Source organism: Solicola agrisoli (genome assembly GCF_049059935.1).
Lineage (GTDB): Bacteria > Actinomycetota > Actinomycetes > Propionibacteriales > Nocardioidaceae > JAURVT01.
In genome coordinates, this window is the sequence record NZ_JBMGQR010000004.1 from 56,140 (window position 1) to 112,438 (window position 56,299).

Genomic DNA, 56,299 nt, shown 5'->3' on the forward strand with positions numbered 1-56,299 from the left:
AGCTCACCCGCCTCGTCGAGGACGGGTCGGACGAGGCGCGCGCCGAGCTGGCCGAGCGGTTCGACGGCACCCTGACGTTCGGCACCGCCGGCCTGCGCGGCCCCCTGCGCGCCGGGCCGCAGGGCATGAACCGCGTCGTCGTGGCGCGCGCGGCCGCCGGCCTGGCCGCGTACCTGCTGGAGCAGGAGAGCGACCCGTCGGTGGTCATCGGGCACGACGCGCGGCACAACTCCGAGCGGTTCGCTCGCGACACCGCCGAGATCATGGCGGCGCTCGGCGTCCGGGCCCACCTGCTGCCCCGCGCACTGCCCACGCCCGTGCTCGCGTTCGCGATCGGGCACCTGGGCACGTCGGCGGGCGTCATGGTCACCGCGTCCCACAACCCGCCCCAGGACAACGGCTACAAGGTCTACCTCGGCGACGGCATCCAGATCGTCCCGCCCGCCGACGCCGCCATCGCGGCACAGATCGACGCCGTCGGGCGCGTGGACGCCCTCCTGCGCAGCGACGACTACGCGCACCTGGACGACTCGGTCGAGCGGGCGTACGTCGCCGCGGTGGCCGCGGTGCCCGACGACGGCCCGCGCGACCTCGTCGTCGCCTACACCCCGATGCACGGGGTGGGCGCCGACGTCGTCGACGCGGTGGTCGCCGCGTCGGGCTTCTCGCCGCTGCACGTGGTGGCCGAGCAGCGCGAGCCCGACCCCGACTTCCCGACCGTCGCGTTCCCCAACCCCGAGGAGCCGGGCGCGATGGACCTGGCGCTCGCGCTCGCCGAGCAGGTCGGTGCCGACGTCGTCGTCGCCAACGACCCCGACGCCGACCGCTGCGCCGTCGGTGTGCCGACCGGCCAGGGCTGGCGGATGCTCACCGGCGACGAGACCGGCGTGCTGCTCGCCGACCTGCTGCTGCGCCGAGGCGTCGAGGGCACGTACGCCTGCTCGATCGTGTCGTCGTCGCTGCTCGGGCGCCTGGCCGCCGCCCACGGCCAGCGCCACGCCCAGACCCTCACCGGCTTCAAGTGGATCGCGCGCGCCGACGGCCTCGCGTTCGGCTACGAGGAGGCGCTCGGCTACGCGGTCGCACCCACGATCGCCCGCGACAAGGACGGCATCTCCGCGATGGCCCGCGTCCTGCAGCTCGCCGCCGAGCTCAAGGCCGAGGGCCGCTCCCTCGCCGACCGCCTGGACGACCTCGCCCGCGAGCACGGCCTGCACGCCACCAGCCAGCTGTCGGTGCGCGTCGACGACCTGTCGCTCATCGCCGACGCGATGGCCCGGCTGCGCGCCGACCCTCCGCGCGCGCTCGGAGGCCTCGACGTCGTCGGCGTCGACGACCTCGCCCGCGGCGGTGACGGCCTGCCGCCCACCGACGGCCTGCGCATCCGCCTCGCCGAGCACGCTCGCGTCGTCGTCCGCCCGTCGGGCACCGAGCCCAAGCTCAAGGCCTACCTCGAGGTGGTGCTCGACGTCACCGACGACGCCCCCGACGCCGTCGACGCCCTGCGCATCGCCGCCGCCGGCCGTCTCGACGCGATCCGGGGTGACCTGGCGCTGCTCGTGGGTGGGTGAAGGGCGGGCCTGCTCTGCTCGACGCGAGAATCTGCGTATGGCCGTGTGGGGAGGCCATACGCCGATTCTTCGGTCCGCTTCCTCGCCGCCCCGACCCCGGGCCGGCACCTCACCCCAGCAGCGCGACGACCACCACGGCGACGAGCAGGGCGACGGGGGCCACGACGAGGGGCCAGTGGACGGTGCGGACGACGGCGTCGTGGGGGCCGGCCTCGTGCAGGGGCTCGGGGGTCGAGCGGTGGGTCGATGCGTAGGTCTGGACCTTGAGGACGACGTAGTCGGCGTAGTCGGTGCCCACCACCTCCGAGCCCTCGAGGGTGGGACGGGTGGCGAACTCGCGCGAGGACGACGACCCGAACGCGCCGCCCGGGCCGGCGGCCCCCGGCTGGTTGCCGCGGAGGATCTTGCGGGCGCTCTTGCCGATCGCGATGGCGTGGTGGGTCTTGTCGCCGGCGCTGACCTGCAGGGTCTGGCGGACGTCGACGTCGGTGACGGCGCGCCACGGGATGCGGACCGACGTCCAGGCGTTGCGGATGAGCAGGTGGTCGCGGCGGGCGTGCACGGTGGGCCGCACCAGCGCGGCGTAGGTGAGGACGGCCAGCAGGGCGACCACCGCGAGCACGAGCACGGTGGCGCGGTCGAGGCCCGCCGAGACGACCGCAGCGGCGATCAGGGCCAGCACGACCAGGCCGACGACGCCGACCCAGCGGCCCGCCGTCGGCGTGAACCGCTCGAGCACCTCGGGAGGCTGGTGGTCCGCCATGTCCCCATCCTCCTACACTCCCCAGGTGACCACGACGGCGAGACGGGTGCTGCGATGAGCGAGCTGCGACGAGTGCTGGAGGGCCTGCCCGGCGTCGACCAGGTCGGCCTGGAGGGACGGGCGGCCGCGTTGTCGACCCGGTCGATCAAGGCGGCGTCCAAGGCGTACGCCATCGACCTGGCGATCCGCATGGTCGACCTGACGACGCTCGAGGGCGCCGACACGCCCGGCAAGGTCCGCTCGCTGGCCGCCAAGGCCGTGCGCCCCGACCCGTCGGACCCGTCGTGCCCGTCCACGGCGGCGGTCTGCGTCTACCCCGACATGGTCAAGATCGCCAAGGACGCGCTCGGCGACGCACCCGTCAACGTCGCGAGTGTGGCGACGGCGTTCCCGTCCGGCCGCTCCAGCCTCGAGATCAAGCTCGCCGACACGCGCGACGCCGTCGCGGCCGGTGCCGACGAGATCGACATGGTCATCGACCGGGGCGCGTTCCTGGCCGGCGACCTCGACCGCGTCCACGACGAGATCGTCGCGGTCAAGGAGGCGTGCGGGCGTCCCGACGGCAGCCACGCCCACCTCAAGGTGATCCTCGAGACCGGCGAGCTGGCGACGTACGACAACGTCCGCCGCGCGTCCTGGCTCGCGATGCTGGCCGGCGGCGACTTCATCAAGACCTCCACCGGCAAGGTCCAGCCCGCCGCGACGCTGCCCGTCACGCTGCTGATGCTGCAGGCCGTCCGCGACTTCCGCGAGACCCACGGCCGCCAGGTCGGCGTCAAGCCCGCCGGCGGCATCCGCACCAGCAAGGACGCGATCAAGTACCTGGTGGTCGTCAACGAGGTGGCCGGGCCCGACTGGCTCGACCCCGACTGGTTCCGCTTCGGCGCCTCCAGCCTGCTCAACGACCTGCTGATGCAGCGCCAGAAGCTGACCACCGGGCACTACTCCGGCCCCGACCACGTCACGATCGACTGAAGGCTGCGCCATGAGTGTTTTCGAGTACGCACCCGCCCCGGAGTCCCGCGGCGTCGTCGACCTGCGGTCGTCGTACGGCCTGTTCGTCGACGGTGAGTTCACCGACGGCGACGGCCCGATGTTCAAGACGATCAGCCCGGCCACCGAGGAGGTGCTCGCCGAGGTCACCGAGGCGAGCGCCGCCGACGTCGACCGCGCCGTCGCCGCCGCCCGCCGGGCGCACTCGCGCGTCTGGTCGCGGATGCCCGGCTCCGAGCGCGCCAAGTACCTGTACCGGATCGCCCGGATCATCGCCGAGCGCTCCCGCGAGCTCGCCGTGCTCGAGACCCTCGACAACGGCAAGCCGATCCGCGAGTCGCGCGACGTCGACGTCCCGCTCGTCTCGCAGTGGTTCTTCTACTACGCGGGCTGGGCCGACAAGCTCGACCACGCCGGCCTCGGCCCCGACCCGCGCTCGCTCGGCGTCGCGGCCCAGGTCATCCCGTGGAACTTCCCGCTGATGATGCTGGCCTGGAAGGTCGCCCCGGCGCTCGCCGCGGGCAACACCGTCGTGCTCAAGCCGGCCGAGACCACTCCCCTGACGGCGCTGTTGTTCGCCGAGATCTGCCAGCAGGCCGACCTGCCTCCGGGCGTCGTCAACATCGTCACCGGCGCCGGCGCCACCGGTCAGGCGCTCGTCGAGCACGACGGCGTCGACAAGGTCGCCTTCACCGGCTCCACGCCCGTCGGTCGCCAGATCGCCCGCGCCGTGGCCGGCACCGACAAGCGCCTCACGCTCGAGCTCGGCGGCAAGGCCGCCAACATCGTCTTCGACGACGCACCGCTCGACCAGGCGGTCGAGGGCATCGTGTCGGGCATCTTCTTCAACCAGGGCCACGTCTGCTGCGCCGGGTCCCGGCTGCTCGTCCAGGAGAACGTCTACGACGAGGTGATCGGCAAGCTCAAGGCCCGGATGGCCACGCTGCGCGTCGGCGACCCGCTCGACAAGAACACCGACGTCGGCGCGATCAACTCCGCCGAGCAGCTGGCCCGCATCACCGAGCTGGCCGCGACGGGCGACGCCGAGGGCGCCGAGCGCTGGTCCCCGCCGTGCGAGCTGCCGTCCGACGGGTTCTGGTACGCGCCGACGATCTTCACCGGCGTCTCCCAGGCCCACCGGATCGCCCGCGAGGAGATCTTCGGCCCGGTGCTGTCGGTGCTGACGTTCCGCACGCCCGACGAGGCCGTCGCCAAGGCCAACAACACGCCGTACGGCCTCTCGGCCGGCGTCTGGACCGACAAGGGCTCGCGGATCCTCGCGATGGCCAACCGCCTGCGCGCGGGCGTCGTCTGGGCCAACACGTTCAACAAGTTCGACCCCGCGTCGCCGTTCGGCGGCTACTCCGAGTCCGGCTACGGCCGCGAGGGCGGAAAGCACGGGCTGGCCGCGTACCTGCAGGGAGGCACCCGATGAGCCGGGTCGACGTCCGCAAGACCTACAAGCTCTACGTCGGGGGCGCGTTCCCTCGCAGCGAGTCCGGACGCACCTACGAAGCGCTCGACGCCAAGGGCGCGTTCCTGGCCAACGCGTCGAAGGCCTCGCGCAAGGACGGCCGCGACGCCGTCGTCGCCGCCCGCAAGGCGTTCGGCGGCTGGTCGACGCGCACGCCCTACAACCGCGGGCAGATCCTCTACCGCGTCGCCGAGATGCTCGAGGGACGCCGCGAGCAGCTCGCGTCCGAGGTCGCCGCCACCGAGGGGCTGACGCGCGCGCAGGCCGGACGCGTCGTCGACGCCGCCGTCGACCGCTGGGTCTGGTACGCCGGCTGGGCCGACAAGCTCGCCCAGGTGGTCGGCAACGCCAACCCCGTCAGCGGGCCGTTCTTCAACCTCTCGACGCCCGAGCCGACCGGCGTCGTGGCGGTCGCCGCGCCGCAGGACTCCTCGCTGCTCGGCCTGGTCAGCGTCGTCGCGCCGGTGATCGTCACGGGCAACACCGCCGTCGTCGTCTCGTCGTACGAGCGGCCGCTGCCCGCGATCACGCTGTCGGAGGTGCTGGCCACGTCCGACCTCCCCGGTGGCGTGGTCAACGTGCTCACCGGCGACGTCGCCGAGGTCGGCCCGTGGCTGGCCACCCACCGCGACGTCGACGCCCTCGACCTCACGGGCGCCGGCGACGCCGCCACGGCCCTGGAGCAGGACGCCGCCGAGGGCCTCAAGCGGGTGCTCCGCCCGTCCGCCGAGGACTGGACGCTCACCCCCGGGCTCACCCGGATGACCACGTTCGTCGAGACCAAGACGGTCTGGCACCCGATCGGGGTCTAGGAGGGCCGGCCCTCGAAGCCGTCCCGGATGGCCTCGACCGTGCGGCGGTCGAGGTCGCCCTCGGGAGCGGTGTAGGTGACCTTCCAGCCGCTCTGGGTCCTCACCACGCGGTCGTAGGTCTCGCCCCCGACGTCGACCGGGCCGCGGGTGAAGCCCTCGCCCTCGGGCGCGGGCTCGAGGACGATCCGTCGACCGTCCTGCGCGCTCGCCGAGCACGGCGCGACGGTGCCGGCCTCGAAGCGCCAGCGGCGCGGGACCGGGGCGACGACGACCGCGGTGGGGTCGTCGAGCGCCGAGCAGGTCAGGCCCCGCAGCCGGGTGGAGTCCGCCCAGGCGTCGACGCCCTCGTCGATCTGCGCGGTGTCGAGGTCGGGGGCCGGCTCGTCGGTGGTCTTGGGGACCGACGGGCGGACGTCCAGCACCTGCTCGCGGGCGTCCCCCAGGGTCGTCCGGAACCGGTCGGAGGTGCCCTCGTCGGACCGGATGCCGACGTACCCGACGGTGGTGGTGGCGTTGCCGAGGAACCAGGTCCAGCCCTCGACCACCTCGTCGTCGGCGTCGCGCCACAGGTACTGCACCTGCCAGCCCGACTGCCAGTCGCCGCGCACGCTGGCGGGCAGGGTGCTGACACGCAGCTGCCGGTAGCCCGTCAGGCTCGACGAGCGCCGCGCCGCGAGCCGGGCGACCACCTCGGGCGGAAGGTCGACCCGGGCGACGTCGAGGCTGAGCCGGACGCCGTCGTTGCGGTGGTAGTCGGTGTGCGTGCGCGTCGTCGGGTCGCGGTCCCAGTCGCTGCCGATGTCCATGGCCGGCGAGCCCAGCAGCGGGTCGGACACGCTCTGCCCGTTGGGCGAGGGATCGCTCGACGGGCCGTCCTCCCCGACGAGCGCCGAGCCGCCCACGGCCGCGGCCAGCAGCAGGAAGACGGTCACCGCGGCGCCCACGAGGACCACCGGGGTGCGGCTGCGGCGCGCCACCGGCGCCTCGGCGAGGACGGTGCGCTCGTCGTCGGGCGTCACGCCGACCGCGCGGGTGAACGCGTCGACGAAGCTGCGCACGTCGGGCCAGCGGCGCTCGCGGTCGGGGTCGATCGCCCGGTCGAGCACGGCCCGGACCGCGTCGGTCACGGGGGCGCCGTCGCGCTCGTCGCGGATGGTGCGGCCGGTGAGCAGGGTGTGGGCCACCGCGCCGAGCGCGTGGACGTCGGCCCGCACGTCCACTCCCCCGACCGGGTCGGCCTGCTCGGGCGCCATGTACGCCGGCGTGCCGACGACCTGCGTGATGCCCGAGCCGTGGAGCAGCGCCTTGGCGACGCCGAGGTCGGCGACCATCAGCCGCCGCGACCCGTCCGGGCCGGAGGTGAGCAGCAGGTTCTGCGGCTTGACGTCGCGGTGCACCACCCCGAGCGCGTGCAGCCGCTCGAGGCCGGCACCGGCCTGGCGCACGAGGTCGGCCACCTCGACGGGGTCGCACGGCTCGCCCACCAGGTCGGCGACCGTGCCGCCGTCGGCGTACGTCATGACGAAGTACGGGGTGCCGTCGCTCTCGCCGACGTCGTGCACCCGCACGACGTGGTCGGAGTCGGCACGCCGCAGCAGCCGGGCCTCGGTGAGGAAGCGCTCGCGGACGTCGCCGCGGTCGGCCCAGTTGTCGGCGAGGGCCTTGACCGCCACGTCGGAGTCGAGCTCGGGGTCGCGGTAGAGCCAGACCGTGGCGAACCCCCCGGCTCCCAGGCGCCGGACGCGCGTCAGGCGACCGAGCCGAGACGCGAGAGCCATAGCGGACATTATGCTGCAGGCACCATGGGAGACGACGCGGACGACCTCGACGACCTGGCCGCGCGCGCTCGCGACGGCGACACCGCAGCCCTCGAGCTGCTGCTCGCCGGGCTGCAGCCCCGCGTGATGCGGGTGTGCCAGCGCATGCTGCCCTACCGCGAGGACGCCGAGGAGGCCTGCCAGGACGTGCTGATGACGGTGGCCCGCAAGATCGGCTCGTTCGAGGGGCGCAGCAGCATCACCACCTGGACGCACACCGTCGCCGCCAACGCGTCGCGCCAGACCTACCGGACCCTGAAGCGGCGCTTCGCCGAGCGTCCCACCGACGAGCTGCCCGCCGCGGTCGACCCGCGCACGACCAGCGTCATCGCCGGCAGCCGGGTCGACCTCCTCGAGGCGCTGGAGACGCTCGAGGTGGAGCAGCCCGAGCTCGTCGAGGCGCTCGTGCTCCGCGACGTCGGCGAGCTCGACTACGCCGAGATCGCGCGTCAGGTCGACATCCCGGTGGGCACGGTGAAGTCGCGCGTGCACCGCGCGCGCCAGGCCATCCGTCCGTTCCTGGTCACCGGACCCTGACGCCCGTGGCTCAGGTGATCGTCCTGGCCGGGCCGTCGGGGTCCGGCAAGTCCCGGCTGGCCCAGCGGCTCGAGCTGCCCGTGCTGCGGCTCGACGACTTCTACCGCGACGGCGACGACCCCGACCTCCCCCGCTCCACCCTCGGCATCGTCGACTGGGACGACGCGGGGTCGTGGGACGTCGACGCCGCGTGCGACGCGATCGAGGAGCTCGGCCGCACCGGACGCGTCGAGGCGCCCGTCTACGACATCGCCGCCAACGCCGCCGTCGCGACGCAGGTGGTCGAGCTCGGCGGGCACGACCGGTTCGTCGCCGAGGGGCTGTTCGCGCCGCTGGTGGTGGCCGAGTGCCGGGCGCGCGGCGTCCTGGCCGACGCCGTGTGCGTGCGCCACCACCGCGTCGTCACGTTCGCCCTGCGCTTCGCGCGCGACCTGTCGGAGCACCGCAAGCCCCCGTGGGTGCTGCTGCGGCGCGGGTGGCGCCTGATGCGCGACGAGCCGCACGTCGTCGCCGACGCCGTCGCGCACGGCTGCCGTCCGATGTCGCCGCGCCGGGCCGAGGCCCTGCTCGGACGGTCGTCGGCGCCCACCCGATGAGTCCGCCGTCCGGCGCCGGTCTACCCCGCATGGACACTTTGAGGACCTGCCTGTGGTTCGACACCCAGGCCGAGGAGGCTGCGGCCTTCTACTGCACCGTCTTCGACGGGAAGACCACCGGCACCACGCACTACACCGAGGGATCGATGCGCGAGGCCGGCATGGTCATGACGGTGGACTTCGAGGTCGCCGGGATGCGCTTCACCGCGCTCAACGGCGGCGACCAGTTCACCTTCGACGAGTCGATCTCGTTCCAGGTGCCGTGCCGCGGCCAGGAGGAGCTCGACCACTACTGGTTCGCGCTCGCCGAGGGCGGCTCGCACGGCCAGTGCGGCTGGCTCACCGACAAGTTCGGCGTGTCGTGGCAGGTCTACGACCCCGAGGCGATGGCCCGCATGCTGGGCGGCGACGATCCCGCCGGCGCGCAGCGCGCCATGCAGGCGATGCTCCAGATGACGCGCATCGACGTCGCCGAGCTGGAGCGGGCGTACGCCGGGGAGTGATCAGGCGAGCGCGTCGTAGCCCGGCTTGACGACGTCCTCGATCAGGGCGAGGCGGGCGTCGTAGTGCAGGAACGCGCTCTTCATCGCGTTGATGGTGAACCAGCGCAGGTCGTCGAGGTCGTACCCGAACGCGTCGACGAGCAGCCCCATCTCGCGGCTCATCGAGGTGCCGCTCATCAGCCGGTTGTCGGTGTTGACGGTGACGCGGAAGCGCAGGTCCTTGAGCACGCCGATGGGGTGCTCGGCGATCGACGCGACCGCGCCCGTCTGCACGTTGGACGACGGGCACAGCTCGAGCGGCACGCGGCGGTCGCGCACGTAGTTGGCGAGCCGTCCGAGCACGGGGTGCTCGGGGTCGGCGAGGTCGACGTCGTCGATGATCCGCACGCCGTGGCCGAGGCGGTCGGCGCCGCACCACTGCAGCGCCTGCCAGATCGACGGCAGGCCGAACGCCTCGCCCGCGTGGATCGTGAAGTGCGCGTTGGCGCGGTGCACGTACTCGAACGCGTCGAGGTGACGGGTGGGAGGGAAGCCGGCCTCCGCGCCGGCGATGTCGAACCCGACCACGCCGGCGTCGCGCCGCTCGACGGCCAGCTCGGCGATCTCGAGCGACCGCGCCGCGTGACGCATGGCCGTGAGCAGCTGACGCGCGACGATCGGACGTCCGGCCGCCTCGGCGTTGCGCATGCCCGTCTCGACGCCCTCGGTGACCGCGTCGATGGCGCCGTCCAGCGACAGCCCCTTCTCCAGGTGCTGCTCGGGCGCCCAGCGCATCTCGGCGTACACGACCCCGTCGGCCGCGAGGTCCTCCACGGCCTCCTGCGCGACGCGCGCCAGGTGCTCGTGGGTCTGCATGACGGCGACGGTGTGGCCGAACGTCTCGAGGTAGCGCTCCAGCGAGCCCGAGTTGGCGGCCGTCGCGAACCACTGCCCCAGCGCCTCGGCGTCGTCCGCCGGAAGCTCGTGGCCCGCCTCGCGGGCCAGCTCCAGGATCGTCGACGGACGCAGCCCGCCGTCGAGGTGGTCGTGGAGCAGCACCTTCGGCGCTGCCTCGATCTGCGCCGTCGTCACCATGGGCGCCACCCTACCGACGGGCTCCGTCGACGGGTCACGGGTGCGGCGCCGCCGGGGTGCTCACCGGCAGGCACCGAGCGACGGGTGGGCGCGGGCGGGTCGCCGCGGCCGGGTGGACGTCTCGGTGGGTGGACGACCGGGTCTCAGCAGCCCCAGCCGTCACACCGACCATGGCAGAAAGGTGCGGACCACGGTGAATTCACCATGGTCCGCGACTGTTTGCCATGGTCGGCAGCCCGGCCGTCTCACCCGCCGAGACCCGAGCCCGGCCGCCGACAGCGACCACCCACCACTCCGCCCGTAGGTGCGCCCTTCGTCCTGGCCGCGACCCGTCGGGTGAGGACCGGTGCGTGCGGCGCCGCCGGGGTGCTCACCGACAGGCACCGAGCGACGGGTGGGCGCGGGCGGGTCGCTGCGGCCGGGTGGACGTCTCGGTGGGTGGACGTCCGGGTCTCAGCAGCCCCAGCCGTCACACCGACCATGGCAAACAGGTGCGAACCACGGTGAATTCGCCATGGTCCGCGACCGTTTGCCATGGTCGGCACCCCCGCCGTCTCACCCCACGAGACCCGTGGACGGCTGAAGGCGGGACCCGCCGCCGCCCCGCCCATAGGTGCGCCCTTCGTCGCGCGAGCACCCCGAGCACCAGCCGCGCTGCAAGCCAGCACCCCCGCGTCACTCCGCGAGCAGCAGCACGACCGTCTCGGCGACGCAGGCAGGACGCTTGCCGCCCTCGATCTCGATGGTGTGCTGCAGGACGACCTGCTGGCCCTTCTCGATGTCGGTGACCTCGAGGACCTTGACGCGCGAGCGCACCCGGGAGCCGACGGGGACCGGGGAGGGGAAGCGCACCTTGTTGGCGCCGTAGTTGATCTTGGCGCCCTCGCCCGCGAAGGCGAACACCTGCGCGCCGAGGTACGGGATGAGCGACAGCGTCAGGTAGCCGTGCGCGATCGTCGCGCCGAAGGGGCCCTTGGCGGCCTTCTCGGGGTCGACGTGGATCCACTGGTGGTCGCCGGTCGCGTCGGCGAACGCGTCGATCCGGTCCTGCGTGACCTCGAGCCAGGCGCTCAGGCCCAGCTCCTCGCCGGCTGCGGCCGACACCTCGTCGGGGTCGTTCAGCACGCGCATGTGGATCGGTCCTCTCGGTTGGTTCAGCTGATCGTGTCGATGACGATGGGTGCCGCGTCGACGGGCGTGCCCGCCTCGGCGACGTCGAAGCCGCCCTCCAGGGCCTCCAGGGCGCGGGCGAACCGCTCGGGGGTGTCGGTGTGGAGCGTCAGGAGCGGGTCGCCGGCGCGGACGACGTCGCCGGGCTTGGCGTGCATCTGCACGCCCGCCGCGGCCTGCACGGCCTCGCCGGGACGCGAGCGGCCGGCGCCGAGACGCCAGGCGGCCAGGCCGACGGCCATCGCGTCGAGGCGCGACAGGACGCCGTCGGCGGGTGCGGGGACCACGTGGATGTCGGTCGCGCGGGGCAGGTCGGCGTCCGGGTCGCCGCCCTGGGCGCGGATCATCTGCTTCCAGACGTCCATCGCGCGGCCGTCGGCGAGCGCGTCGGCGGGGTCGACGTCGCCGCGGCCGGCGGCGCGGAGCATCTCGCGGGCCAGCGCCAGCGTCAGCTCGACGACGTCGGACGGACCGCCGCCGGCGAGCACCTCGACGGACTCGGCCACCTCGAGCGCGTTGCCCGCCGTGAGGCCGAGCGGGGTGGACATGTCGGTGAGCAGGGCGGTGGTCGCGACGCCGGCGTCGGTGCCGAGGGCCACCATCGTCTCGGCGAGCTCGCGCGCGTCGGCCTCGGTCTTCATGAACGCCCCCACGCCCACCTTGACGTCGAGCACCAGCGAGCCGGTTCCCTCGGCGATCTTCTTGCTCATGATCGAGCTGGCGATGAGCGGGATGGCCTCGACGGTGCCGGTGACGTCGCGCAGCGCGTAGAGCTTCTTGTCGGCCGGCGCCAGGCCCGAGCCCGCGGCGCAGATCACGGCGCCGACCTGCTCGAGCTGGTCGAGCATCTGCTCGTTGCTGAGCGACGCCTGCCAGCCGGGGATCGCCTCGAGCTTGTCGAGCGTGCCGCCCGTGTGGCCGAGGCCGCGGCCCGACAGCTGCGGGACGGCCACGCCGCACGCGGCCACGAGCGGGGCGAGCGGCAGGGTGATCTTGTCGCCGACCCCGCCGGTGGAGTGCTTGTCGGCGGTGGGACGGGACAGGCCGGAGAAGTCCATCCGCTCGCCCGAGGCGATCATCGCCGCCGTCCAGCGCGAGATCTCGCGGCGTCCCATGCCGTTCAGCAGGATCGCCATCGCCAGCGCCGACATCTGCTCGTCGGCGACGACGCCGCGCGTGTAGGCGTCGACCACCCAGTCGATCTGGGAGTCGGCGAGCTCGCCGCCGTCGCGCTTGGCGGCGATCACCTCGACGGCGTCGTGCTGCTCGGGCTGGGTCATGCGGGGCTTCCTTCGAGGTCGACGTCCAGGCGCTCGAGGCCGCGCAGGACGAACGTGGGACGGCGTGGGGCGACGCCGGTGGCGCTCAGCCCCGGGTGGCGGCGCAGCAGCTCCCCGAGCGAGATCTGCAGCTCCAGGCGGGCGAGCGGTGCGCCGAGGCAGAAGTGCACGCCCATGCCGAAGCCGACGTGCGGGTTGGGATCGCGGGCGACGTCGAGGTCGTCCGGCTCGGCGAAGACGGCGGCGTCGCGGTTGGCCGAGCCCATCAGGCAGGCCACGGTCTCGCCCGCGGCCACCGGGGTGCCGAGCACCACCGAGTCGCGCAGACAGGTGCGCTCGAACAGCTGGAGCGGCGCGTCGAAGCGCAGCAGCTCCTCCAGCGCGGACTCCACCGACACCTCGCCGGACGTCACGCGGGCCAGCTGGTCGGGACGCTGCAGCAGCGACGCCAGGCCGTTGCCGAAGGCGTTCACCGACGCCTCGTGGCCGGCGTTCAGCAGCAGCACGACCGAGGCGACGAGCTCGTCCTCGCTGAGTCGACCGCCCTCCTCGGTGGCCGCGATCAGGTCGGTGACGAGGTCCTCGCGCGGGTCGTGGCGGCGCTCGGCGACGAACGCCCGCACGTAGTCCGAGAACGCGGTGCTCGCGGCGACGGCGGCGTCGCGGGTGGACGCGGGGACGTCGTGCTCGTACATCTTCACGATCGCCTGCGACCAGTCGCGCAGCAGCTCGTGGTCCTCGCCCGGCACGCCGAGCAGGTCGGCGATGACGAGCACCGGCAGCGGCTCGGCGTAGGCGCCGACGACGTCGACGACGGGCCCGTCGAACGCGTCGAGCAGCTCCGAGGCCAGCGCCTGGACGCGGGGGCGCATCCGCTCGACGTGGCCCCGCCCGAACGCGCCGGCGACGAGGCGCCGCAGCCGGGTGTGCTGCGGCGGCTCGTTCTCCATCATCTGGTGCTGGTGCAGGTCGTTGAACGGCTTCATCTGCGCCGCGGGCTCGCGGTCGGTCCAGACCCGTCCGAACGCGCGGTCGCGCAGCACGGCGCTCACCGCGGCGTGCGACGTCGCGAGCCAGGTGCCGCGCGTCTCGTGGCGGACCATCGGGCCGATCCGGCGGAGCGAGGCCAGCGCCGGGTAGGGGTCGGCGACGAACCCCGGGTCGGTGAGGTCGAGGTCGGTGGTGAGCGTGGCGGTGGTCATCGGCCGGCCAGGTCGTCCGCGCCGAAGGCGTCGGGCAGCACCTCGGACATCGTCTTCACGCCGTGCGCGGTGGCGAGCTCGCACGTGGGCCCGCCGTTCTCCCACAGCAGCTGGCGGCACCGGCCGCAGGGCATCAGCAGGTCGCCGTTGCGGTCGACGCACACCACGTGGGTCAGCCGGCCCCCGCCGCTCGCGTGGAGCGACGACACCATGCCGCACTCGGCGCACAGCGCGACGCCGTACGCCGCGTTCTCGACGTTGCACCCCACCACGGTGCGGCCGTCGTCGACCAGGCCGGCCACCCCGACCTGGAAGTCCGAGTAGGGGGCGTACGCGCGTCGCATGACCTGGGTCGCCTGGGCGTGCAGCTCGGTCCAGGGCCCGGTGTCGGGAAGGGCGTCCACGACAGGCAGGCTACCCCGCCTGGCCCTTGCGGTACGGCTTGCCGTCGGCCGCGGGCATGCGCAGTCGTTGGGAGGCCACCGCGAGGGCGAACAGCGTGATCACGTAGGGCGTCATGCCGACGAACGCGCGGGGCACGCTGTCGGTGACCAGGTACCAGGCGAGCACCAGCACCGCGATCGAGCCGATCGACAGCGCGGTGATCTTCTGCCCCTGGCGCAGGCGCCAGACGGCCAGCGCAGCGAGCACCACGGTGATGAGCAGCAGGAGCGCGTGGACGACCAGGCCACCCGCGGGCAGCAGGCTGACGCCGTCGGTGTAGCCGAACATCAGCGAGGCGATGACGATGCCGCCGGGGCGCCAGTTGCCGAAGATCATCGCGGCCAGGCCGATGTAGCCGGTGCCGTTGGTCTGGCCGACGGTGAACGAGCTGGACGACACCATCGTCAGGTAGACGCCGCCGAGCCCGGCCAGCGTGCCCGAGACCAGCACCGCGACGTACTTGTAGCGGATCACGTTGACGCCGAGGGTCTCGGCGGCCTGGGGGGCCTCGCCGCACGAGCGCAGGCGCAGGCCGAACGGGGTGCGCCACAGGATCCACCCGCTGGCGACGACGAGCACCACCACCAGGATCGTCAGCAGCGAGACGCCCGTGGTGGCCGCGGCGACGAGCGCGGCGACGTCCGAGACGCCGAAGACGTGGCGGTCGGAGAGCCACTGGGCGCCGTCGGAGAGGCCGGGGACGGTGACGCGCGGCAGCGTGTCGTACCCCGACAGGTTGCGCGGCCCGCCGCCCTCGAGATCGTTGAAGTAGGCCTTGGCCAGGAAGCCGATCGCTCCGAGGCCGATGATGTTGACCGCCACGCCCGACACGATGTGGTCGACGCCGAAGGTGACGGTGGCGACGGCGTGCAGCAGCGCGCCGAGCAGGCCCATCACCGCGGCGCCGACGACGCCCGCGTACGGGCCCGCGTGGTACGCCATGAAGGCCGCGCCCCACGTGCCGAGCAGCATCTGGCCCTCGAGCCCGATGTTCACCACACCGGCCCGCTCGGCCCACAGGCCGCCGAGCGCGGCCAGCAGGATGGGGCAGGCCGACAGGATCATGGCGCGCAGGGTGCCCGGCGCCGTCAGCTGGTCGGCGCCGGTGACGACGCGCACCAGGGCGACGGTGACCACGGCGACCAGCGCCAGCAGGAGCCAGGCGTGCTGGAACGTGCGGATGCGCGAGTCGGACCGGGGGGTCGTGGTCGTGCTCATCGGCTGGCCTCCTCGGGGGCGGGCCGGGCCGAGTCGAGCTCGCGGGCCACGGTCTCCTGCTCGCGCCTGATCTGCAGGCGCCGGACGATCTCGTAGGCCACGACGACCGCGAGGACGACGACGCCCTGGGTGATCGAGATGATCTCGGGCGCGACGCCGACCGACTGCAGGTCGTTGGACTGGGCGGACAGGAACGCGAACAGCAGCGAGCCCACCATGATCCCGACCGAGCGGTTGCGGCCGAGCAGCGCGACGGCGAGGCCGGTGAAGCCGAGCCCGCTCTGGAAGTTCTCGGGGATGCCGAACTTGTGCACCGAGCCGAAGAACGCGGGCATCCAGACCAGGCCGGCGACGCCGCCCGACAGCGCCATCGCGATCAGCGTCATCTTCTTGGCGTCGACGCCGCTCGCGGCGGCCGCCGTCGACGAGGTGCCGGTGGCGCGGAGGTCGAAGCCGAAGCGGGTGTGGTTGATGAGCAGCCAGTAGCCGATGGCGACGAGCACGGCGATGATCGCCAGCGCCCACACCTGGTAGGGGCCGTCCACGACCTGGAACCCGACGGGCTGCTGGTTCAGCTCGAGCGGGTTGGTGGTGAACGTGTAGCCGCTGGAGACGCCGTAGCGGTTGACCAGGTAGCCGGCGAGGGTGAGGGCGACGTAGTTGAGCATGATCGCCGAGATCACCTCGCTGACGCCGCGGCCGACCAGCAGGAAGCCGCCGATGCTCGCCCACGCGGCGCCGGCGACGACCGCCACGACGAGGGTGGCCGGGATGACGGCGGGCCCGGAGATCAGGCCGGACCCGGCGAAGAACGCGCCCGCGCAGCTGCCGGCGATGTACTGGCCCTCGACGCCGATGTTGAACAGGTTCATCCGGAACGCGATGGCCGCGGCGAACGCGGAGATCGCGATCATCGCGGTCTGGTTGACGATCGTCACCGACACGCGAGGGATGGGCACCGAGAGGATCGTGGAGTAGAACTGGCCGGCCGAGCCGCCGGTGACGGCGATGACCAGGCCGGTGACGACCATCGCGAGCACCACCGCGACGACCGCGGGCAGCAGCGAGAACAGGACGCGACGCGCGACGTTCATGCGGCCTCGCCTCCACCGGTCATCGCCGAGCCGAGCTCCTGCGCGGTGACCTTGCGGGGGTCGAACCGGCCGACGAGCCGGCCGCGCAGGATCACCTCGATGCGGTCGGACAGGCCGATCAGCTCGTCCAGGTCGGCCGAGATCAGCAGCACCGCCAGGCCCTCGTGACGGGCCGTGCGGACGTGGTCCCAGATGGCGGCCTGGGCGCCGACGTCGACGCCGCGCGTGGGGTGTGCGGCGATGAGCAGGACCGGGTCGCCCGACATCTCGCGTCCGACGATCAGCTTCTGCTGGTTGCCGCCCGACAGCGCGCGGGCGGTGGTGTCGATGGACGGCGTGCGCACGTCGTAGGAGTCGACGATGCGCTGGGTGTCGCGGCGGGCACCCTTGCGGTCGACGAACAGGCCGCGGACGTTGGGCTTGCGGGTCTGGTGGCCGAGGATGCGGTTCTCCCACAGCGGGGAGTCGAGCAGCAGCCCGTGGCGGTGACGGTCCTCGGGGACGTACCCGACGCCGGCCTCGCGCACGCGGCGGTTGCTCCAGCCGGTGATGTCCTCGGTGCCGAGGTGGATCGTGCCGCCGCTCAGGGTGCGCATGCCCATGACGGCCTCGACCAGCTCGGCCTGGCCGTTGCCCTCGACGCCGGCGATGCCGAGCACCTCGCCCCGGTGGATCTCGAGGTCGATCTCCTGCAGCACGGCGCGTCCGTCGGAGGCGAAGACGCTGACGTTCCGCATGCTCAGCTGGACGACGTCGGTGACGGTGGACTCGGTGGTGGCCGGGCTCGGCAGCTCCTCGCCGATCATCAGCTCGGCGAGCTGGAGGCGGGTGGCCGTGGCCGGGTCGGCGGTTCCGACGGTGGTGCCGCGGCGCATCACCGTGATGTCGTCGGAGATCGCCAGCACCTCGTCGAGCTTGTGCGAGATGAACAGCACCGAGTTGCCGGCCGCGACGAGCACCCGCAGGTTCTCGAACAGGGCGTCCACCTCCTGCGGGACCAGCACGGCGGTGGGCTCGTCGAGGATGATGATGCGGGCCCCGCGGTAGAGGACCTTGAGGATCTCGATGCGCTGACGGGCCGCGACGCCGAGCGTCTCGACGAGCACGTCGGGGTCGAGCCCGAAGCCGAACTGCTCGGAGATCTCGCGGATCCTCCGGCGGGCTCCGCCTCCGATGCCGTGCAGCTTCTCGGCGCCGAGCACGACGTTCTCGAGGACGGTGAGGTTGTCGGCCAGCATGAAGTGCTGGAAGACCATGCCGATGCCGCGCGCGATCGCGTCGGTGGGCGAGGAGAAGGTGACCGTCTCGCCGTCGACGGTGATGGTGCCGTCGTCGGGCGCCTGGACGCCGTAGAGGATCTTCATCAGCGTCGACTTGCCCGCGCCGTTCTCGCCGATCAGGGCGTGGACGGTGCCCGGCCGGATCGTGACGTCGACGTCGTGGTTGGCCACGACGCCCGGGAACCTCTTGCCGATGCCGCTGAGGACGACGGCGGCCGTCTCGGGTGGTGCCACGAGCTCTCCCTGGTACGAACGGTGCGGATCATGACCGACGATGCATCATGACGGACGCTGCATCATGACGGACGCTGCATCATGACGAACCCGGGGCCGTCGGTGCGACGGCCCCGGGTTCGGGTCTCACGAGCGGCCGGTGGTCACGGCTTGTCGGGCACCGTGACGTCGCCGTCGACGATCTGCTTCTTGTAGCCCTCGAGCTTGCTGATCGTGTCCTCGGTCAGCAGGTCGCCGGAGGTGGAGTAGCCCACGCCGTCGGCCTTGAGGTCGAACGTCGTGTAGCCGGTCTGGGGCTTGCCGTCGGCCACCGAGGCGATGAAGTCCTTGGTCGCGACGTCGACGCGCTTGAGCATCGAGGTCATGATGTGGGGCTTCTGGTCGGCGCTGGCGCTCTGCCACTGGTCGGAGTCGACGCCGATGGCGAACTTGTCGGCCTGCGTCGCGGCGTCGAAGACGCCCGCGCCCGAGGCGCCGGCGGCGTGGTAGACGACGTCGGCGCCGCCCTCGTACATCGCGGTGGCCGCGGCCTGGCCGTCGTCGGGGGCGTTGAAGCCGCTGACGTCGGTCTCCTCGAGGTACGTGACGTCGATCTTGACGTCCGGCTTGGCGGCCTTGGCGCCCGCCTCGTAGCCGGCCTGGAACTTCTGGATCAGCGCGTTGTTGACGCCGCCCACGAACCCGATCTGGCCGGACTCGGACTGCAGCGCGGCGGCGGCGCCGACCAGGTAGGAGCCCTGCTCCTCGGCGAACGTCAGGTAGGCGACGTTCTCGTTCTCGGTGTCGTCGGGGTCGAAGCCGTCGATGATCGCGAAGTTCACGTCCGGGTAGTCCGGCGCGACCGCGTTGACCGACTCGCTGTAGGCGAAGCCGACGCCCACGACGACGTTGTAGCCGTCGTCGGCGAACCCGCGCAGGCGGTTCTCGCGGGTGGCCTCGTCCTCGTCGGTCGACGCCTCGCCCTCGGTGGACTCGAAGTCCGAGGCCTGCTTGGCCTCCTGGAGGCCCTTGTAGGCGGCGTCGTTGAACGACTTGTCGCCGCGGCCGCCGACGTCGTAGGCGAGGGCGACCTTGAGGTCGCCGCTGCCGCCCGAGGAGGCCTCGGCCGACGCGTCGTCCGAGCCGCTGTCGGCATTGGTCCCGCAGCCCGCGAGGAGCAGCGCCGAAGCGGTGATCCCGGCGGCGGCGAAGGTGCTGAGTCGACGCAACGTAGCTCCCTGGAGTGCGTGGTGTGGTGGGTCCGGGAACGTCCCCGGCGACCCAGACTCTAGACGCTGGATGTTTCGCACCGGGGTCGCGAACGGACTCGATACGAGACTGTGACCTCGCGCCGCGGCCGCGTCAGGGACGCGAGACGAGCGCCGCGGTGGCCAGCACCTTGGCCCCGATGGCGACGGCGCGCTCGTCGACCCGCAGGTTGCCCTGGTGGAGGTCGTACGTGGGCCCGTCGGGCGTGCGGGTGCCGAGGCGTCCCATCGCTCCGGGCACGGACTCGACGTACCAGGCGAAGTCCTCCCCGCCGAGGCTCTGCGACGTCGGTGCGACAGCGCTCGGGCCGATCGCGGCGGTGACGGCCTCGCGCAGCAGCTGGGTGGACGCGGCCTCGTTGACGACGGGCGGCACCCCGCGGACGTACGTGACGTCGGCGCTGACGCCGTAGGGCGCGATGATGTCGGCGATCAGGCCGCGCACCAGGTGCTCGGCCTCGTGCCAGGCACTGGCGTCGAGCATGCGCAGCGTCCCGGAGATCTCGCCGGTGGACGGGATGACGTTGGGCACGCTGCCGGCGTGGACGCTCCCCCAGACCATGCTGGCGCCGGCCCGGGGGTCCAGGCGGCGCGACAGCGCGCCGGGCAGCTCGGTGACGAGCGTCGCCAGGGCATAGGTGAGGTCCTGGGTGAGGTGCGGACGCGACGTGTGCCCGCCCCGGCCGTTCAGCACCACCCGGATCTTGTCGGACGCACCCGTGATCGCGCCCTCGCGCAGGCCCACCTGGCCGACGTCGAGAGACGGGTCGCAGTGCAGCGCGAAGATGCGCGAGACGCCGCGCAGGATGCCGCCGGCGATCAGCTTGAGCGCCCCGCCGGGCATGATCTCCTCGGCGGGCTGGAAGACCAGCCGCACCCGCACCGGCAGCGGCGTCACCCGGTCGACCTCGGCCAGCGCGGTGGCCGCGCCGACCAGGGCGGCGACGTGGACGTCGTGGCCGCAGGCGTGCGCCGCCCCGGCCACCGTGGACCGCCAGGGGTCGGTGGTGGTGTCGTCGACGGGCAGCGCGTCGAGGTCGGCGCGCAGCGCGACGAGCGGACCGTGGCCGCTGCCCACCTCGGCCACCAGGCCGGTGCCGTCCAGGCGCTCGTGCGGCACCCGGCCCTTGTCGAGCCACGCCGACACGAGGTCGGTGGTGCGCTCCTCCTGCCACGACAGCTCGGGGTGCGCGTGCACCGTGCGCCGCAGCTCCAGCAGGTCGGGCGTCAGCGCGTCGACCGCGGTGGCGAGGTCGTACGAGCTGGCGTCGGGCATCACGTCAGGCTAGATGCCCTCAGCCCTCGCCGCGCGCGAGGGCCCCGAGGAGGTCCTTGTTCAGCCGCGAGATGGTGTGCAGCGGGATGCCCTTGGGGCACGCCGCGGTGCACTCGCCGATCTGGGTGCAGCCGCCGAAGCCCTCGGCATCGTGCTGGTCGACCATGCCGATCACGCGGCTGTCGCGCTCGGGCTGGCCCTGGGGCAGCAGTCCGAGGTGCGTGATCTTGGCGGCGGTGAACAGCATCGCCGAGCCGTTGGGGCACGCCGCGACGCAGGCGCCGCACCCGATGCAAGTGGCGGCGTCGAACGCGTGGTCGGCGTCCTTCTTGGGCACCGGGGTGGCGTGCGCGTCGGGCGCGGTGCCCGTGGGGGCGCTGACGAAGCCGCCGGCCTGGATGATGCGGTCGAACGAGCTGCGGTCGACCACGAGGTCCTTGACCACCGGGAACGAGCCCGAGCGCCACGGCTCGACGTCGATCGTGTCGCCGTCGGTGAAGCTGCGCATGTGCAGCTGGCACGTGGTGGTGACCTCGGGGCCGTGCGCGATGCCGTTGATCACCACGCCGCACGAGCCGCAGATGCCCTCACGGCAGTCGTGGTCGAACGCCACCGGCTCCTCGCCCCGGACGCTGAGGTCCTCGTTGAGGACGTCCAGCATCTCCAGGAACGACATGTCCTCGGACACGTCGTCGAGCTGGTAGTCGACCATCTGGCCGTCGGTCTCGTTGTTCTTCTGGCGCCATACCCGCAGGTTGATCTTCACTTGTAGCTCCGCTGCTTCAGCTCGACGTAGTTGTAGACCAGGTCTTCCTTGTGCAGGACCGGACCGGCGTCCCCGTGCTCCCAGGCCGCGACGTAGGCGAACTCGTCGTCGTGGCGCAGGGCCTCGCCGTCCTCGGTCTGGCTCTCGGCGCGGAAGTGGCCGCCGCACGACTCCTGCCGGTGCAGGGCGTCGATGCACATGAGCTCCCCGAGCTCGAGGAAGTCGGCCACGCGGCCGGCCTTCTCCAGGCTCTGGTTGAGCTCCATGCCCTCACCGGTGACCAGCACGTCCTCCCAGAACTCCTTCTTGAGCTCCCGGATCCGGCTGATCGCCTTGCGCAGGCCCTCCTCGCTGCGCTCCATGCCGCAGTAGTCCCACATCACGTGGCCGAGCTCCTTGTGGAAGGAGTCGACCGTGCGGGTGCCCTTGATGGAGAGCAGTCGCTCGATGCGCAACTCGACCTGCTCGCGCGCCTCGAGGACGGCGGGGTCGGACTCGTCCACCTTCGTGAACGGGCCGTCGGCGAGGTAGTCGTTGATCGTGTTGGGCAGGACGAAGTACCCGTCGGCCAGGCCCTGCATCAGCGCGGACGCGCCGAGGCGGTTGGCGCCGTGGTCGGAGAAGTTCGCCTCGCCGGTCACGAACAGGCCCGGGATCGAGCTCTGCAGGTCGTAGTCGACCCACAGGCCGCCCATCGTGTAGTGCACGGCCGGGTAGATGCGCATCGGCACCTCGTACGGGTTCTCACCCGTGATCCGCTCGTACATGTCGAAGAGGTTGCCGTACTTGGCCTCGACGGCCGGGCGTCCCATCCGGTCGATCGCGTCGGCGAAGTCGAGGTAGACGCCGAGCCCGCCGGGGCCGACGCCGCGCTTCTCGTCGCACACGTTCTTGGCCGCACGCGACGCGATGTCGCGCGGCACCAGGTTGCCGAAGGCCGGGTAGATGCGCTCGAGGTAGTAGTCGCGCTCGTCCTCGGGGATCTCGCGGGGGTCGCGGTCGTCCTCGTGGGCCTTGGGCACCCAGATCCGGCCGTCGTTGCGCAGCGACTCGCTCATCAGCGTCAGCTTGGACTGGTAGTCGCCGCTGACGGGGATGCAGGTCGGGTGGATCTGCGTGTAGCAGGGGTTCGCGAAGTAGGCGCCCTTCTTGTGCGCGCGCCAGGTGGCCGTGACGTTGCAGCCCATCGCGTTGGTCGACAGGTAGAACACGTTGCCGTAGCCGCCGCTGGCGAGCACGACGGCGTCGGCCAGGTGGGTGGAGATCTCGCCGGTCTTGAGGTCGCGGACGACGACGCCGCGCGCCTTGCCGTCGACGACGACGACCTCGAGCATCTCGTGCCGGGTGTGCATCTTGACCGCGCCGGCGGCGATCTGGCGCTCCAGCGCCTGGTAGGCGCCGATCAGCAGCTGCTGGCCGGTCTGGCCGCGCGCGTAGAACGTGCGGGACACCTGGACGCCGCCGAAGGAGCGGTTGTCGAGCAGGCCGCCGTACTCGCGGGCGAACGGGACGCCCTGCGCGACGCACTGGTCGATGATCTCGACGCTGGTCTGCGCGAGGCGGTAGACGTTGGACTCGCGCGAGCGGTAGTCGCCGCCCTTGACGGTGTCGTAGAACAGCCGGTAGATCGAGTCGCCGTCGTTGCGGTAGTTCTTGGCGGCGTTGATGCCACCCTGCGCGGCGATGGAGTGCGCGCGGCGCGGGCTGTCCTGGTAGCAGAAGCTGGTGACGTGGTAGCCGGCCTCGCCGAGCGTGGCGGCGGCCGAGGCGCCGGCCAGACCGGTGCCCACGATGATCACCGAGAGCTTGCGGCGGTTGGCCGGGTTGACCAGCTTGGCGTCGAAGCGCCGCTGGTCCCACATCTGGGAGATGTCGTCGACCGTGGGCGCCTTGGCGTCGGCGATCGGCGCACCCTCGGTGAAGAACTCGTCGATTCCTGAGCTCTGAGTCATGTCAGCTCCCGTAGCCGAAGAGGGCGATGGACAGCGGCGGCACGAGGAAGCCGCCGGCGATGACGACGGCGAGCACCGTCGCGAAGATGTTGAGGTGACGGCGACGCTTGGTGCTCGTGTTGGCGCCGAGCGTGGCGAAGGCGCTCCACAGGCCGTGGCGCAGGTGGAAGCCGACGGCGAGGATCGCGACGACGTAGGCGAGCGTCACGTACCAGATCGAGAAGCTGTTCACCATCGCCTGGAACTTGCTGTCGGTGTCGCCGCCCGGGTGCAGCACGCCCGCGGTGAAGTGCAGGACGTGGAAGACGATGAACGCCAGGATGATGATGCCGCCCCAGCGCAGGGTGAACGAGGCGTAGGAGCGCTGGACGCCCCGACGGTTCTGGTTCGAGTGGTAGCGGTTGGCTCCCCGGCGTGCGCTGGCCGTGCGGGCCCGGCGCCAGAGCGCGACGGCCGAGTAGGCGTGCGCGAGCACGGCGCTCAGCAGGACGACGCGCAGGATCCACAGCGCGCCGCCGTGCGGCAGGTAGGGGTACGCGATGTTCCGCAGGCCCTCGAGGTAGGAGTCGAAGCGCTCCTGGCCCTGGAAGAACTTGAGGTTGCCGTACATGTGGATCAGCAGGTACCCGACCATGATCAGTCCGGAGACTGCCATCAGGGCCTTCAGCGCCACCGTCGAGCGGCTCGCCTGCGCGCGGGGGGAGAGTGTCTTGGTCGCCACCTGCTCACAGTAGGTCGGTTGCGACGGATCCGCTAAGTCATAGTGAGGTGTGCTTTCATAGCCGTTGGCTATCGTCGGGATAGGCTCGTGTCATGGCGCTGCAGATCCACCAGCTGACGTACTTCGTGGCCGTCGCCCGCACCCGCCACTTCACGCAGGCCGCCGAGCTCTCGGGGGTCTCCCAGCCCAGCCTGTCCAAGCAGGTGCGGGTGCTCGAGAACACCCTCGGCGCGCGGCTGTTCGACCGCGTCCGCGGCGCCGTGACGCTGACCGCCGCCGGCGAGGCCCTGCTCCCGCTGGCCCAGCGGATCCTGATCGACGTCGAGGCCGCCCAGCGTGCCGTCGCCGAGGTCTCGGACATGCGACGCGGGCTGCTGCGGCTCGGCGGCACGCCGTCGCTGTGCGCCGGCCTGCTCGCGGGAGCGCTCGCGCGGTTCCACGCCGAGTACCCCGGCATCGACCTGCAGGTGCGCGAGGGCGGGTCGCGCGACCTCGTCGACGCACTGCACCGTGGCGAGCTGGACCTCGCGCTGATGATCGACTCGCCCCGGGGCGCCGACCCCGACCTCAGCCTGACGCCCCTGCTGCGCGAGAGCCTGCTGCTGGCCAGCCCCGCCGACGCCCCTCCCCCGACCGACCAGCCGCGGATGCCCGTCTCGGACCTGCGCGGCCGTCCGCTGGTGATGTTCCGCGAGGGCTACGACCTCCGCGAGCGCACCCGGGCGGCGTGCCTGGCCGCGGGGTTCGAGCCGACCCTCGCCATCGAGGGCGGCGAGATGGACGCCGTGCTGCAGTTCGTCGAGGCCGGCATCGGCCTGGCCGTGGTGCCCAGCATGGTGCTGCGCACCCGTCCGACCCTGCGCGGCACCCCGCTCGAGCACCCCCGTCTCGAGCGCACCGTCGCCCTCGCGCACCGCCGCGAGGCGAGCCTGCCCGCGTCGGCCGCCGCCTTCCAGACCGTGCTGGCCCTCCACCTCACCACCTGGGGCGCGGACGAGCTCGGGGACGACCTGCGGCTGCTGTGAGGGGCGCAGGCCTAGGGGATGGACGGGTTGTTGCCGCCGCTGACGACGACCACGACGACCTCGCCGGGACGGACGGTCACGGCGCCGGTCATCAGGGCGGCGAGCGGCGTCGCGGCACCGGGCTCGGCGAGGACGCGGCAGCGCTGCCAAAGCCAGCGGCGGGCCTCGACGATCGCGTCGTCGGGGACGGTGACGGGAGGCAGGTCCAGCTCGGTGGACACCGCGAAGGCGTAGCGGCCGACGGTGGAGGAGCCGAGGGAGTCGGCCGCGACGCCGCCGACCTCGATCTCGACGGGCTCGCCCGCGGCCCGGGCGGCGGCGAGGTTGGCGCAGCGCTCGGGCTCCACGGGGACGACGGGCACCCGGTCGCGCAGGGCCAGGGCGGTGCCGGAGAACAGGCCCCCTCCCCCGCAGGCGACGAGCACGTGGTCGGCGTCGGGCACCTGCTGGGAGATCTCCAGGCCCACCGACGCCGCGCCGCACGTGATGGACCGCTGGTCGTAGGCGTGCACCATCTCCACCGGGTGCTCGGCCTCGTAGGCCCGCGCGGCCTCGGCGGCCTGCGGGTAGTAGCCGTCGACGACGTGGGCGGTCGCGCCGTAGCCGCGGATGCGGTCGACCTTCTCCTGCGGCGACGTCGACGGGACGAACACGTCGGCCGACACGCCGACGTGGCCGGCCGCCCACGCGAGGGCCGCACCGTGGTTGCCTCCGGACGCGGTGACGACGCCTGTGGTGCCGTCGGGCAGCGACAGGACGGAGTTCAGCGCGCCGCGTGCCTTGAACGACCCGGTGTGCTGGGTCAGCTCGAGCTTCAGCACGACCCGCGCCGGGACGCCGAGCTCGTCGCCGTGGACGTCCAGGACGGGGGTGCGACGTACCTGCCCGGCCACGCGCGCCGCGGCCGACTCGAGCTCGGCGCGGGTGGGCAGCGTGGGGAGGTCGCTCACCGCCGCGTCAGCTCCTTGGCCTTCTCGCTGCGCAGCCAGGCGTAGAGCAGCGCGACCAGCGAGCCGAGGACCGCGACCGGACGCGCCAGCGTGACCAGCTGCGAGGCCGAGGGCATCGCCGCGGCGGCGGGCTCCACCCGGATGGTCGACTCGGGCTCGTGGCCGAGGGCGTAGGGCTCGGCCGCGGGCGCGGTGTCGAGCGCGGCGACGCCCCGCACGGTGTAGGCCCAGGCGGCGCCGTAGACCGTCAGGCGCGAGCAGTAGTTGATCCAGACCACGAGGGTGATGGCCAGCGCGAGGGGCGCGAACGCGGTACCGCCGACGCTGCCCAGCACGTAGACCACGAGGAACTTCAGCACCTCGAAGCCGATCGCCGACAGCAGCGCACCGCTGCGGCGTGCCGAGGCGGGCACGTGGCTGCCCCGGCCGAGGATCGAGAAGATCGCGAAGAACAGCAGCGTGCTGGCGGCCAGCCCGACGAGCGCGCCGAGCACGTAGACGACCACCTGCGCGACGACTCCGGGCGTCTGCACGACGTCGAGGATCGCGTCGGTGAACCCGCCGACGAGCGAGGTGATGGAGACCGAGACCGTGAGGATCAGGCCGATCACGACGAGGGCCAGCAGGTCGGTCGCCTTGCCCACGACGAAGTTCGGTCGCTTGGCGATCGACTGGTCGAAGGTGGTCGTCACCGACTCGCGCAGGGCCTGGATCCAGCCGAGCCCGGTGTAGAGCAGACCCACCAGCGCGACGACGCCGACCGTGGCCGCGGCCTGCGTGATCTGGTCGAGCGTGATCGACCCGTCGCCCGGCTGGTCCGAGATGATGCCGGGCAGGATCCCCTGCACGGCGGTGACCACCGTGTCGTTGGCCTGGGGGTAGATGTTCGACACCCAGCCGGCGACGGCGAACGCCATCGCGAGCAGCGGGAAGAACGACAGGAACCCGAAGTACGTGACGCCGCCGGCCAGCAGGTTGCCGCCCGAGCGCGTGTAGTGGTCGTTCATCCGCAGCACGTGGTCGAGGAACGGCGACCGCGCACGGGCCGCCTCGAGGCGCGCGGCGATCTTGGCGCCGATGCCCTGCTTCTCCTCGGTCACAGCGCGAACTCGCGGTGGGTGATCCAGCCGTCGCGCTCGTCGTGCACGTAGAGCGAGAAGGCGGTGACGTCGAAGGTGCACTCGAACTCGGCGAGCTCGTCGAACGCGCGGTCGAGCGCCTCGTCGTCGAGGTGGTGCGCGACGGTGACGTGCGGGTGGTACGGGAACTCGAGGTCGCCCTTCAGCAGCCCGGCCCGCACCGACTTGGCCAGCAGCTCGGTGGGCGAGATCCCCTCGGCCACCGCCACGAACACCACCGGTGAGATCGGGCGGAAGGTGCCCGTGCCCCGCAGGTGGATGCGGTACGGACGGTGCTCGGCCGCGGCCTCGGACAGGCGCTCGTACACGGTGTCGAGGTCGCCGTCGGTCTGCTGCGGCGGCAGCAGCGTGACGTGGGTCGGGACCGTCCGCGCGGCGGGGTCGCCGAAGGCCGCCCGGTGGCTGCGGAGCTGCTCGCCCCACGGCTCGGGGACCGGGACCGCCACGCCGATCGTCAGCATGCGCCGACCCTAGCCTGTGGTCGAGGCGCCGGCGCCCGACGGCGGCACGAACCCGACCTTGTCGAAGACGTCGGCCAGCGTCGCCGACGCGACCTCGCGCGCACGCTCGGCCCCGCGGGCCAGCAGGCGGTCGAGCTCGGCCCGGTCGTCGAGCAGCGCCAGCGTCCGTCCGCGGAAGTCGGTGACGAACTCGCCAACCACCTCGGACAGGTCGACCTTGAGGTGTCCGTACCCCTTGCCCTCGTACCTCTGCTCGAGCGCGGCGACCGTCTCGCCGGTGAGCGTCGAGTAGATCGTGAGCAGGTTCGACACGCCGGGCTTGGCGGCCGCGTCGAAGCGCACCTCGCTGCCCGAGTCGGTGACCGCCGAGCGGATCTTCTTGGCCGACACCTTGGGCTCGTCCAGCAGGTCGACGATGCCCGCAGGCGACGACGCCGACTTGCTCATCTTGGCCGTCGGGTCCTGCAGGTCGGTGATCTTCGCCGTCTCCTTGACGATGTGCGGCACGGGCACCGTGAACGCCTCACCGAAGCGGTGGTTGAACCGGCCGGCGAGGTCGCGGGTGAGCTCGAGGTGCTGACGCTGGTCCTCACCGACGGGCACCCGGTCGGCCTGGTAGAGCAGGATGTCGGCGGCCTGCAGGATCGGGTAGGTGAACAGCCCGACGGTCGAGCCCTCGGCGCCCCCCTTGGCCGACTTGTCCTTGAACTGCGTCATCCGGCTGGCCTCGCCGAAGCCGGTGATGCACCCCAGCACCCAGGCGAGCTGGGCGTGCTCGGGCACGTGGCTCTGCACGAACAGCGCACTGCGCTCGGCGTCGACGCCGGCCGCGATCAGCTGCGCCGCGGAGCGGAGCGTCCGCTCGCGCAGCAGCGCCGGGTCGTGCGGCGTCGTGATCGCGTGCAGGTCGACGACCATGTAGAACGCGTCGTGGTCGTCCTGCAGCAGGGGCCACTGCCGCAGGGCCCCCAGGTAGTTGCCGAGGTGGAACGAGTCGGCCGTCGGCTGGATGCCGGACAGGACACGAGGCTGGGAGGACGAGCGCGGCATGCGCCGATTCTGCCAGTGCCCGGACGCGCGGCTCCCGCTCCCCTCACCAGGCGACGGTGTCGCCGCGGTAGTCCAGGAACTGCAGGCCCGCCCGCCCGCGCTGGGCCGCCATCGTCGCCACCAGTCGGGGGATGCTCTCGTCGACGGTGAGGTGGGCGTCCGACCCGCCGAGGTCGGTCCGCACCCAGCCCGGCGCCATGAGCAGCAGCGTGCGCGGGTCGTCGCGGTGCCGGGCCGCGTAGCTGCGCATCAGCTGGTTGAGCGCGGACTTGCTGGCGCGGTAGACCTCGAACCCGCCGCGCTCGTTGTTCGCGACGCTGCCCTGGCCGGACGACATGACCGCGATCGTGCCGCGAGGGTCCACCAGGTCGCCGAGCGTCTCGACGACGCGCATCGGGCTGAGCGCGTTGGTGACCATCAGGTGGGTGAAGGTCTCGGTGGTGACGTCGGCGGTGGTCTCGTCGCGGTCGTTGGTCACCCCCGCGTTGACGAACAGCAGGTCGAGCCGGCGACCGCCGAGCCGCTCGCGGAGCGCCTGGACCTGCGGGGGCTCGTTGATGTCGACGGACTCGACCTCGAGCCGGCCGTCGGCGCCCTCCTCCAGCTCGTGCAGGGCGGTCCGGCCGGTGCCCCTCACGGTCGCGACCACCCGCGCCCCTCGTCGCAGGTGCTCCTGGACGATCGCGAGGCCGAGCCCGCGGGACGCGCCGACGACAAGGACCGTGAGGTCCTCGGGGGTGTCGTCCATGGGGTCTCCTCTGCCTGCGACGGTCTGCCCCACCATCGTCGGGCAGGACGTGGCACCCCGCCACCGGCCACCGCCGTCGTCCTCGTCGTCCACCGACGATCCACAGGACAGGACGTGCCCCGCTGCGCGCGCCGACCGGCAGGGACCAGACTGTGCCCGTGACCTCGACCAACGACGCCCCCGTCCGCGCCTGGGCCGCGCCCGGACGGGTCAACCTGATCGGTGAGCACCTCGACTACAACGGGGGCCCGGCGCTGCCGTTCGCGATCGACCGCACCACCCGGCTCAAGGCGCGTCCCCGCACCGACGGGCGCGTGCGCGTCTGGAGCTCCGAGGCCGAGGGGTCGGTCGAGTTCGGCGTCGACACCGAGCCGGGCCAGGTGGACGGCTGGGCGGGCTACGTCGCCGGCGTCGTGTGGGCCTGCGCGCAGGACGGCCACGTGCTCCCCGGCTACGACCTCGTGCTCGAGTCCGACGTCCCGCTCGGCGCGGGCCTGTCGTCGTCGGCCGCGCTGGAGTGCGTCGTGGCGCTCGCCGTCCGCGACCTGCAGGGCCTGGACCTGACGTCCGCGCAGGTGGCCCGGCTCGCCCAGACCGCCGAGAACGACTACGTCGGGGCCCCCACCGGCTCGATGGACCAGCTCGCGTCGGCGTGCTGCGAGGACGGCCACGCGCTGCTGGTCGACACCCGGACCGAGCCGCCGACCCTGACGAGCGTGCCCGCGGGCTGGGACGCCGACGGCCTCGCGGTCGTCGTCGTCGACACCCGCGCCGAGCACACCCACGCGAGCGGCGAGTACGCGACGCGTCGCAGCGAGTGCGAGCAGGTGGCCGAGCTCGTCGGCGTCGAGCAGCTGGCCCTGGCGCCGCCCGACGCGATCCTCAAGGTCGACGACCCGGTGCTCAAGGCACGGCTGCGCCACGTCATGACCGAGACGACGCGCACGCGCGCCGCCGTCCGGGCGCTGCGCGAGCGGCAGTGGGAGCACCTCGGCACGCTGCTCACCGCGTCGCACGTCTCGCTCCGCGACGACTACGAGGTGTCCTGCATGGAGCTCGACGTCGCCGTCGACGCCGCGCTCGAGGCCGGCGCGTTCGGCGCCCGGATGACCGGCGGCGGCTTCGGCGGCAGCGCCATCGCACTGGTCCCGCGCGAGGGCGTCGACGCGGTCGTCGCCGCCGTCGAGAAGTCGTTCGCGCACGCCGAGCTGACGGCGCCGCGCTCGTTCGTCGTCTCCCCCGGACGCGGCGCGCACGAGGTGGTCCGATGATCAGCAGGATGACCATCGCCTACCAGGGCGAGCCGGGCTCCAACTCCGACATCGTCTGCCGGCGCGAGTACCCCGACGCCGAGCCCGTCGCGTGCGCCTCGTTCGAGGACGTCTTCGCGCTCGTCGAGGGCGGCGGGGCCGACCGCGCGATGATCCCGATCGACAACTCGATCGCCGGACGCGTCGCCGACATCCACCACTTCCTGCCGACGTCGAGCCTGCACATCGTCGCCGAGCACTTCCTGCCCATCCACTTCTCGCTGATGGTGGTGCCCGGCGGCCGGCTCGAGGACGTCCGCACCGTCCACAGCCACATCCACGCGCTGGGCCAGTGCCGCAAGATCATCCGCGAGCACGACCTGCTGCCGGTCATCGGCGGCGACACCGCCGGCTCGGCCCGCGAGGTCGCCGAGTGGGCCGACCCGACGCGCGCCGCGCTCGCCACCGGGCTGGCGGCCGAGATCTACGGTCTCGACGTGCTCGCGCGCGACGTCGAGGACGAGGACCACAACACGACCCGCTTCGTCGTGCTCGCCCGCGACCCCGAGTGGGTGCCGGCGGGCCGCGGACCCACCGTCACCAGCTTCGTGTTCCGGGTGCGCAACGTGCCGGCCGCGCTCTACAAGGCGTTGGGCGGGTTCGCCACCAACAGCGTCAACATGACCAAGCTCGAGTCGTACATGGTCGAGGGCGAGTGGACGGCCACTCAGTTCCTCGCCGAGGTCGACGGGCACCCGGACGAGCGGCCGCTGGCCCTCGCGCTCGAGGAGCTCGGGTTCTTCACCACCCACGTCCGGATCCTCGGGGTGTACCCGGCCGACCCGTTCCGCCTCGACACGTGAGCATGCGCTGGCAGGACGAGGTGCCCGTCCTCACCGACGGCGTCGTCACGCTGCGCGCGCACACCGAGGACGACGTCGACCCGATGACGCAGATGTGCCAGGACGGGCAGATGGTGCGCTGGACGAGCGTCCCGCACCCCTACACCCGGGCCGACGCACAGCGCTACGTGCGCGACTTCCTGCCCGAGGGCTGGCAGCGGCAGCACCGCGGCTGGGCCGTCGAGGCGCTGGACGACGACGGCGAGCCTCGCTACGCGGGCAACCTCGACGTCCGTGGCCTGCCGGTCGCCGACGTCGGCTTCGCGCTGCACCCGTGGGCGCGCGGGCGCGGGGTCATGCACCGCGCGGTGTCGCTGGCCACGCAGTGGGCGTTCATGGACGGCGGCGTCGAGATCGTGCACTGGCGTGCGCACGTCGGCAACGTCGACTCGCTGCGCGTCGCGTGGCGTGCCGGGTTCTCGCTCGACGGCACCACCCCCGGGCTGCTGCACGAGCGCGGCCGGCTGCTCGACGCCTGGACCGGCCACCTGTCGTTCGGCGACCGTCCCGAGCCCCGCACGACCTGGTGGGACACCCCGGTCGTCGACGGCGAGCGGGGGCGGCTGCGTCCGTTCCGCGAGGACGACCTCGAGCGCGTCGTCGAGGCCACCCGCGACGACGAGACCCACCGGTTCCTTCAGGTCGTCGGCCTGCCGCGCGACCTCGCGGCGGCCCGCCGATGGCTCGACCGCAACGCGTGGGGGTCGGCCACCGGACGGTCGGTGCACTGGTGCGTCGCCGATCCCGCGAGCGACGCGTTCCTGGCCACCGTGGCCGTCACCAACGTCGGCGAGGTCGAGCCCCTGACGGGCGAGCTCGCCTACTGGGCCCACCCCGACGCGCGCGGGCGCGGCGTCGTGGGCGAGGCGGCGCGGCTGGCCCTGGCGCACGCGACCGCGCCGGACGGCATGGGGCTGCGCCGCGTCGAGCTGCTGGCCGCGGCGTCCAACCCCGGCAGCAACGCGATCGCCCGACGCCTGGGCTTCGTGCACGTGGGCACCGAGCGGGCCGCCGAGCCCCTCGCGGACGGGAGCTTCGACGACCTCGTCAGGTACGACCTGCTCGCCTGAGCGGGGGTCAGTGCGAGAGCGAGACGCGCAGGTGGTCGCGGCGCTCGATGGTCGCCGAGACCGCCAGCACCACCAGGCCGGCCGTGGCGAGGACGACCCCGACCGCGGCGGGGGCGGTGTAGCCCAGTCCGGCGGCGATCACCAGGCCGCCGAGCCAGGCACCGAGGCCGTTGGCGATGTTGAGCGCCGAGTGGTTCATCGCGGCGCCCAGCATCTCGGCCTCGCCGGCCACGAGCATCAGGCGCAGCTGGAGGAGCACCGCGAGCACCGAGGCGTTCACCGAGATGCAGAACAGCACGAGGATCGCGGTGACGGGGTGGTGGGCCGCCCCGACGAACAGACCGAGGAAGACGCCGATCGTCACCATGGCGCCGACGAGCGAGCCGAACAGCCAGCGGTCGGCGAGCCGTCCGCCGAGCGTGGTGCCGACGATGCTGCCCACGCCGAAGGCGAAGAGCACCCACGGGATGGCGCCGCGGCCGAGGCCGGTGACCTCGGTGATGGTGGGCGCGACGTAGCTGTAGACGGCGAACATGCCGCCGAACCCGACGGTGCCGATGCCGACCGTCAGCCACACCTGGGGGCGGCGCAGCGCGCCGAGCTCGCGCCTGACCGACGCGGTGGTGTCGCGACCGGCGGCCGGGACGACGGTGGCCAGGCCGATCGCGGTGACGACCGCGAGGGCCACCACGGCCCAGTAGGCCGCGCGCCACCCCAGTGCCTGGCCGAGCCAGGTGCTGGCCGGGACGCCGGCCACCTGCGCGACGGCCAGGCCGAGCATCACCGAGCTGACGGCGCGTCCGCGCTTGTCGCGGCTGACCAGGGAGGCCGCGATGAGCGACGCAACCCCGAAGTACGCGCCGTGCGGCAGGCCCGCCACGAAGCGGGCGACCATCAGGCTGCCGTACGACGGCGCGAGCGCGGTGAGCACGTTGCCGAACGCGATCGCGAGCACCAGGCCGAGCGCGAGGCCGCGGCGCGGCAGGCGCGCACCCAGCGACACGATCGGCGGCGCGCCGACCACGACCCCGGCGGCGTAGGCGGTGATGACGTGCCCCGCCTCGGGGATCGTGGCGCCGACGCCGGTGGCGATGTCGGGCAGCAGGCCCATCGTCACGAACTCCGTGGTGCCGATGACGAACCCGCCGAGGGCGAGGGCCGCGATGGCCGTCACCACCCGCACGGCGCTGTGCGGCGCCTCCGCCTGCACGTGGGTCGGGGCCTGCACCTGCCTCGTCATGGTCATAGTGACAAGTAAGGCACAGGCCCCGGAGATTGTTCCAGCTAGCGACCCGTGAGAGCCCTCACGTCAGCCGAGCCAGGCCTTCACCTTGTCGGGGTTGGCCTTGATCCACTTGTCGGCGGCGGCGTCGGCGTCCATCTTGTCCTCGGCGATGTACTTCGCCACGACGTTCTGGTCGTCGTTGGTCCACTTGAAGTTCTTGACCACCGTGTAGGCGTCGCCACCGTCCTCGGAGAAGTCCTTGGCGATGATCTTCTTGAGCGGCGTCTCGGGGTAGTCGCACTTGATCGCGGCGGGGTCGGCGTCGCAGCCCTCGGTGTAGGGCGGCAGGTCGACCTTGACCAGCGGGACCTCGGACAGGAACCACTGCGGTGCGTAGAAGTAGCCCAGCAGCGGCTTCTTGTCCTGCTCGGCCTGGCGGAACGCGGTGATGAGCGCGGCCTCGCTGCCGGCGTAGACCACCTTGTAGTCCAGGTCGTTGTTCTTGACCAGCGCCTCGTCGTTGGTGACGAAGGACGGGTCGCCGTCGAGCAGCTGGCCCTTGCCGCCGGACTCCGACGTCTTGAGCAGGTCGGCGTACTTGTTGAGGTTCTTGTAGTCCGTGATGTCGGGGTACTTCTCGGCGAGCCACGGCGGCACGTACCAGCCGATCTGACCGACGTTGCCGTTCGGCCCGCCGTCGATGGCCGTCTTGGCGCCCTCGATGTACTTCTTCTCCAGGTCGGGGTGTCCCCAGTCCTCGATGACGACGTCGACGTCCTTGCCGAAGCCCTGCCAGGCCACCTCCTCCTTGAGATTCTTGTACTCGACCTTGCAGCCCAGCTCGGACTCGATGACGCGCCCGACGACGTGGGCGGAGGCCTCGAAGCCGACCCAGGGGTTGATCGCCATGTTGACGGTGTCGGTGCAGTCGCCCCCCGACGAGTCCGAGCCGGCACTGTCGATGTCACCGCCCCCACAGGCGGCCAGGGCGAGGGCGAGGCTCGCGGCGATGGACACGGTCAGGCCGGTCCGGCGCACGTTCTTCATGCGTTCTCCTTGGTGGTGGACTCCTGCGGGTCGACCCGGGACACCCAGCCCTGGGTCATGCGGTCGAACAGGACGGCCAGGGCGGTGATGGCGATGCCCGCCGCGACGCCCTTGCCGAACAGCTCGGTCTGGGAGAACCCGGCGACCACGAGGTAGCCCAGCCCTCCCGCGCCGACGAAGCCGCCGATGACGATGACGGCGAAGACGTAGAGCAGGCCCTGGTTGGCCGCGAGCGCGACGCTCGAGCGGGCCATCGGCAGCTGCACCTGGGTGATGATCTGCATCCGGCTCGAGCCCACCGACCGCGCGGCCTCCACCGTGGTGGGGGCGACGCCCTGGATGCCGTCGCAGATCAGCTTGATCGCGATGGGCGCGCCGTAGACGACCGCGGCGACGATGGCGGTGAAGCGCGTGGGGCCGAACAGCGCCAGGGCCGGCACGAGGTACACGAACGGCGGGATCGTCTGGGCGGCGTCGAGCAGCGGCCGGAGCACGAGGTCGGTGCGGCGGCTGTTGGCCATGAGCACGCCGAGCACCAGCGAGATGACGATGACGATGACGGTCGCGGTCAGGGCGGTGGCCAGGGTGACCATCGCCTCGTGCCAGACGCCGACGCCGAGGATGACGCCGACGCAGACCAGCGCGACGACGCCCGAGCGCCACCCGGCCACCAGCAGCGGCGCGAGCACGAGCAGCACCGCCGTCGCCCACCAGGGGGTGTCGGCGACGAGGGCCTGGAACGGGTTGAGCACGGCGTTCGTGAACCCGCTCGAGATGGGCTGGGTGAGCCAGGAGCCGTTGTCGTTGGCCCAGTCGGCGACGGCCTGCGCGCCCGTCGAGACCGGGCCGCCGAGGTCCGGCGACGACGGGAACTGCGCGAGGTCGAGGTAGAGGCGCGACAGGTACACGCAGACGCCGACGACGACGAGCGCGACGAGCAGGCCGATGCGGCGCTGCCTGACCTGCTGCGCGGTGCGGACGAGCCGCGTCCGCTCCCCCGCCGCGGTGGTCGCGCGGTCGAGCAGGATGGCGAGCAGCGCCACCAGCACGCCGGCGGTGAACGCCGTGCCCACGTCGAGCGACGACAGGGCCGTGACGACCGGGACGCCCAGACCGGGCGAGTTGATGAAGGCCGCGATCGTGACCATCGACAGCGCCGCCATGATCGACTGGTTGATGCCGACGATGATGGTCCGGCGCGCCATCGGCAGCTGGACGCCCCGCAGGCGCTGGCCGCGCGAGGTGCCGAGCGACTCGGCCGCCTCGAGGGTGCCGGGAGAGACGGCGCGGATGCCCTGCGCGGTGATGCGCACGACCGGGGGCAGCGCGTAGATCAGCGTCGCGATGACCGACGGTGCGCCGCCGATGCCGAACACCAGCGTGATGGGGAGCAGGTAGACCAGCGACGGGAGCGTCTGCAGCAGGTCGAGCACCGGCGTGACGACCGCGGTGGCGCGCCGGCTGTTGCCCATCCAGAGGCCGAGCGGGATGCCGAGGACGAGCACGATCGCGACCGACACGAAGGTGACGATCAGCGTGTCGATGCTCTCCTGCCAGTAGCCGAAGGTGCCGAACGCGCCGAAGACCAGCGCGCACAGGATCGCCAGGCGCCACCCCGAGACCACCAGGACGATCCACACGGCGATCGCGATGACGCCGAGCCAGCCGATCTCGGGCACCGGACGCCCGGCGGGCGCGTCGCTCAGCCAGCCCTGGAGCGTGGTGATGACGGTGTTGAGGCCCGTCGCGAGGCCGTCGAGGACGACGAGGACGGGGTTGTCGCCGCGGGCGGCGTCGATGGTGTCGCGCAGGTCGTTGACCCAGGTGGCGAACGGCGAGAGGTCGGACCGCGCGACCGTCAGCGTCTGGCGGCCGTTGAGCACGATGCCCACGACGACCCAGGCGGCGACGAGCGCGCCGAGCGCCAGGCCGCGTCCGGGCAGGCGGCGGTCGGGGCGCGGCTCGGTCGGCGGCTGCTCCTTGCGGGCCACCGGCGCCTCCTGCTCCACCGCCGTGCTCACGCCGACACCGACTCCTCGGCGACGATGACCCGCAGGATGTCGTCGTCGGTGACCACGCCCACCATCCGGTGGCCGTCCATCACGCGGATGGGCAGGTCGGAGCCGATCACCTCGCGGGCGGCGGCCTGGACCTTGGTGTCGGCCGGGAGCATCGGGCCGGTGAGGTCGTCGCCGTCGCGCGGCGCGCGCATCACCCACTTGAGCGTGAGCACGTGCGACTTGGGGACGTCGGCCACGAAGTCGCGGACGTACTCGTCGGCCGGTGCGCCGACGACCTCGTCGGGCGTGCCGATCTGGACCACCTCGCCGTCGCGCATGATCAGGATCCGGTCGCCGAGGCGCAGCGCCTCCGACAGGTCGTGGGTGATGAAGATCATCGTCTTGTTCATCTCGTGGTGCAGGCGCACCACCTCGTTCTGCATGTCGCGCCGGATCAGCGGGTCGAGCGCCGAGAACGGCTCGTCGAACAGGAGCATCGACGGGTCGACGGCGAGCGCCCGCCCGAGGCCGACGCGCTGCTGCATGCCGCCCGACAGCTGCTCGGGGAACGACATCTCGTTGCCCGACAGGCCGACCAGGTCAACGATCTCCTGCGCGCGGGCTAGCCGCTTGGACTTGCGCTCGCCCCGGACCTCGAGCCCGTAGGCGATGTTGTCGATGACGCGGCGGTGCGGCAGCAGCCCGAAGTGCTGGAAGACCATCGCGACGTGACGGCGGCGCAGCGTGCGCAGCTTGCCGGCCGACATCCTGGCGACGTCGGCGCCGTCGATGAGCACCTCGCCCGCGGTGGGCTCGATCAGGCGCGTCAGGCAGCGCACGAGCGTGGACTTGCCCGAGCCCGACAGGCCCATCACGACGAACACCTCGCCGGGCTGCACCTCGAAGGACACGTCGCGGACGGCGGCGACGCAACCGGTCTTGTCCCGCAGCTCCTCGCGGCCGAGGGCGGCGTCGGGGCTGCCGGGGATCTGCGAGGCGCGAGGTCCGAAGACCTTCCACAGACCGTTCACGTGCAGGGCCGGGTCGGCCATCTGGTGCTCCTGTCCCGTTCGGTAAGGGTCAGTAAGCCACGTCCGACGACGCGGACGGGGCATTTCGAGGTTTCAGTTCGATGACGTTGGCCCAGGTCGTCCAGATGGTCGATGCCCGAGGCGCCGGGAGGCGTCGTCCGCCGCGGCGGTGACGAGCGCGGTGGCGCGCGCGAGCTTGGCGTCGTCGAAGCGGAACGTCGGGCCGCTCACCGACAGCGAGGCGACCACGTCGCCGTGCACGCCGCGGACGGGTGCCGCGACCGCCGTCAGCCCGTGCTCGAGCTCGTCGACGACCACGCTGTGCCCGCTCGCGCGAACGCCCGCGACCTCGCCGAGGAGCACGTCGAGGTCGGTGACCGTGGTGGGCGTGTAGGCGTGCGGCGCAGGACCCACCTCCGCGCGGACCTGGTCGTCCTCCAGGCCCGAGAGCAGGACCTTGCCGTTGGACGTCGCGTGCAGGGGGACGCGCTGGCCGACCCAGTTGTGCGGCTGCAGCGCCGAGGCGCCGGCGATCTGGTCGAGGTAGAGCGCCGCGCCGTCGTTGAGCACGGCGACGTTGACGGTCTCGCCGGTGTCGGCGGCCAGGCGCCGGGCGAACGGCCGCGCCTCCTGCACCACGTCGAGACGCGCCGTGGTGGCCGCGGCGAGCCGCAGGATGGCGACGCCGAGGCGGTACTTGCCGCGGTCGGCGGTCTGCTCGACGAGCCCGCGCGCCTCCAGCGAGGCCACCAGGCGGAACGCGGTGGACTTGTGGACGCCGAGCCGCGCGCCGATGTCGGTGACGCCCGCCTCGCCCTCGTCGGCCAGGATCTCCAAGATCGCGAGCGCACGGTCTACCGACTGGACCGGACTCGCGGTAGAGTCGGCGCCACGTTCCACGTTGTTGCTCATGACGCGACACGGTAGCACTATTCAGAACACGGGAGCCCTCGATGACCACCTACGTGCTCACCATCCGCTGCCTGGACCGGCCCGGCCTCGTGCACGCCGTCGCGGCGTTCCTCGAGGCGCGCGGGGCCGACATCGTGGAGTCCCAGCAGTTCGACGACCCGCTCGGCCACGAGTTCTACATGCGCCTGGAGTTCCGCGCCCCCGGCGAGGCCGACGGCGGCGGCGTCGAGGCGCTGCGCTCGGACTTCGGGTCGGTGGCGTCGCTGCACCAGATGACGTGGTCGCTCGTCGACTCGTCCGCACCGTGCCGCACCCTCGTCATGGTCTCGAAGTTCGGGCACTGCCTGAACGACCTGGTGTTCCGGCACAGCACCGGCGCCCTGAACGTCGAGATCCCCGCGATCGTGTCGAACCACCGCGACCACGAGCGCCTCGCACAGCTCTACGACATCCCGTTCCACCACGTGCCGGTGACGCCCGAGACCAAGCCCGAGGCCGAGGCCGAGATGCTCCGGCTGGTCGACGACCTCGACATCGACCTGGTGGTCCTCGCCCGCTACATGCAGGTGCTGTCGGACGAGACGAGCAAGCAGCTCGAGGGCCGCACGATCAACATCCACCACTCGTTCCTGCCCAGCTTCAAGGGCGCCAAGCCCTACCACCAGGCCTTCGACCGTGGCGTCAAGCTGATCGGCGCCACCGCCCACTACGTCACGTCCGACCTGGACGAGGGCCCGATCATCGAGCAGGACGTCGTGCGCGTCGACCACCGGATGACCCCCGAGCAGATGGTCCGCGCCGGCCGCGACGTCGAGGCCGTCGTCCTGTCCCGCGCCGTCGCGTGGCACGCCGAGTCCCGCCTCCTCCTCGGCCGCGGCCGGGTGGTGGTCTTCCCGTAGGCCCGGGCCAGGCCTCAGCGCCGCCCCCTCCGTCCGCGATCTGAAGACTTGTGGGGGTCAAGGAGACGCCTTAACCCCTCGAAGGCTTCAGATCGCGGACGGCAGGGACGCGCGATCAGGAAAGACGCGACGTGACCCAGTCGTGGAACAGGGCGATGTGGTGCTCGGACGGGACGAGGACGCCGCCGGCGGCGTAGGAGCGTGAGGCCATGGCGGGCTGGCAGCGCTCGCAGGCCTCGAAGTCCTGCTCGTTCACGCGGTGGAACAGCTCGACCGACGCGGACAGGTCGGCGCCGCTCTCGACGACGCTGGGCAGGTAGAGCCAGTCGACCTCGACGCGGGTGCGGTCGGCGGCCAGCGGGAACATCCGGTGGACGATGACGTGGTCGGGCACGAGGTTGACGAAGACCTGCGGCTTGATGGTGATGGCGTAGTACTTGCGGTCGCGGTCCTGGCCGATGCCCGGCAGGGTGTCGAGCCCCACCGACCCGTCCACGGTGAAGCCCTGGATCTCGTCACCGAACGCGGCGCCGTGGTCGACGAAGAACTGCGCGGCCAGGCCGTCGGCGAACTCCGGGAGCACCTCGGTGAGCTCGGGGTGGATCGTGGCGCAGTGGTAGCACTCCATGAAGTTCTCGATGATGAGCTTCCAGTTGGCCGCCACGTCGTACGAGATGCGCCTGCCGATCGCCAGCTCGGCGACGTCGTAGGCCTCGAGCTTGGACATCGCGCCGAGGCGGTCGAGGATCTCCTGCTCGACGGTGTGCTCGAACGACTCGGGCTCGTCGGCCAGGCTCACCCAGACGTAGCCGAGCCACTCCTTGACGTGGACCGTGCGCAGGCCGTACTCCTCGCGCCCCACGTCGGGCATGGACGTGAGGTTGGGCGCGGCGATCAGCTTGCCGTCGAAGTCGTAGGTCCAGGCGTGGTACGGGCACTGGAACGAGCGGCGCGCCTGCCCGGCGTCCTCGGTGCACAGCTGCGCCCCGCGGTGGCGGCACACGTTGTAGAAGCCGCGCAGCTCGCCGCGGCGCGACCGGGTGAGCAGGATCGACTCGCGACCGACCTGCACGGTGCGGAACGAGCCGGGCGACGGCAGGTCGCTGACGTGGACCGCGCAGAACCACATCTGCTCGAAGATGCGCTCGCACTCGGCGTCGAACACGGCCGGGTCGACGTAGGCGCGGCCACCGAGGGTGCGCAGCAGGGACTCGCTGACGCGGTTGGCCGGGCCTGCGTCGGGGGTCGCGGTCACGCGGCGGCTCCGGTGAGGTCGTGGCTGAGGCTGCGGCGCCAGCGGCCGAACTGCTTGGGCTGGTTCATGCCGAGGACGGCGACGGGCTTGCCGTGGCGCCAGTAGACGGCGAGGAGGTCGGCGTCGTCGACGCTGCCGGCCTCGAAGGTGACGGACTCGTCGCCCACGCGGCGTCCGGCGAACTGCAGGCGCACGCCGTACTGGTCGGACCAGAAGTACGGCGCGCCGAGCGTGGCGGGCGCGGCGGGGTCGTAGCCGTTGAGCAGGGCGTCGACGGTGATGCGCGGGCGGTCGCGCGAGTCGGTCCAGTGCTCGACGCGGTGGTGGTGGCCACGGGCGGGGTCGTACCAGGCCGAGCAGTCGCCGACGCCGAACACGTTGGCGGCCGCGGTGGCGCCGACCTGGTTGCACAGCAGGCCGCGGGTGACGTCGAGGCCAGTGTCGGCCAGCCAGCCGACGGCGGGCACGGCGCCGATGCCGGCGACGACGACGTCGGCGGGCAGCGTGCGTCCGTCGGCGAGCTCGACGCCGGTGACGCGCGTGCTGCCGAGCAGTCGCTCGACGGGCGTGCCGCAGTGCAGGGGAACGCCGTGACGGGCGTGCAGACCGGCGACGGCGTTGCCGAGCAGCTCGCCCAGCGGGCCGGCGAGCGGCGTGGCCGCGGCCTCGACGACCGTGACGTCCATGCCCAGCGCACGGGCCGTGGAGGCGATCTCGGCTCCGACGAAGCCGGCGCCGATGACGCAGAGCCTGGCGCCCGGCTGCATGTCGTCGCGCAGGGCGACGGCGTCGTCGATGGTGCGCAGCGTGTGGACGCCGCTCAGGGCCGTGGGCAGGCGGCGCGCGGACGAGCCGGTGGCGACGATGACGGCGTCACCGGTGATCCAGCGGCCGTCGGACAGCGTCACGGTGGTGGTGCCGGGGTCGAGCGCGACCGCGCGGGTGCCGAGGACCCACTCGACGCGGAGGTCCTCCTCGTCGGCCTCGAGCGCGAGGTCGGCCTCCGTGGTGCGTCCGGCCAGGAAGTCCTTGGACAGCGGCGGGCGGTCGTAGGGACGCTTGAGCTCGTCGCCGACGACGACGATGTCGCCGTCGAAGCCACCCCGGCGCAGCGCGCGGGCGCTGGCGTGGCCGGCGAGCGAGGCGCCGACGATGATGACGGTGCGGATGCGCGTGCCCATCAGGCCACCACCTCGACGCCGGGAGGCAGGTTGGGGGTCTCGGTGGACAGGGTCACCCAGACCTCGCCGTCGGTGACGACGACCTCGTGGGTGCGGACGGGGCGCTTGGCCGGCGGCTCGTCGACCAGGCCGGTGCGCAGGTCGAACTTGGAGGCGTGCAGCGGGCACTCGACCCAGCAGTCCTCCAGCCACCCGTCGGCCAGGGACGCGTCCTGGTGGGTGCAGGTGTCGTCGAGGGCGAAGAAGTCGTCGTCCTCGGTGCGGAACACCGCAATGGGCGGCGAGACCTGCGTGATGCGCAGACCCTCGCCCGGGGGGACGTCGTCGACGGAGCAGACGTGGAGCATCTGGTCGATCCCTCAATCGTGCCGGCACCCTGACCGGGGGTGCGTGTACCTGAAGGGTGGGGCCCGCGCCCGCGCGAAGTCAATGACGTCACGGCGTGTTTTGGCCATGGAACTCAGAATTTTCATCGTGTTCACAGATCGCCGGTGTCACCCGTGTTTGCAGGCGACGACGCCGATCTCGAAGCCGGACCCTACCCTCAGTCGATGGAAGTGTGGTTCCATGACGTGGAACTCTTGACCAGGACCGACTCGGGAGGAACCGGATGTCAGGACATGAGTGAGACGACGGGCACCCAGGCGCTGGACCGGGCCGTCGCGCTGCTGCGCCTCGTGGTGGGTGCGGAGAAGGCCCCGACGTACACCGAGCTGGTCCGCGAGGCCGACCTCGCGCGCTCCACGACGTCGCGCCTGCTCAACGCGCTGGAGCGCGGCGGGCTGCTCGAGCGCGACCGTGACGGCGGCTACCGGGGCGGGCCGCTGTTCGCCGAGTACGCCCAGCGGTTCGACCGCGTCGGCGGACTCGTCGCCATGGCGCACCCGGTGCTGGAGGACGTCGCCGAGCAGACCGGCGAGACGGTCAACCTCGCGGTGCCGCGCCACGACGAGGTGCAGCACGTCGCCCAGATCGACAGCCGCTACGTCGTCGGCGCCGCCAACTGGCTGAGCGTCGACGTGCCCGGCCACTGCTCGGCCCTGGGCAAGGTGCTCTACGCGTGGGGCGCGCTGCGGGTGCCGCGCGGCCACCTCGAGCGACGCACCGAGCACACCGTCCCGACGCGGGCCGCCCTCGAGCGCGAGCTGGAGAAGATCCGGCAGAAGGGGTTCTCCGAGACGCAGGGCGAGCTCGAGCCGGGCCTCGACGCGATCGCCGCCCCCGTCCGCGGGCCCGAGGGGCACGTCATCGCGGCCATCGGCGTCTCGGGACCGACGTTCCGCATCGGCGACCACAAGCGCGACATCGCCGAGCTCCTCGTCCGCGAGAGCACCCGGCTCACCAAGGTGATCGAGCGTCGGGCGCGCGCGTGACCGCCCCCCGCATCGGCACGGACGAGCGCCGCGCCCGCATCGGTCGCCGGCACGCGCTGGCACCGTCGACGCGCGTCGACCGGCCGGTGGAGACCGCGCGCGCCGTCGTCGCCCTGCACGGCACCGACCCCGCGTCGACGTTCCTCTCGGCCTGCGCGCGCATGGTCGAGCCCGACCTCGCGGCGGTCGACCGGGCGCTGCACGACCCGGTCCCGGCCGACGACGCCCTGCTGCGGGTGCTGGCGATGCGCCGCACGGTGTTCGCGGTGCCGGCCGACCTCGTCGACGACGCCCACGCGGGTGCGTCCGACGTCGTCGCCAGGGAGCAGCGCCGCCTGCTGCTCAAGATGCTCGTGGAGTCGGGCGTCACCGACGACCCCGAGCCCTGGCTGCGCGGGGCCGAGGACGCGGCGATCGCCGCCATCGGCGACGCCGAGGTGACCAGTGCCGACCTCGTCGCCGCCGACGAGCGGCTGGCGACCTACGTGCTGGTCGGCGCGGGGCGTGCGGACGCCACGCAGGTACGGGTCGCCAGCCGGGTGCTGACGATGCTCTCGGCCGAGGGTCGCGTGATGCGGGCCCGCCCCCGCGGCGGGTGGACGTCCACGCAGTTCCGCTGGGCGCTCCCCCGCCTCGACGCCGGACCGGAGCGGACGGCCGACGAGGGCGCCGCCGAGCTGGCGCGCCGCTGGCTCCATGTGTTCGGGCCGGCGACGCTCGACGACCTGCAGTGGTGGGGCGGCTGGACCAAGACGCGGACACGTGCCGCGCTCGCCGCCGTCGAGGCGGTCGACGTCGACCTCGACGGCGCACCCGGGCTCGCGCTGCCGGGCGACCTCGACCCGGTGGAGCCCGTCGAGCCGTGGGTGGCGCTGCTCCCCGCGCTCGACCCCACCACGATGGGCTGGAAGCGACGCGAGCACTACCTCGGCGACCACGGCCCCCGGCTCTTCGACACCACCGGCAACGCCGGCCCCACCATCTGGGCCGACGGCAGGATCGTCGGCGGCTGGGCCCACCGCGACGACGGCGAGGTCGCCACCATGCTGCTCGAGGACGTCGGCTCCGAGACGTCGGCCGCCGTCGACGCCGAGGCCGCCCGGCTCCAGGCCCTCCTCGGCGACGTCCGCCTCAAGGCCCGCGCCCGCCGCTGGACCCCGCTCGAGAAGGAGCTCCGCGCGTAGGTGCACCCCCGAGGCGTCGCCGAGATACGGGTTCTGCACCACCGCGAGGTCGATCCTGGTGCAGAACCCGTATCTCGCGCACTAGCGTGCGGGTCCATGGGACAGAGGTCGCGGGAGGACGAGCTCGCGCTCGCCGATCCGGCGGACGGGGTGGGGCTGGGCGTGGACGGTGCCGTCTGCCTGACGACGCCCGCGGGGCCGCGGGTGCTCGTCGCGCCGCCCATGGGTGGCGGGATGGAGGCGGCGCTCAGCGGTGTGCTGACCGACGTCGACGGCTACCTCGGGGTGGGTGGCGTCGTCGTGTGGCTGCCTGCCGGAGTGACGCTCGTGAGCGACGACCCGCTCGTCCTGCGGGTGCTCGACGGACGCGAGGTGGGGCTCGGCGACGCGGTCACCGGCGGGGGCGGTCACACGGACCGCACGCTGAAGGAGCTCGGCATCGACCCGGGCGACGACACCACGACGCTCGACGTGTTCCTCGCCTACGTGGTGCGGTAGCCGCCGGCGACCTGGGACGACAGCCACCGCTGCAGGTCGACGGCGAGGGCGACGGGGGCGTCGAGCTGGACGAGGTGGCCGGCGCCGGGGATGGTCGTGAGGGTCGAGCCGGGGATGGTCTCGGCGAGGGTGAAGGCGCGGTCGAGAGGGATCCAGGCGTCCTCCTCGCCCCACACGACGTGGACGGGGAGGTCGAGCTCGCCGTACCGGTCCTGGACGCGGTCGGTGAACCGCTCGTCGGCCTGCGCCACCTGGCGGTAGAACGCCGCCTGCCCGCGCTCCCCCGTCCAGGGGTCGACCAGGGCGGCGAGCTCGTCGGGACGCAGCCCGCGGTGGCTCGCGCCGGCGACGTACGCCTCGAGCGCGCCTCGGTGGACGGCCGGTGGCTGCGCGGCGAGCACGTCGGCGTGGTCCTGCACGAGGCGGAAGTAGTCCGACCCCCACGGCCGCAGCGCCACCACGTCCACCAGGCACAGCGACGCGTAGGCGGCGCCGTGCAGGAGCGTCGCGCGCAGCGCCACCGCGCCGCCGACGTCGTGGGCGACCACGTGCGGACGCTCCAGCCCCAGGTGGTCGAGCAGCGCGGTGAGGCACTCGCCCTGGGTGCCGAGGTCGACGTCGTGCGCCGGGTCCATCGACGACTGGCCGTACCCGGGCATGTCCCACAGGTGCACGGTGAAGTCGGCGGCGAGCGCCCGCGCGTACGGCGGCCACAGCCACGACGACCACGGGGTGCCGTGGCACATCACGACCGGCGGGCCCGCGCCCAGCCGGTCCCACCGGACCTCGCGTCCCCGCCAGTCGAACGTCTGCGTCAGCTGCACGCCACTACAGATACTCCACGGCGGCGTCGCGGAGCCAGGCCGCCAGGTGACGGGCGAAGGACGCGCGCACGTGGACGCGCAGGGCGTCCTCGTCCGTGCGGCCGATCGACACCTGGGTCTGCGCGAGCATGCCCTGCACGCACCCGCCGACGGGCACCACGCGCGGGTCGAGGTCGAGCGAGCAGCCGTGCGCGAGGACGGCACGCGCGTCGGCGCCCGTCAGCACGAACACCGTCCGCAGCGACGACACGTCGACGACGCTGCAGCCCGGGTGCTCCGCCCGCAGCGACGCGGCCAGCGGCGACTCGAGCGCGACGACGCCGGCGTCCGGGGCGTCGACGAGCCACCACCGCGGCCCCAGCTGCCAGGTGTGCGCACCGTCGACGACGGGCGCCACGTCGGCGCCGCGGACGTCGACGAGCGTGCGGAACGGCTCGTCGACGATCCTCGGCGCCGGGCCGTGGACGTCGAGCCGCTCCCCGCCGAGCGGGCCCTCTCGCAGCGCCAGCGCCTCAGCCGTCACGTCGGGCTCCTTCGGGGTCGTAGGGCACGGGCTCGGTGACGCGGACGCGCACCGGCACGCGGAGGTCGACGGCGTCGAGCTCCTCGCCGAGTCGGTCGCGGCCGCCGTCGAGCAGCGCGAGCGCGAACGGGGTGCCGAGCGCCACCGACGCGTACGCCGACGTCACGTGGCCGTGCATCGGGACGGGCACCGCGGCCAGGTCGGCGCCGGCGTCGACGAGCTGGGAGCCCTCGGCGATGGCCGTCGAGCCGTCGACGGGCACGAGCCCGACGAGGTGGCGGCGGTCGGGCCGGTTGGCCTCGTCGCGGACGAGCGAGCGCGCGCCGACGAAGTCGCGTCCCTCGCGGACCTTCTTGGGCGAGATCGCCCAGGCCATGCCGAGGTCGACGGGCGTCACGGTGCCGTCGGTGTCCTGGCCGACGATCGGGTAGCCCTTCTCGGCGCGCAGGACGTGCATGGTCTCGGTGCCGTACGGCGTGACGCCGCCCGCCGCGGCCACCGCGTCCCACAACGCTCCGCCCCAGGCAGCGGGCACGTGCAGCTCGTAGGCCAGCTCGCCGGAGAACGAGATCCGCATGACGCGGACGGGCAACCCGGCGACGGACGCGTCGTGCCACTCCATGAACCCGAAGCCCTCGTTCGACACGTCGAGGTCGGGCGCGAGCCCGGCCAGCACCTCGCGCGATCGCGGCCCGGCCAGCGCCACCACCGCCCACTGCTCGGTGACGGACGTGAACCGCGCGTCCAGGTGCGGCCACTCGGTCTGCTGCCACTCCTCCAGCGAGTCGAGCACGGACGCGGCGTTGCCGGTGGTGGTGGTGACGAGCCACTCGTCGTCCGAGAGCCGGGCGACGGTGCCGTCGTCGACGACCATGCCGTCGGGGCCGCACATCACGCCGTAGCGGACCTTGCCGACCTTGAGCGACGACATCAGCCCGGTGTAGACGCGGTCGAGCATCTCGCCGACGTCGGCGCCGTGGCACACGATCTTGCCGAGCGTGGACGCGTCCATCATCCCGACGTCCTCGCGCACCGCGCGGCACTCGCGCAGCACCGCGTCGTGCATGCTCTCGCCGCGCTGCGGGAAGTACCAGGGGCGCTTCCACTGCCCGACGTCCTCGAGCGGGCCGCCGGCCGCGAGGTGGCGGTCGTGCATCGCGGTGACGCGGACGGGGTCGCTCAGCGCGCCGCGGTCGCGTCCGGCGAGGAGCCCGAACGGCAGCGGCGTGTACGGCGGCCGGTAGGTGGTGGTGCCGACCTCGGTGATCGGACGGCCGAGCACCTGCGCGAGCACCCCGACGGTCAGCACGCCGAACCCGCGGCCCTGGTCGGACGCGGTGCCGATGGTGGTGAAGCGCTTGACGTGCTCGACGCTCGTCAGGCCGGCGAGGTGGGCGTGCCGGACGTCGGCGAGCGTCGCGTCGCGCTGGGGGTCGAGGTAGACGTGCTCGGCGTCGGCGCCGTCGATCTCGCCGCAGAACCACGTGGCCGGCGGCGTCACCGCACCGGACGCACCGGTGAGCGCCGAACCCACGACGCTCAGCGGGTACGCCGAGTCCGGCGGCGCCGCGGCCGGGACGAAGCCCGCGGCCTCGGACGACCACGACAGCTTCCCGCCCGCCTGGCTCCAGAGCTGGACGGCGGGGTTGAGGCCGCCGCTCACGGCGAGCAGGTCGGCGTCGTGGGTGGTGACGCCGTCCGGGCCGCGCAGGTGCACGCGCGCCAGGAACCCGTCGTCGTCGCCGTCGGTGCCCACCACCTCGGCGCCGAGCACGAGCGGCACGCCGCGCTCGGCGAGCGCGTCGGCCAGCGCGGGCGTGACGTCGGTGCGGACGTCGGCGACGGCGAGCAGCTCGACGCCGGCGTCGGCCAGCGCGACCGCGTCGGCGAGCCCGTCGTCGTGCGCCACCCAGACGACGCCACGCTCGCCGGGCAGCACGCCGTAGCGACGCACGTAGGTGGCGGCCGCGCCGGCGAGCATGACACCCGGCCGGTCGTTGTCGGGGAACACGAGCGGACGCTCCTGGGTGCCCGTGGCGAGCACCACCTCGGCGGCCTTGACGTGCCACAGGCGGCGACGCGCGACGTCGGGCGGGGCGTCGTCGCCGAGGTGGTCGGTGCGGCGCTCGACCGCGACGAGGTGGTGGTGGTCGTGCGCGCCGACGACCGTGGTGCGCGTCAGCACCCGGACGTCGGGCAGGGCGACGAGCTCGCCCGCGCGTGGGTCGGTGAGGGCGGGGCGGTCGTCGCAGAGCACGACGCGGACGCCGCGCGCCGCGGCCTCGAGCGCCGCGGTGACGCCGGCCTCGCCGCCGCCGACGACGAGCACCTCGCAGTGCGCCCAGACCTTGTCGTAGCGGGTGTGGTCGATGCCCTCGGGCAGCCAGCCGCGCCCGGCGATGCGCTCGACGGACAGCCCGTCGTGCACCTCCAGCTCGGTGGCGCGCACCATCGGCTCGCCCGGACCGGACGTCACCTGGACGAACGCGTTGGACTCCTCGGCGCCGACGCCCATGACGCCGCGGGGGCGCCCGGTGTAGATGCCCGCCGACACCAGCCGCACGTCCGCCCCGAGGAGGGCCGACGCGAGGGTGTCGCCGGCGAACGCGGGCACGTCCTGGCCGTCGATGCTGATCGTCACCGGGCGCGAGCGGTCGATGCGCGTCCCGCCGCTGGGCAGCCGCCTGCTCATCGGGCCTCCTCCATGGTCGGCTCGACCTGGTTGGTCACGGTGTGGCGCCGGACGGTGAACCACTGGCGGCAGCCGGCGCGGTGCACCCAGCGCTCGGTGAACCAGCCGCGCGGGTTGGCGCGCAGGAACAGGTACTCCGCCCAGGCGGCGTCGTCGAGGTCGGCGGGGCGCTCGGGGTAGGCGATGCCGGCCTCGCCGCCGTAGCCGAACTCGGTCTCGTCGCGGGGCCCGCAGTGGGGGCAGGGGAGTGTGAGCATCAGTGCGCCACCGCCGCGGCGCCGTGCTCGTCGATGAGCCGTCCGGTGACGAAGCGGTCGAGCGCGTACGGCTCGGCCAGTCGGTGGGGCGTCGCGTTCGCGACGGTGTCGGCGAACACCGACCCGATGCCCGGCGTGGCTTTGAAGCCGCCCGTGCCCCAGCCGCAGTTGACGAACGCGTTGGCCCACTGCGCCAGGTGCCCGACGATCGGCGACGCGTCGGGCGTGACGTCGACGATGCCCGCCCAGGTGCGCAGCACGTGCGCCCGCGCGAACACCGGGAACAGCTCGACCGCGGCGGCCATCTGCTCCTCGATGACGTGGAACGACCCGCGCTGGCCGTAGCCGAGGTGCGCGTCGACGCCGGCGCCCATGACCAGCTCGCCCTTGTGGGCCTGGCTGACGTAGACGTGCACGGCGTTGGACATGACGACGGTGTCGAGCACCTGGTCGAGCAGCTCGGAGACGAGCGCCTGGAGCGGGTGGCTCTGCACCGGCAGGCGGACGCCGAGGTGCGAGGCCAGCACGCCGGAGTGGCCCGCCGCGCACAGCGCCAGCTGCCCGCAGGCGATGCGTCCGCGCGAGGTCTGCACGGCGGTGACCGTGTCGCCGTCGGTCTCGAAGCCCTGCACCTCGCAGTCCTGGATGATGTCGACGCCGAGCGCCGCGGCCGCGCGGGCGTAGCCCCAGGCCACGTAGTCGTGCTTGGCGATGCCGCCGCGCGGCTGGAACGTCGCCCCCATCACCGGGTAGCGCGGTCGGTCGGTGACGTCGAGGACGGGCGCGAGCTTGCCCACCTCGTCGGGCTCGAGCCACTGCGCGTCGATGCCGTTGAGCTGGTTGGCGTTGACGCGCCGGCGGCCCTCGCGGACGTCGCCGAGGGAGTGCGCGAGGTTCATGACGCCGCGCTGGCTGAACAGGATCTCGCAGTCGAGCTCGGCCTCCAGCCCCTCCCACAGGCCGAGCGAGTGCTCGTAGATGCCGGCGCTCTCGTCCCAGAGGTAGTTGCTGCGGATGATCGTGGTGTTGCGGGCCATGTTGCCGCCGGCCAGCCACCCCTTCTCGACCACGGCGACGTTGGTGATGCCGTGGTTGGCCGCGAGGTAGTAGGCCGTCGCCAGGCCGTGCCCGCCGCCGCCCACGACGACGACGTCGTACGAGCTCTTGGGGTCGGCCGTGGCCCACAGGAAGTCCGGGTGCCCGGGCAGTCGTTCGCTGGTGCGCATCGGCTCAGCCCCTCAGACGCGTCATGGTCGGGTCGAACAAAGGCTCGGCCGTGACCGTGTACGGCAGGTCGCGGTCGAAGTACGTCACGGCGACCTGCGTGCCCGGCTCGGACAGCTCGGCCGGCACCCAGGCGTAGGCGATGGCCCGCGCGATCGTGTGGCCCCAGGCGGCGCTCGTCGTGTAGCCGACGACGACGCCGTCGTGGCGCACCGGCTCCTTGCCCATGACGACGGCCTGCGGGTCCGTCGAGGTCAGGCAGACCAGCTTCTTGGACGGGTGGTCGGCGTCCATCGCGAGCAGCGCGTCGCGTCCGGTGAAGTCGCCCTTGTCCATCCGCACCGCGAAGCCGACGCCGGCCTCGTAGGGGTCGTGGTCCCAGGTCATGTCGGTGCCGAAGGAGCGGTACCCCTTCTCCAGGCGCAGGCTGTCGAACGCCCCACGTCCGGCGGCGATGACGCCGTGCTCGCGGCCCGCCTCCCACAGCGTGTCCCAGAGCTTGGCGCCCATGTCGGCCGACGTGTACAGCTCGTAGCCGAGCTCGCCGACGTACGACAGCCGCAGCGCCGTCACCGGCACCATGCCGACGTGCGCCTCGCGGCCGCGGAAGTACTTGAGGGTGTCGTTGCTCCAGTCGTCGGACGACACCGACTGGATCACCGCGCGCGCCTGCGGGCCCCACAGGCCGATGCAGCACGAGCCGGGCGTCACGTCGCGGACGAACACGTCGGCGGGTGCCCGACGCTCCAGCAGGTCGAGGTCGAGGGGGCCGTTGGCGCCGACCTGGTAGCGGTCCTTGGCCAGGCGGGCCACCGTCACGTCGCTGCGGATGCGTCCGCGCTCGTCGAGCACCAGGCAGTAGGTCACCGAGCCGACCGACTTGGCGATGTTGCCGGTGACGACGCCCTGCAGGAAGTCGGTCGCACCGCGGCCCGACACCTCGAGCCGCGTCAGCGCGGTCATGTCGTACATCGCGACGCGCTCGCGCGTCACCTGCGCCTCGGCCCCGACGACGGGCGACCAGTAGCGCGACGCCCACTCCCCCGCCCTGGCGACGTCGCGGCCGTCCACCTCGCCGGCGTTGGCCTCGTACCACTGCGGACGCTCCCAGCCGCTGGCCTCGAGGAAGAACGCGCCCTGCTCGCGCTCGCGCTCGTGGAACGGGCTGAGCCGCAACGGGCGCGGCGACTCCATCGGCTGCCGCGGGTGCAGCAGGTCGTAGACCTCGACGAAGTTCTGGCAGTCGCGCTCGGTGACGTACGCGGGTCCGCGCTGGTGCGGCCAGAAGCGGGCGAGGTCGGCCTCGTGCATGTCGACCGACGGCACGCCGTCGACCAGCCACTCCGCGACGGCCCTGCCCACGCCCGCGGAGTGCGTCACCCACACGGCCTCGGCGACCCAGAAGCCCTCCAGCTCGGGGTGCTCGCCGACGAGCGGGCCGCCGTCGGTGGTGAAGGAGAAGATGCCGTTGATGCCCTCGGCGACCTCCGCGTCGCGCAGGCACGGCAGCAGCGCCTGGCTCTCCTTCCACGCCTCGGCGAAGTCGGGCGGCGTGAACGCGTGGACGCTCGGCATGTGCTCGCCCTCGCCGGGACGCGTCAGCGCATCCACGTCGACCGGGATGGGGCGGTGGCCGTACCAGCCGATCGTCAGGCGGTCGCGGTCGTCGCGGTAGTACAGGTCGGCGCCCTGGTGGCGCAGGATCGGGCGGACGGCTTCCTCGGTCTGCCCTGCGAGCGCGGGCACCGGGCCGGTGCTGGCCAGCTGGTGCTCCAGCGGCGTGAGCGGCAGCGTCAGACCGGTCATCGCGGCGATCTTCTGCCCCCAGATGCCGGCGCAGCAGACCACGACGTCGGCCGGGACGTCGCCGTTGCTCGTGCGGACGCCGGTGACGCGGCCGTCCTCGCTCAGCACGTCGAGCACCTCGGTGCCGGGCATCAGGGTGGCCCCGCGCGACTCGGCGCGACGGGTCTGGGCGGAGACCGCGCGGACGGCCTTGGCCAGTCCGTCGGTGGGGCAGTGCAGCCCGCCGAGCACCTGGGCGGGGTCGAGCAGCGGGTGCAGCTCGAGGCACGCGTCGGCGTCGAGCACGGTGGCCTCGATGCCGCTGGCGTGCAGCCAGCCGGCGCGGCGGTGCAGCTCGGCGAGCCGCTCGGGCGACGTGGCCACCTCGAGCCCGCCGACCTGCAGGAAGCAGGGGTCGCCGTCGTCGTCCAGGCCCACCAGCTTCTCGACGGTGTAGCGCGCGAGCTCGGTCATCATCCGCGAGCCGTTGGCCTGGAAGACCAGGCCCGGCGCGTGCGAGCTGGACCCGCCGGTCAGCGGCAGCGGACCCTGGTCGACGACGGTGACGTCGGTCCAGCCCCGCGCGGTGAGCTCGTCGGCGACGGCCGCGCCGACCACCCCGGCCCCGATGACGACGACCTTGCGACCTGCCATGACCACACCTCCGCGACCTCGCGACCACTGTTGCGTCTTGTGCAACGGCGTTCGGCTTGCGCAACAAGAGTACGAACCCCGGTCACGATCCGGCAAGACCCCTTGACGTCACACCGGTGAGAAATCTACTTTCACCTGGTGTCCATCGACGTGAAACCTGCTTACACCCCCGCCGTCATCCCGGCGCTGCGCAGGCTCGTCGACGACCTCCCCGGGCAGGCCGCCCGGGTCGCGCGCGTCGTGCTCGACGACCCGCACCGCGCGGCCCGGATGCCGATCGCCGACCTCGCCGTCGCCGCCGAGACGAGCGAGGCCTCGGTGACGCGGCTGGCGCAGCGGCTCGGGCTCACCGGCTACCCCGCGCTGCGCATCGCGCTGGCCGCGGAGAGCGGCCAGGACACCACCGGCACGGCCCACGTCGCCGGCGACGTGACGATCGACGACGACCTCGCGACCGTCCGCGCCAAGGTGCTCGCCGACCTCGAGGCGTCGCTGCGCGAGACGTCGGCCGCGCTCGACGACGGCGCGGTGGCGGCGGTCGTCACCGCGGTGGCCGCAGCCCGCCGCACGCTCGTCGTGGGCGTCGGCGCGTCCGGCATCGTCGCCACCGACCTCGCCCGCAAGCTCGAGCGCGCCGGGCTGGTCGCGTCGGCGCTCACCGAGTACCACGACGCCGTGACGTCGGCCGTCGCCGTGCGTCCCGGCGACGTGGTGGTGGCGTTCTCCCACTCCGGGGGCACCGTCGACGTCGTCGACCCCGTCCGCCGGGCCGCCGAGCGCGGCGCCACCACCGTCGCGGTCACTTCGCGTCCCGACTCCGACCTCGCCCGCGCGGCCGACCACGTGCTGGTCACCGTCGCCGGGTCGGAGTCGGCCTTCCGCCCCGCCGCCATGACCAGCCGCTCGGCCCAGCTCTACGTCGTCGACGTGCTCTTCGTCGCCGTCGTCCAGCGCACGTACGACGTCGCCGAGCCCCTGCTCACCGCCTCGTGGGACGCGCTGCGTCCCCGCCACCCCGACCGAGGAGACCGATGACCTCCCCCCTGCTCGACACCGAGCTGCGCGACGCGCTCGGCACGCTCTCGACCGAGGAGGTCGGCAGCCAGTTCGCGGGCCTCGACGCGCTCGGCACGCTCGACGCGGCGCGATTGATGAACGCCGCCGACGCCACCGTCCCGGCGGCCGTCGAGGCCGTGCTGCCCGCGCTGGCCGGGGCCGTCGACCGCATCGCCGCGGGCATGCGTCAGGGCGGACGGCTGGTCTACGCCGGCGCCGGCACCGCCGGACGTCTCGGCGTGCTCGACGCGAGCGAGTGCCCGCCGACGTTCGACACCGACCCGAGCCGGGTGGTCGGCCTGATCGCCGGCGGCACCGTCGCGCTCACCACCGCGGTCGAGGGCGCCGAGGACGACGGCGACCAGGGCGGACGCGACGTCCTCGCGCAGCACGTCGGCCCGCACGACACCGTCGTCGGCATCTCCGCCAGCGGACGCACCCCGTACGCGATCGGCGCCGTCCGGGCGGCCCGCGAGGCCGGCGCGTTCACCGTCGGCCTGTCCTGCAACGCCGGGTCGTCGCTCGGCGCGGCCGCTGACGTCGCGCTCGAGGTGGTGGTCGGCCCCGAGGTGGTGGCCGGCTCCACGCGGCTGAAGTCGGGCACCGCGCAGAAGCTGGTGCTCAACCTGCTCTCGACGCTGACGATGGTCCGGCTCGGCAAGACCTACGGCAACCTGATGGTCGACCTCCGCGCGAGCAACGACAAGCTGCGCGCCCGCTCCTGGCGGATCGTGCGCGAGGCCACGGGGGCGTCCGACGCCGACGTCGACGCCGCGATGGCCGCGTCCGACGGCGAGGTCAAGGTCGCGATCGCCGTCCTCACCGGCGGTGTCGACGCCCGCACGGCCCGCACCGCCCTCGACGACCACGACGGCGTGCTGCGCGCCGCCCTCGACTCCCTCACCACCACGACGACGAAGGACTGACCGCCATGCCCACCCCCGACCAGATCGCCCGCGACGTGCTGGCCGCCCTCGGTGGCGGCTCCAACGTCCGCGACGTCGAGAACTGCATCACCCGCCTGCGCGTCGACGTCGCCGACGAGACCCGCGTCGACGCCGACACGCTCCAGGCCACCGAGGGCGTGCTCGCCGTCGTGCCCGGCCCCACCGTCCAGGTCGTGCTCGGCCCCGGCCTGGTCGACAAGGTCGCCGACGCGATGGACCGCGAGCGCGCGAAGGCGCCCGCCGGCGGCGGCACGTCGGCGGCCGATCTCGCGGCGTCCGGCGAGGCGCTGCGGGCCCGTCAGAAGCAGCGCAACGACACCCCCGTCAAGAACGCACTGCGCCGCATCGCGAACATCTTCGTGCCGCTCATCCCGGCCCTGATCGCCTGCGGCATCATCGCCGGCGTCAACGGCGTGCTCACCAACCTGGTGACGAGCGGCGACGCCCCGTGGCTCTCGGGCGTCACCCCACTGCTCGCCGCGATCGGCTCGGGCTTCCTGTCGCTCATCGCCGTCTTCGTCGGCATGAACACCGCCAAGGAGTTCGGCGGCACCGCCGTGCTCGGCGGCGCGATCGCCGGCATCGTCGTGTTCCCCGGCGTCGCCAACGTCACCGTGTTCGGCGAGACGCTCGCCCCCGGGCAGGGCGGCGTCATCGGCGCGCTGCTCGCGGCGCTGCTGGGTGCCTACGTCGAGCGCTGGGCGCGCAGGTGGGCGCCCGAGACGCTCGCGATGCTGATCGTCCCGACCGTGACGGTGCTCGTCGCGGGCCTGGCGGCACTGCTCGTCCTGATGTCGCTCGCCGGCTGGGTCTCGACGGCGATCGCGACGGCCGTCACCTGGCTGCTCGCCAACGGCGGCCCGTTCGCCGGGTTCCTGATGGCGGGCCTGTTCCTCCCCATGGTGATGCTGGGGCTGCACCAGGCACTGATCCCGATCCACACGACGCTGATCGAGCAGGACGGGTACACCGTCATCATCCCGATCCTGGCGATGGCCGGCGCGGCCCAGGTGGGCGCGGCGATCGCGGTGTTCGTCCGGCTGAAGAACAACGCGTCCATCCGTCGCACGATCAAGTCGGCCGTCCCCGCGGGGCTGCTGGGCGTCGGCGAGC

General features: G+C 72.8%; 52 protein-coding genes (2 of these 52 running past the window's edge). 18 read left to right on the plus strand and 34 right to left on the minus strand.

What is annotated here, in order from left to right; genetic code table 11:
• A protein-coding gene (locus ACI6PP_RS02840) for a phospho-sugar mutase (RefSeq protein ID WP_421108903.1) crosses the window boundary here: on the plus strand, nt 1-1,571 show its 3' portion. The gene continues 67 nt to the left of window position 1, outside the view; only the last 1,571 of its 1,638 coding nucleotides appear in the window; its start codon lies off the left edge, out of view; its stop codon occupies nt 1,569-1,571.
• Between the two features lie 109 nt (nt 1,572-1,680).
• Here ACI6PP_RS02840 and ACI6PP_RS02845 read toward each other — a convergent pair whose 3' ends face one another.
• Entirely contained in the window at nt 1,681-2,334 is a 654-nt protein-coding gene (locus ACI6PP_RS02845) for a hypothetical protein (protein ID WP_421108905.1), read from the minus strand.
• Nucleotides 2,335-2,388: 54 nt separating this feature from the next.
• Here ACI6PP_RS02845 and deoC point away from each other — a divergent pair, with 54 nt between their 5' ends.
• Genes deoC through ACI6PP_RS02860 form a run of 3 tightly spaced genes read left to right on the plus strand, consistent with a single transcriptional unit; the run spans nt 2,389 to nt 5,613 of the window.
• Complete coding sequence (deoC, locus tag ACI6PP_RS02850) at nt 2,389-3,309, plus strand: deoxyribose-phosphate aldolase (RefSeq protein WP_421108907.1); 921 nt, start codon at nt 2,389-2,391, stop codon at nt 3,307-3,309.
• 10 nt (nt 3,310-3,319) lie between these two features.
• Nucleotides 3,320-4,762 (plus strand): aldehyde dehydrogenase family protein, encoded by a 1,443-nt coding sequence (locus ACI6PP_RS02855; protein ID WP_421108909.1) that lies wholly within the window; start codon nt 3,320-3,322, stop codon nt 4,760-4,762.
• Nucleotides 4,759-5,613, plus strand: coding sequence for an aldehyde dehydrogenase family protein (locus ACI6PP_RS02860; RefSeq protein ID WP_421108911.1), 855 nt, complete (start codon nt 4,759-4,761; stop codon nt 5,611-5,613). Before ACI6PP_RS02855 ends, ACI6PP_RS02860 begins: the two co-directional genes overlap by 4 nt.
• On the opposite strand, the gene ACI6PP_RS02865 is transcribed toward ACI6PP_RS02860, so the two are convergent.
• On the minus strand, nt 5,610-7,391 hold the full coding sequence (locus ACI6PP_RS02865; RefSeq protein ID WP_421108912.1) for a serine/threonine-protein kinase: 1,782 nt from the start codon (nt 7,389-7,391) through the stop codon (nt 5,610-5,612). The genes ACI6PP_RS02860 and ACI6PP_RS02865 overlap by 4 nt on opposite strands.
• 24 nt (nt 7,392-7,415) lie before the next feature.
• Here ACI6PP_RS02865 and ACI6PP_RS02870 point away from each other — a divergent pair, with 24 nt between their 5' ends.
• The 3 genes from ACI6PP_RS02870 to ACI6PP_RS02880 are packed head-to-tail and all read left to right on the plus strand — an operon-like array spanning nt 7,416 to nt 9,066.
• Nucleotides 7,416-7,967: an RNA polymerase sigma factor gene (locus tag ACI6PP_RS02870; protein ID WP_421108914.1), complete on the plus strand. Its 552-nt coding sequence runs from the start codon at nt 7,416-7,418 to the stop codon at nt 7,965-7,967.
• A 5-nt stretch (nt 7,968-7,972) separates the two neighbouring features.
• A complete protein-coding gene (locus ACI6PP_RS02875; protein ID WP_421108916.1) occupies nt 7,973-8,563 on the plus strand; it encodes an ATP-binding protein in 591 nt (196 codons plus the stop codon).
• Nucleotides 8,564-8,592: 29 nt separating this feature from the next.
• On the plus strand, nt 8,593-9,066 hold the full coding sequence (locus tag ACI6PP_RS02880) for a VOC family protein (protein ID WP_421108918.1): 474 nt from the start codon (nt 8,593-8,595) through the stop codon (nt 9,064-9,066).
• Here the strand turns inward: ACI6PP_RS02880 and ACI6PP_RS02885 are convergent, their stop codons facing one another.
• The 13 genes from ACI6PP_RS02885 to ACI6PP_RS02945 form a co-directional block, all read right to left on the minus strand.
• Complete coding sequence (locus ACI6PP_RS02885; RefSeq protein ID WP_421108920.1) at nt 9,067-10,140, minus strand: adenosine deaminase; 1,074 nt, start codon at nt 10,138-10,140, stop codon at nt 9,067-9,069. It abuts the gene before it with no gap.
• 675 nt (nt 10,141-10,815) lie between these two features.
• Nucleotides 10,816-11,271 carry a MaoC family dehydratase gene (locus tag ACI6PP_RS02890; RefSeq protein ID WP_421108921.1) on the minus strand — a complete coding sequence of 152 codons (456 nt, stop codon included), beginning with the start codon at nt 11,269-11,271 and terminating at the stop codon, nt 10,816-10,818.
• 23 nt (nt 11,272-11,294) lie between these two features.
• The gene (locus ACI6PP_RS02895) at nt 11,295-12,590 is read right to left on the minus strand and encodes a thymidine phosphorylase (RefSeq protein WP_421108923.1); all 1,296 of its coding nucleotides are present in this window, start codon (nt 12,588-12,590) and stop codon (nt 11,295-11,297) included.
• Nucleotides 12,587-13,792 (minus strand): cytochrome P450, encoded by a 1,206-nt coding sequence (locus tag ACI6PP_RS02900; protein WP_421108925.1) that lies wholly within the window; start codon nt 13,790-13,792, stop codon nt 12,587-12,589. Before ACI6PP_RS02900 ends, ACI6PP_RS02895 begins: the two co-directional genes overlap by 4 nt.
• Complete coding sequence (locus ACI6PP_RS02905) at nt 13,789-14,160, minus strand: cytidine deaminase (RefSeq protein ID WP_421109001.1); 372 nt, start codon at nt 14,158-14,160, stop codon at nt 13,789-13,791. The genes ACI6PP_RS02900 and ACI6PP_RS02905 overlap by 4 nt, the downstream gene beginning before the upstream one ends.
• Before the next feature lie 46 nt (nt 14,161-14,206).
• A complete protein-coding gene (locus ACI6PP_RS02910) occupies nt 14,207-15,454 on the minus strand; it encodes an ABC transporter permease (RefSeq protein ID WP_421108927.1) in 1,248 nt (415 codons plus the stop codon).
• Nucleotides 15,451-16,548, minus strand: coding sequence for an ABC transporter permease (locus ACI6PP_RS02915; protein WP_421108929.1), 1,098 nt, complete (start codon nt 16,546-16,548; stop codon nt 15,451-15,453). The genes ACI6PP_RS02910 and ACI6PP_RS02915 overlap by 4 nt, the downstream gene beginning before the upstream one ends.
• Nucleotides 16,545-18,062, minus strand: a complete 1,518-nt coding sequence (locus ACI6PP_RS02920; protein WP_421108931.1) for an ABC transporter ATP-binding protein — start codon at nt 18,060-18,062, stop codon at nt 16,545-16,547. Before ACI6PP_RS02920 ends, ACI6PP_RS02915 begins: the two co-directional genes overlap by 4 nt.
• A 143-nt stretch (nt 18,063-18,205) precedes the next feature.
• Nucleotides 18,206-19,270: a BMP family lipoprotein gene (locus ACI6PP_RS02925; RefSeq protein WP_421108933.1), complete on the minus strand. Its 1,065-nt coding sequence runs from the start codon at nt 19,268-19,270 to the stop codon at nt 18,206-18,208.
• Between the two features lie 133 nt (nt 19,271-19,403).
• Nucleotides 19,404-20,585 (minus strand): amidohydrolase, encoded by a 1,182-nt coding sequence (locus ACI6PP_RS02930; protein ID WP_421108935.1) that lies wholly within the window; start codon nt 20,583-20,585, stop codon nt 19,404-19,406.
• A gap of 19 nt (nt 20,586-20,604) precedes the next feature.
• Nucleotides 20,605-21,351 carry a succinate dehydrogenase/fumarate reductase iron-sulfur subunit gene (locus tag ACI6PP_RS02935; protein ID WP_421108937.1) on the minus strand — a complete coding sequence of 249 codons (747 nt, stop codon included), beginning with the start codon at nt 21,349-21,351 and terminating at the stop codon, nt 20,605-20,607.
• Nucleotides 21,348-23,303, minus strand: a complete 1,956-nt coding sequence (locus ACI6PP_RS02940; RefSeq protein ID WP_421108939.1) for a fumarate reductase/succinate dehydrogenase flavoprotein subunit — start codon at nt 23,301-23,303, stop codon at nt 21,348-21,350. Before ACI6PP_RS02940 ends, ACI6PP_RS02935 begins: the two co-directional genes overlap by 4 nt.
• 1 nt (nt 23,304) lies before the next feature.
• The gene (locus ACI6PP_RS02945) at nt 23,305-24,024 is read right to left on the minus strand and encodes a succinate dehydrogenase cytochrome b subunit (protein WP_421108941.1); all 720 of its coding nucleotides are present in this window, start codon (nt 24,022-24,024) and stop codon (nt 23,305-23,307) included.
• A 92-nt stretch (nt 24,025-24,116) separates the two neighbouring features.
• On the opposite strand from ACI6PP_RS02945, the gene ACI6PP_RS02950 reads away from it, so the two are divergent.
• Nucleotides 24,117-25,049 (plus strand): LysR substrate-binding domain-containing protein, encoded by a 933-nt coding sequence (locus tag ACI6PP_RS02950; protein WP_421108943.1) that lies wholly within the window; start codon nt 24,117-24,119, stop codon nt 25,047-25,049.
• Between the two features lie 11 nt (nt 25,050-25,060).
• Here the strand turns inward: ACI6PP_RS02950 and ACI6PP_RS02955 are convergent, their stop codons facing one another.
• The 5 genes from ACI6PP_RS02955 to ACI6PP_RS02975 are packed head-to-tail and all read right to left on the minus strand — an operon-like array spanning nt 25,061 to nt 29,397.
• Nucleotides 25,061-25,999 carry a serine/threonine dehydratase gene (locus ACI6PP_RS02955; RefSeq protein WP_421108945.1) on the minus strand — a complete coding sequence of 313 codons (939 nt, stop codon included), beginning with the start codon at nt 25,997-25,999 and terminating at the stop codon, nt 25,061-25,063.
• On the minus strand, nt 25,996-27,099 hold the full coding sequence (locus tag ACI6PP_RS02960) for a YihY/virulence factor BrkB family protein (protein ID WP_421108947.1): 1,104 nt from the start codon (nt 27,097-27,099) through the stop codon (nt 25,996-25,998). The genes ACI6PP_RS02955 and ACI6PP_RS02960 overlap by 4 nt, the downstream gene beginning before the upstream one ends.
• Nucleotides 27,096-27,599, minus strand: coding sequence for a 2'-5' RNA ligase family protein (locus ACI6PP_RS02965; RefSeq protein WP_421108949.1), 504 nt, complete (start codon nt 27,597-27,599; stop codon nt 27,096-27,098). The genes ACI6PP_RS02960 and ACI6PP_RS02965 overlap by 4 nt, the downstream gene beginning before the upstream one ends.
• Before the next feature lie 9 nt (nt 27,600-27,608).
• Complete coding sequence (gene trpS / locus ACI6PP_RS02970) at nt 27,609-28,649, minus strand: tryptophan--tRNA ligase (RefSeq protein WP_421108951.1); 1,041 nt, start codon at nt 28,647-28,649, stop codon at nt 27,609-27,611.
• 43 nt (nt 28,650-28,692) lie between these two features.
• Complete coding sequence (locus tag ACI6PP_RS02975) at nt 28,693-29,397, minus strand: SDR family NAD(P)-dependent oxidoreductase (RefSeq protein ID WP_421108953.1); 705 nt, start codon at nt 29,395-29,397, stop codon at nt 28,693-28,695.
• A 158-nt stretch (nt 29,398-29,555) separates the two neighbouring features.
• Here ACI6PP_RS02975 and galK point away from each other — a divergent pair, with 158 nt between their 5' ends.
• The 3 genes from galK to ACI6PP_RS02990 are packed head-to-tail and all read left to right on the plus strand — an operon-like array spanning nt 29,556 to nt 32,619.
• Nucleotides 29,556-30,668 (plus strand): galactokinase, encoded by a 1,113-nt coding sequence (gene galK / locus ACI6PP_RS02980; RefSeq protein WP_421108955.1) that lies wholly within the window; start codon nt 29,556-29,558, stop codon nt 30,666-30,668.
• Nucleotides 30,669-30,676: 8 nt separating this feature from the next.
• On the plus strand, nt 30,677-31,510 hold the full coding sequence (locus ACI6PP_RS02985) for a prephenate dehydratase (RefSeq protein ID WP_421108957.1): 834 nt from the start codon (nt 30,677-30,679) through the stop codon (nt 31,508-31,510).
• Between the two features lie 2 nt (nt 31,511-31,512).
• Nucleotides 31,513-32,619, plus strand: a complete 1,107-nt coding sequence (locus tag ACI6PP_RS02990) for a GNAT family N-acetyltransferase (protein WP_421109003.1) — start codon at nt 31,513-31,515, stop codon at nt 32,617-32,619.
• Between the two features lie 7 nt (nt 32,620-32,626).
• On the opposite strand, the gene ACI6PP_RS02995 is transcribed toward ACI6PP_RS02990, so the two are convergent.
• The 5 genes from ACI6PP_RS02995 to ACI6PP_RS03015 form a co-directional block, all read right to left on the minus strand.
• Nucleotides 32,627-33,859, minus strand: coding sequence for an MFS transporter (locus tag ACI6PP_RS02995; protein ID WP_421108959.1), 1,233 nt, complete (start codon nt 33,857-33,859; stop codon nt 32,627-32,629).
• A 69-nt stretch (nt 33,860-33,928) separates the two neighbouring features.
• On the minus strand, nt 33,929-34,891 hold the full coding sequence (locus ACI6PP_RS03000; protein ID WP_421108961.1) for an ABC transporter substrate-binding protein: 963 nt from the start codon (nt 34,889-34,891) through the stop codon (nt 33,929-33,931).
• Complete coding sequence (locus ACI6PP_RS03005; protein WP_421108962.1) at nt 34,888-36,912, minus strand: ABC transporter permease; 2,025 nt, start codon at nt 36,910-36,912, stop codon at nt 34,888-34,890. The genes ACI6PP_RS03000 and ACI6PP_RS03005 overlap by 4 nt, the downstream gene beginning before the upstream one ends.
• The gene (locus ACI6PP_RS03010) at nt 36,909-37,943 is read right to left on the minus strand and encodes a quaternary amine ABC transporter ATP-binding protein (RefSeq protein ID WP_421108964.1); all 1,035 of its coding nucleotides are present in this window, start codon (nt 37,941-37,943) and stop codon (nt 36,909-36,911) included. The genes ACI6PP_RS03005 and ACI6PP_RS03010 overlap by 4 nt, the downstream gene beginning before the upstream one ends.
• A 72-nt stretch (nt 37,944-38,015) precedes the next feature.
• Entirely contained in the window at nt 38,016-38,834 is an 819-nt protein-coding gene (locus ACI6PP_RS03015) for an IclR family transcriptional regulator (protein ID WP_421108966.1), read from the minus strand.
• A gap of 41 nt (nt 38,835-38,875) precedes the next feature.
• On the opposite strand from ACI6PP_RS03015, the gene purU reads away from it, so the two are divergent.
• Nucleotides 38,876-39,733 (plus strand): formyltetrahydrofolate deformylase, encoded by an 858-nt coding sequence (gene purU / locus ACI6PP_RS03020; protein ID WP_421108968.1) that lies wholly within the window; start codon nt 38,876-38,878, stop codon nt 39,731-39,733.
• 115 nt (nt 39,734-39,848) lie between these two features.
• Here purU and ACI6PP_RS03025 read toward each other — a convergent pair whose 3' ends face one another.
• From ACI6PP_RS03025 to ACI6PP_RS03035, 3 genes are read right to left on the minus strand one after another with little or no spacing between them, the layout of a single operon-like run.
• The gene (locus tag ACI6PP_RS03025; RefSeq protein WP_421108970.1) at nt 39,849-40,988 is read right to left on the minus strand and encodes an aromatic ring-hydroxylating oxygenase subunit alpha; all 1,140 of its coding nucleotides are present in this window, start codon (nt 40,986-40,988) and stop codon (nt 39,849-39,851) included.
• Entirely contained in the window at nt 40,985-42,169 is a 1,185-nt protein-coding gene (locus tag ACI6PP_RS03030) for an NAD(P)/FAD-dependent oxidoreductase (RefSeq protein WP_421108971.1), read from the minus strand. Before ACI6PP_RS03030 ends, ACI6PP_RS03025 begins: the two co-directional genes overlap by 4 nt.
• Nucleotides 42,169-42,516 carry a bifunctional 3-phenylpropionate/cinnamic acid dioxygenase ferredoxin subunit gene (locus ACI6PP_RS03035; protein ID WP_421108973.1) on the minus strand — a complete coding sequence of 116 codons (348 nt, stop codon included), beginning with the start codon at nt 42,514-42,516 and terminating at the stop codon, nt 42,169-42,171. Before ACI6PP_RS03035 ends, ACI6PP_RS03030 begins: the two co-directional genes overlap by 1 nt.
• A gap of 273 nt (nt 42,517-42,789) precedes the next feature.
• Between ACI6PP_RS03035 and ACI6PP_RS03040 the strand changes: the two genes are divergently transcribed.
• The 3 genes from ACI6PP_RS03040 (at nt 42,790) to ACI6PP_RS03050 (ending at nt 45,224) form a co-directional block, all read left to right on the plus strand.
• The gene (locus tag ACI6PP_RS03040; protein WP_421108975.1) at nt 42,790-43,542 is read left to right on the plus strand and encodes an IclR family transcriptional regulator; all 753 of its coding nucleotides are present in this window, start codon (nt 42,790-42,792) and stop codon (nt 43,540-43,542) included.
• A complete protein-coding gene (locus ACI6PP_RS03045) occupies nt 43,539-44,726 on the plus strand; it encodes a winged helix DNA-binding domain-containing protein (RefSeq protein WP_421108977.1) in 1,188 nt (395 codons plus the stop codon). The genes ACI6PP_RS03040 and ACI6PP_RS03045 overlap by 4 nt, the downstream gene beginning before the upstream one ends.
• Before the next feature lie 96 nt (nt 44,727-44,822).
• On the plus strand, nt 44,823-45,224 hold the full coding sequence (locus ACI6PP_RS03050) for a hypothetical protein (protein ID WP_421108979.1): 402 nt from the start codon (nt 44,823-44,825) through the stop codon (nt 45,222-45,224).
• On the opposite strand, the gene ACI6PP_RS03055 is transcribed toward ACI6PP_RS03050, so the two are convergent.
• Genes ACI6PP_RS03055 through ACI6PP_RS03080 form a run of 6 tightly spaced genes read right to left on the minus strand, consistent with a single transcriptional unit; the run spans nt 45,209 to nt 53,183 of the window.
• Nucleotides 45,209-46,048, minus strand: a complete 840-nt coding sequence (locus ACI6PP_RS03055) for an alpha/beta fold hydrolase (protein ID WP_421108981.1) — start codon at nt 46,046-46,048, stop codon at nt 45,209-45,211. The two genes, ACI6PP_RS03050 and ACI6PP_RS03055, sit on opposite strands and share 16 nt — an antisense overlap.
• A gap of 4 nt (nt 46,049-46,052) precedes the next feature.
• The gene (locus ACI6PP_RS03060; RefSeq protein WP_421108983.1) at nt 46,053-46,571 is read right to left on the minus strand and encodes a sarcosine oxidase subunit gamma; all 519 of its coding nucleotides are present in this window, start codon (nt 46,569-46,571) and stop codon (nt 46,053-46,055) included.
• Nucleotides 46,561-49,263 carry a 2Fe-2S iron-sulfur cluster-binding protein gene (locus ACI6PP_RS03065; RefSeq protein ID WP_421108985.1) on the minus strand — a complete coding sequence of 901 codons (2,703 nt, stop codon included), beginning with the start codon at nt 49,261-49,263 and terminating at the stop codon, nt 46,561-46,563. The genes ACI6PP_RS03060 and ACI6PP_RS03065 overlap by 11 nt, the downstream gene beginning before the upstream one ends.
• Nucleotides 49,260-49,520 (minus strand): sarcosine oxidase subunit delta, encoded by a 261-nt coding sequence (locus tag ACI6PP_RS03070; protein WP_421108987.1) that lies wholly within the window; start codon nt 49,518-49,520, stop codon nt 49,260-49,262. Before ACI6PP_RS03070 ends, ACI6PP_RS03065 begins: the two co-directional genes overlap by 4 nt.
• Entirely contained in the window at nt 49,520-50,746 is a 1,227-nt protein-coding gene (locus ACI6PP_RS03075) for a sarcosine oxidase subunit beta family protein (protein WP_421108989.1), read from the minus strand. The genes ACI6PP_RS03070 and ACI6PP_RS03075 overlap by 1 nt, the downstream gene beginning before the upstream one ends.
• A 4-nt stretch (nt 50,747-50,750) precedes the next feature.
• Nucleotides 50,751-53,183 carry a GcvT family protein gene (locus ACI6PP_RS03080; protein ID WP_421108991.1) on the minus strand — a complete coding sequence of 811 codons (2,433 nt, stop codon included), beginning with the start codon at nt 53,181-53,183 and terminating at the stop codon, nt 50,751-50,753.
• Between the two features lie 138 nt (nt 53,184-53,321).
• On the opposite strand from ACI6PP_RS03080, the gene ACI6PP_RS03085 reads away from it, so the two are divergent.
• The 3 genes in view from ACI6PP_RS03085 to ACI6PP_RS03095 are tightly spaced (at most 5 nt apart) and all read left to right on the plus strand, a layout consistent with a single transcriptional unit that may run on beyond the window.
• Entirely contained in the window at nt 53,322-54,218 is an 897-nt protein-coding gene (locus tag ACI6PP_RS03085) for a MurR/RpiR family transcriptional regulator (protein ID WP_421108993.1), read from the plus strand.
• Nucleotides 54,215-55,165, plus strand: a complete 951-nt coding sequence (murQ, locus tag ACI6PP_RS03090; protein ID WP_421108995.1) for an N-acetylmuramic acid 6-phosphate etherase — start codon at nt 54,215-54,217, stop codon at nt 55,163-55,165. The genes ACI6PP_RS03085 and murQ overlap by 4 nt, the downstream gene beginning before the upstream one ends.
• Nucleotides 55,166-55,170: 5 nt before the next feature.
• Nucleotides 55,171-56,299, plus strand: partial view of a PTS transporter subunit EIIC gene (locus tag ACI6PP_RS03095; protein WP_421108996.1) — the 5' portion only. Its footprint extends 374 nt past the window's final position; 1,129 of the gene's 1,503 nt are visible here — the first part of the coding sequence; the start codon lies at nt 55,171-55,173; its stop codon lies off the right edge, out of view.

Coding starts and splice junctions, on each gene's coding strand:
- ACI6PP_RS02985 (WP_421108957.1), top strand. CDS start 30,677: ATGACCATCGCCTACCAGGGCGAGCCGGGCTCCAACTCCGACATCGTC.
- purU (WP_421108968.1), top strand. CDS start 38,876: ATGACCACCTACGTGCTCACCATCCGCTGCCTGGACCGGCCCGGCCTC.
- deoC (WP_421108907.1), top strand. CDS start 2,389: ATGAGCGAGCTGCGACGAGTGCTGGAGGGCCTGCCCGGCGTCGACCAG.
- murQ (WP_421108995.1), top strand. CDS start 54,215: ATGACCTCCCCCCTGCTCGACACCGAGCTGCGCGACGCGCTCGGCACG.
- ACI6PP_RS02975 (WP_421108953.1), bottom strand. CDS start 29,397: ATGGACGACACCCCCGAGGACCTCACGGTCCTTGTCGTCGGCGCGTCC.
- ACI6PP_RS03075 (WP_421108989.1), bottom strand. CDS start 50,746: ATGCGCACCAGCGAACGACTGCCCGGGCACCCGGACTTCCTGTGGGCC.
- ACI6PP_RS02995 (WP_421108959.1), bottom strand. CDS start 33,859: ATGACGAGGCAGGTGCAGGCCCCGACCCACGTGCAGGCGGAGGCGCCG.
- ACI6PP_RS02870 (WP_421108914.1), top strand. CDS start 7,416: ATGGGAGACGACGCGGACGACCTCGACGACCTGGCCGCGCGCGCTCGC.
- ACI6PP_RS02845 (WP_421108905.1), bottom strand. CDS start 2,334: ATGGCGGACCACCAGCCTCCCGAGGTGCTCGAGCGGTTCACGCCGACG.
- ACI6PP_RS02930 (WP_421108935.1), bottom strand. CDS start 20,585: ATGCCCGACGCCAGCTCGTACGACCTCGCCACCGCGGTCGACGCGCTG.
- ACI6PP_RS02940 (WP_421108939.1), bottom strand. CDS start 23,303: ATGACTCAGAGCTCAGGAATCGACGAGTTCTTCACCGAGGGTGCGCCG.
- ACI6PP_RS03065 (WP_421108985.1), bottom strand. CDS start 49,263: ATGAGCAGGCGGCTGCCCAGCGGCGGGACGCGCATCGACCGCTCGCGC.
- ACI6PP_RS03070 (WP_421108987.1), bottom strand. CDS start 49,520: ATGCTCACACTCCCCTGCCCCCACTGCGGGCCCCGCGACGAGACCGAG.
- ACI6PP_RS02910 (WP_421108927.1), bottom strand. CDS start 15,454: ATGAGCACGACCACGACCCCCCGGTCCGACTCGCGCATCCGCACGTTC.
- ACI6PP_RS02855 (WP_421108909.1), top strand. CDS start 3,320: ATGAGTGTTTTCGAGTACGCACCCGCCCCGGAGTCCCGCGGCGTCGTC.
- ACI6PP_RS03010 (WP_421108964.1), bottom strand. CDS start 37,943: ATGGCCGACCCGGCCCTGCACGTGAACGGTCTGTGGAAGGTCTTCGGA.
- ACI6PP_RS03030 (WP_421108971.1), bottom strand. CDS start 42,169: ATGGGCACGCGCATCCGCACCGTCATCATCGTCGGCGCCTCGCTCGCC.
- ACI6PP_RS02895 (WP_421108923.1), bottom strand. CDS start 12,590: ATGACCCAGCCCGAGCAGCACGACGCCGTCGAGGTGATCGCCGCCAAG.
- ACI6PP_RS02880 (WP_421108918.1), top strand. CDS start 8,593: ATGGACACTTTGAGGACCTGCCTGTGGTTCGACACCCAGGCCGAGGAG.
- ACI6PP_RS03000 (WP_421108961.1), bottom strand. CDS start 34,891: ATGAAGAACGTGCGCCGGACCGGCCTGACCGTGTCCATCGCCGCGAGC.
- ACI6PP_RS02900 (WP_421108925.1), bottom strand. CDS start 13,792: ATGACCACCGCCACGCTCACCACCGACCTCGACCTCACCGACCCGGGG.
- ACI6PP_RS03080 (WP_421108991.1), bottom strand. CDS start 53,183: ATGGCAGGTCGCAAGGTCGTCGTCATCGGGGCCGGGGTGGTCGGCGCG.
- ACI6PP_RS03040 (WP_421108975.1), top strand. CDS start 42,790: ATGAGTGAGACGACGGGCACCCAGGCGCTGGACCGGGCCGTCGCGCTG.
- ACI6PP_RS02860 (WP_421108911.1), top strand. CDS start 4,759: ATGAGCCGGGTCGACGTCCGCAAGACCTACAAGCTCTACGTCGGGGGC.
- trpS (WP_421108951.1), bottom strand. CDS start 28,649: ATGCCGCGCTCGTCCTCCCAGCCTCGTGTCCTGTCCGGCATCCAGCCG.
- ACI6PP_RS02890 (WP_421108921.1), bottom strand. CDS start 11,271: ATGCGCGTGCTGAACGACCCCGACGAGGTGTCGGCCGCAGCCGGCGAG.
- ACI6PP_RS02965 (WP_421108949.1), bottom strand. CDS start 27,599: ATGCTGACGATCGGCGTGGCGGTCCCGGTCCCCGAGCCGTGGGGCGAG.
- ACI6PP_RS02950 (WP_421108943.1), top strand. CDS start 24,117: ATGGCGCTGCAGATCCACCAGCTGACGTACTTCGTGGCCGTCGCCCGC.
- ACI6PP_RS03015 (WP_421108966.1), bottom strand. CDS start 38,834: ATGAGCAACAACGTGGAACGTGGCGCCGACTCTACCGCGAGTCCGGTC.
- ACI6PP_RS03050 (WP_421108979.1), top strand. CDS start 44,823: ATGGGACAGAGGTCGCGGGAGGACGAGCTCGCGCTCGCCGATCCGGCG.
- ACI6PP_RS02865 (WP_421108912.1), bottom strand. CDS start 7,391: ATGGCTCTCGCGTCTCGGCTCGGTCGCCTGACGCGCGTCCGGCGCCTG.
- ACI6PP_RS02990 (WP_421109003.1), top strand. CDS start 31,513: ATGCGCTGGCAGGACGAGGTGCCCGTCCTCACCGACGGCGTCGTCACG.
- ACI6PP_RS02885 (WP_421108920.1), bottom strand. CDS start 10,140: ATGGTGACGACGGCGCAGATCGAGGCAGCGCCGAAGGTGCTGCTCCAC.
- ACI6PP_RS02915 (WP_421108929.1), bottom strand. CDS start 16,548: ATGAACGTCGCGCGTCGCGTCCTGTTCTCGCTGCTGCCCGCGGTCGTC.
- ACI6PP_RS03035 (WP_421108973.1), bottom strand. CDS start 42,516: ATGCTCCACGTCTGCTCCGTCGACGACGTCCCCCCGGGCGAGGGTCTG.